At 29.2% G+C, this 57,671-nt stretch carries 60 protein-coding genes and 1 riboswitch (1 of these 61 running past the window's edge); of the genes, 10 read left to right on the top strand and 50 right to left on the bottom strand.

Annotated features, from left to right (window positions below; genetic code table 11):
* Both pflB and pflA read left to right on the top strand, forming a co-directional pair.
* A protein-coding gene (gene pflB, locus GOQ27_RS11380) for a formate C-acetyltransferase (protein ID WP_203367053.1) crosses the window boundary here: on the top strand, positions 1–5 show its 3' portion. Its footprint begins 2,224 nt before the window's first position; only the last 5 of its 2,229 coding nucleotides appear in the window; the start codon falls outside the window, past its left edge; the stop codon is at positions 3–5.
* Positions 6–160: 155 nt separating this feature from the next.
* A complete protein-coding gene (gene pflA, locus GOQ27_RS11375; RefSeq protein WP_203366987.1) occupies positions 161–898 on the top strand; it encodes a pyruvate formate-lyase-activating protein in 738 nt (245 codons plus the stop codon).
* Between the two features lie 40 nt (positions 899–938).
* On the opposite strand, the gene GOQ27_RS11370 is transcribed toward pflA, so the two are convergent.
* The 6 genes from GOQ27_RS11370 to GOQ27_RS11345 all read right to left on the bottom strand — a co-directional run bounded on the left by GOQ27_RS11370 (position 939) and on the right by GOQ27_RS11345 (position 5,107).
* Positions 939–2,165 carry an ABC transporter permease gene (locus tag GOQ27_RS11370; protein WP_203366986.1) on the bottom strand — a complete coding sequence of 409 codons (1,227 nt, stop codon included), beginning with the start codon at positions 2,163–2,165 and terminating at the stop codon, positions 939–941.
* Positions 2,166–2,177: 12 nt separating this feature from the next.
* Positions 2,178–3,053 (bottom strand): COG1361 S-layer family protein, encoded by an 876-nt coding sequence (locus tag GOQ27_RS11365; RefSeq protein ID WP_203366985.1) that lies wholly within the window; start codon positions 3,051–3,053, stop codon positions 2,178–2,180.
* Entirely contained in the window at positions 3,046–3,744 is a 699-nt protein-coding gene (locus tag GOQ27_RS11360; protein ID WP_203366984.1) for an ABC transporter ATP-binding protein, read from the bottom strand. Before GOQ27_RS11360 ends, GOQ27_RS11365 begins: the two co-directional genes overlap by 8 nt.
* A gap of 15 nt (positions 3,745–3,759) precedes the next feature.
* Positions 3,760–4,437: a Yip1 family protein gene (locus tag GOQ27_RS11355; protein ID WP_203366983.1), complete on the bottom strand. Its 678-nt coding sequence runs from the start codon at positions 4,435–4,437 to the stop codon at positions 3,760–3,762.
* A 99-nt stretch (positions 4,438–4,536) separates the two neighbouring features.
* Positions 4,537–4,722 (bottom strand): hypothetical protein, encoded by a 186-nt coding sequence (locus tag GOQ27_RS11350; RefSeq protein ID WP_203366982.1) that lies wholly within the window; start codon positions 4,720–4,722, stop codon positions 4,537–4,539.
* 25 nt (positions 4,723–4,747) lie between these two features.
* A complete protein-coding gene (locus GOQ27_RS11345) occupies positions 4,748–5,107 on the bottom strand; it encodes a DUF1648 domain-containing protein (protein ID WP_203366981.1) in 360 nt (119 codons plus the stop codon).
* 359 nt (positions 5,108–5,466) lie between these two features.
* Here GOQ27_RS11345 and GOQ27_RS11340 point away from each other — a divergent pair, with 359 nt between their 5' ends.
* Positions 5,467–5,655 carry a cyclic lactone autoinducer peptide gene (locus GOQ27_RS11340; RefSeq protein WP_203366980.1) on the top strand — a complete coding sequence of 63 codons (189 nt, stop codon included), beginning with the start codon at positions 5,467–5,469 and terminating at the stop codon, positions 5,653–5,655.
* A gap of 63 nt (positions 5,656–5,718) precedes the next feature.
* On the opposite strand, the gene GOQ27_RS11335 is transcribed toward GOQ27_RS11340, so the two are convergent.
* The 11 genes from GOQ27_RS11335 to GOQ27_RS11285 all read right to left on the bottom strand — a co-directional run bounded on the left by GOQ27_RS11335 (position 5,719) and on the right by GOQ27_RS11285 (position 17,790).
* Positions 5,719–6,489 carry a sensor histidine kinase gene (locus GOQ27_RS11335; protein WP_203366979.1) on the bottom strand — a complete coding sequence of 257 codons (771 nt, stop codon included), beginning with the start codon at positions 6,487–6,489 and terminating at the stop codon, positions 5,719–5,721.
* Positions 6,490–6,989: 500 nt separating this feature from the next.
* Positions 6,990–7,694, bottom strand: coding sequence for a LytR/AlgR family response regulator transcription factor (locus GOQ27_RS11330; protein ID WP_203366978.1), 705 nt, complete (start codon positions 7,692–7,694; stop codon positions 6,990–6,992).
* Positions 7,695–7,870: 176 nt separating this feature from the next.
* Positions 7,871–9,532: a hypothetical protein gene (locus GOQ27_RS11325; RefSeq protein ID WP_203366977.1), complete on the bottom strand. Its 1,662-nt coding sequence runs from the start codon at positions 9,530–9,532 to the stop codon at positions 7,871–7,873.
* Complete coding sequence (locus tag GOQ27_RS11320) at positions 9,519–10,310, bottom strand: ABC transporter ATP-binding protein (RefSeq protein ID WP_252187815.1); 792 nt, start codon at positions 10,308–10,310, stop codon at positions 9,519–9,521. The genes GOQ27_RS11325 and GOQ27_RS11320 overlap by 14 nt, the downstream gene beginning before the upstream one ends.
* Before the next feature lie 88 nt (positions 10,311–10,398).
* On the bottom strand, positions 10,399–11,595 hold the full coding sequence (locus tag GOQ27_RS11315; RefSeq protein ID WP_203366975.1) for a cation diffusion facilitator family transporter: 1,197 nt from the start codon (positions 11,593–11,595) through the stop codon (positions 10,399–10,401).
* Positions 11,596–11,625: 30 nt separating this feature from the next.
* A complete protein-coding gene (locus tag GOQ27_RS11310; protein WP_203366974.1) occupies positions 11,626–12,999 on the bottom strand; it encodes an aldehyde dehydrogenase in 1,374 nt (457 codons plus the stop codon).
* Between the two features lie 213 nt (positions 13,000–13,212).
* Positions 13,213–14,106 (bottom strand): hypothetical protein, encoded by an 894-nt coding sequence (locus GOQ27_RS11305; RefSeq protein ID WP_203366973.1) that lies wholly within the window; start codon positions 14,104–14,106, stop codon positions 13,213–13,215.
* Between the two features lie 46 nt (positions 14,107–14,152).
* Positions 14,153–14,803: an alpha/beta fold hydrolase gene (locus GOQ27_RS11300; RefSeq protein ID WP_203366972.1), complete on the bottom strand. Its 651-nt coding sequence runs from the start codon at positions 14,801–14,803 to the stop codon at positions 14,153–14,155.
* Positions 14,804–14,806: 3 nt separating this feature from the next.
* Positions 14,807–16,129, bottom strand: a complete 1,323-nt coding sequence (locus GOQ27_RS11295) for a glutathionylspermidine synthase family protein (RefSeq protein ID WP_203366971.1) — start codon at positions 16,127–16,129, stop codon at positions 14,807–14,809.
* Positions 16,130–17,443: a glutamate--cysteine ligase gene (locus GOQ27_RS11290; protein WP_203366970.1), complete on the bottom strand. Its 1,314-nt coding sequence runs from the start codon at positions 17,441–17,443 to the stop codon at positions 16,130–16,132.
* Positions 17,444–17,460: 17 nt separating this feature from the next.
* A complete protein-coding gene (locus tag GOQ27_RS11285) occupies positions 17,461–17,790 on the bottom strand; it encodes a tRNA-binding protein (protein WP_203366969.1) in 330 nt (109 codons plus the stop codon).
* Between the two features lie 127 nt (positions 17,791–17,917).
* On the opposite strand from GOQ27_RS11285, the gene splB reads away from it, so the two are divergent.
* Positions 17,918–18,925 (top strand): spore photoproduct lyase, encoded by a 1,008-nt coding sequence (gene splB, locus GOQ27_RS11280; protein ID WP_203366968.1) that lies wholly within the window; start codon positions 17,918–17,920, stop codon positions 18,923–18,925.
* A gap of 36 nt (positions 18,926–18,961) precedes the next feature.
* Here the strand turns inward: splB and GOQ27_RS11275 are convergent, their stop codons facing one another.
* Positions 18,962–20,500, bottom strand: coding sequence for a putative bifunctional diguanylate cyclase/phosphodiesterase (locus tag GOQ27_RS11275; RefSeq protein ID WP_203366967.1), 1,539 nt, complete (start codon positions 20,498–20,500; stop codon positions 18,962–18,964).
* A 139-nt stretch (positions 20,501–20,639) separates the two neighbouring features.
* On the opposite strand from GOQ27_RS11275, the gene GOQ27_RS11270 reads away from it, so the two are divergent.
* Positions 20,640–22,265 carry an amidohydrolase gene (locus GOQ27_RS11270; RefSeq protein WP_203366966.1) on the top strand — a complete coding sequence of 542 codons (1,626 nt, stop codon included), beginning with the start codon at positions 20,640–20,642 and terminating at the stop codon, positions 22,263–22,265.
* A 98-nt stretch (positions 22,266–22,363) separates the two neighbouring features.
* On the opposite strand, the gene GOQ27_RS11265 is transcribed toward GOQ27_RS11270, so the two are convergent.
* Positions 22,364–23,116: an exodeoxyribonuclease X C-terminal domain-containing protein gene (locus GOQ27_RS11265; protein WP_203366965.1), complete on the bottom strand. Its 753-nt coding sequence runs from the start codon at positions 23,114–23,116 to the stop codon at positions 22,364–22,366.
* A 148-nt stretch (positions 23,117–23,264) separates the two neighbouring features.
* On the opposite strand from GOQ27_RS11265, the gene GOQ27_RS11260 reads away from it, so the two are divergent.
* On the top strand, positions 23,265–23,420 hold the full coding sequence (locus tag GOQ27_RS11260) for a hypothetical protein (RefSeq protein WP_203366964.1): 156 nt from the start codon (positions 23,265–23,267) through the stop codon (positions 23,418–23,420).
* Positions 23,421–23,440: 20 nt separating this feature from the next.
* Here GOQ27_RS11260 and GOQ27_RS17520 read toward each other — a convergent pair whose 3' ends face one another.
* The 5 genes from GOQ27_RS17520 to GOQ27_RS11235 form a co-directional block, all read right to left on the bottom strand.
* Positions 23,441–24,283, bottom strand: coding sequence for a methyl-accepting chemotaxis protein (locus GOQ27_RS17520; protein WP_350445910.1), 843 nt, complete (start codon positions 24,281–24,283; stop codon positions 23,441–23,443).
* Between the two features lie 139 nt (positions 24,284–24,422).
* Positions 24,423–24,926 (bottom strand): DUF421 domain-containing protein, encoded by a 504-nt coding sequence (locus GOQ27_RS11250; protein ID WP_203366963.1) that lies wholly within the window; start codon positions 24,924–24,926, stop codon positions 24,423–24,425.
* Between the two features lie 70 nt (positions 24,927–24,996).
* The gene (locus GOQ27_RS11245; protein WP_203366962.1) at positions 24,997–25,494 is read right to left on the bottom strand and encodes a hypothetical protein; all 498 of its coding nucleotides are present in this window, start codon (positions 25,492–25,494) and stop codon (positions 24,997–24,999) included.
* Position 25,495: 1 nt separating this feature from the next.
* Positions 25,496–25,894, bottom strand: a complete 399-nt coding sequence (locus tag GOQ27_RS11240; RefSeq protein WP_203366961.1) for a DUF4430 domain-containing protein — start codon at positions 25,892–25,894, stop codon at positions 25,496–25,498.
* Between the two features lie 20 nt (positions 25,895–25,914).
* Complete coding sequence (locus GOQ27_RS11235) at positions 25,915–26,427, bottom strand: ATP:cob(I)alamin adenosyltransferase (protein ID WP_203366960.1); 513 nt, start codon at positions 26,425–26,427, stop codon at positions 25,915–25,917.
* Between the two features lie 159 nt (positions 26,428–26,586).
* Positions 26,587–26,767, bottom strand: a riboswitch (cobalamin riboswitch).
* Between the two features lie 345 nt (positions 26,768–27,112).
* Between GOQ27_RS11235 and GOQ27_RS11230 the strand changes: the two genes are divergently transcribed.
* Complete coding sequence (locus GOQ27_RS11230) at positions 27,113–27,958, top strand: diguanylate cyclase domain-containing protein (RefSeq protein ID WP_203366959.1); 846 nt, start codon at positions 27,113–27,115, stop codon at positions 27,956–27,958.
* Positions 27,959–27,991: 33 nt separating this feature from the next.
* Here the strand turns inward: GOQ27_RS11230 and GOQ27_RS11225 are convergent, their stop codons facing one another.
* The 18 genes from GOQ27_RS11225 to GOQ27_RS11140 form a co-directional block, all read right to left on the bottom strand.
* Complete coding sequence (locus tag GOQ27_RS11225) at positions 27,992–29,779, bottom strand: ABC transporter ATP-binding protein (RefSeq protein WP_203366958.1); 1,788 nt, start codon at positions 29,777–29,779, stop codon at positions 27,992–27,994.
* A complete protein-coding gene (locus tag GOQ27_RS11220; RefSeq protein WP_203366957.1) occupies positions 29,772–31,535 on the bottom strand; it encodes an ABC transporter ATP-binding protein in 1,764 nt (587 codons plus the stop codon). Before GOQ27_RS11220 ends, GOQ27_RS11225 begins: the two co-directional genes overlap by 8 nt.
* Positions 31,536–31,545: 10 nt before the next feature.
* Positions 31,546–31,977 carry a MarR family winged helix-turn-helix transcriptional regulator gene (locus GOQ27_RS11215; RefSeq protein WP_203366956.1) on the bottom strand — a complete coding sequence of 144 codons (432 nt, stop codon included), beginning with the start codon at positions 31,975–31,977 and terminating at the stop codon, positions 31,546–31,548.
* Positions 31,978–32,072: 95 nt separating this feature from the next.
* On the bottom strand, positions 32,073–32,765 hold the full coding sequence (locus tag GOQ27_RS11210) for an LrgB family protein (protein ID WP_203366955.1): 693 nt from the start codon (positions 32,763–32,765) through the stop codon (positions 32,073–32,075).
* Positions 32,765–33,115 (bottom strand): CidA/LrgA family protein, encoded by a 351-nt coding sequence (locus tag GOQ27_RS11205; RefSeq protein WP_203366954.1) that lies wholly within the window; start codon positions 33,113–33,115, stop codon positions 32,765–32,767. The genes GOQ27_RS11210 and GOQ27_RS11205 overlap by 1 nt, the downstream gene beginning before the upstream one ends.
* A 133-nt stretch (positions 33,116–33,248) precedes the next feature.
* Positions 33,249–33,716 (bottom strand): Dps family protein, encoded by a 468-nt coding sequence (locus GOQ27_RS11200; RefSeq protein WP_203366953.1) that lies wholly within the window; start codon positions 33,714–33,716, stop codon positions 33,249–33,251.
* Positions 33,717–33,877: 161 nt separating this feature from the next.
* Positions 33,878–35,518, bottom strand: coding sequence for a hydroxylamine reductase (hcp, locus tag GOQ27_RS11195; RefSeq protein WP_203366952.1), 1,641 nt, complete (start codon positions 35,516–35,518; stop codon positions 33,878–33,880).
* A gap of 65 nt (positions 35,519–35,583) precedes the next feature.
* Entirely contained in the window at positions 35,584–36,081 is a 498-nt protein-coding gene (locus GOQ27_RS11190; RefSeq protein ID WP_203366951.1) for a phosphatidylglycerophosphatase A family protein, read from the bottom strand.
* 109 nt (positions 36,082–36,190) lie between these two features.
* Entirely contained in the window at positions 36,191–37,321 is a 1,131-nt protein-coding gene (locus GOQ27_RS11185; RefSeq protein WP_203366950.1) for a pyridoxal-phosphate-dependent aminotransferase family protein, read from the bottom strand.
* 11 nt (positions 37,322–37,332) lie between these two features.
* Entirely contained in the window at positions 37,333–37,875 is a 543-nt protein-coding gene (locus tag GOQ27_RS11180) for an ECF transporter S component (RefSeq protein ID WP_350445909.1), read from the bottom strand.
* Positions 37,876–38,047: 172 nt separating this feature from the next.
* Positions 38,048–38,926 carry an L-serine ammonia-lyase, iron-sulfur-dependent, subunit alpha gene (sdaAA, locus tag GOQ27_RS11175; protein ID WP_203366949.1) on the bottom strand — a complete coding sequence of 293 codons (879 nt, stop codon included), beginning with the start codon at positions 38,924–38,926 and terminating at the stop codon, positions 38,048–38,050.
* Positions 38,927–38,939: 13 nt separating this feature from the next.
* On the bottom strand, positions 38,940–39,611 hold the full coding sequence (gene sdaAB / locus GOQ27_RS11170; protein WP_203366948.1) for an L-serine ammonia-lyase, iron-sulfur-dependent subunit beta: 672 nt from the start codon (positions 39,609–39,611) through the stop codon (positions 38,940–38,942).
* Positions 39,612–39,822: 211 nt separating this feature from the next.
* A complete protein-coding gene (locus tag GOQ27_RS11165; RefSeq protein WP_203366947.1) occupies positions 39,823–40,476 on the bottom strand; it encodes a hypothetical protein in 654 nt (217 codons plus the stop codon).
* On the bottom strand, positions 40,406–41,626 hold the full coding sequence (locus GOQ27_RS11160; RefSeq protein WP_203366946.1) for an ABC transporter permease: 1,221 nt from the start codon (positions 41,624–41,626) through the stop codon (positions 40,406–40,408). Before GOQ27_RS11160 ends, GOQ27_RS11165 begins: the two co-directional genes overlap by 71 nt.
* 3 nt (positions 41,627–41,629) lie before the next feature.
* Positions 41,630–42,493 carry an ABC transporter ATP-binding protein gene (locus tag GOQ27_RS11155; protein ID WP_203366945.1) on the bottom strand — a complete coding sequence of 288 codons (864 nt, stop codon included), beginning with the start codon at positions 42,491–42,493 and terminating at the stop codon, positions 41,630–41,632.
* On the bottom strand, positions 42,493–42,792 hold the full coding sequence (locus GOQ27_RS11150) for a hypothetical protein (protein ID WP_203366944.1): 300 nt from the start codon (positions 42,790–42,792) through the stop codon (positions 42,493–42,495). Before GOQ27_RS11150 ends, GOQ27_RS11155 begins: the two co-directional genes overlap by 1 nt.
* Positions 42,793–42,794: 2 nt before the next feature.
* Positions 42,795–43,319, bottom strand: a complete 525-nt coding sequence (locus GOQ27_RS11145) for an RNA polymerase sigma factor (protein ID WP_203366943.1) — start codon at positions 43,317–43,319, stop codon at positions 42,795–42,797.
* 112 nt (positions 43,320–43,431) lie between these two features.
* Complete coding sequence (locus GOQ27_RS11140; RefSeq protein ID WP_203366942.1) at positions 43,432–43,632, bottom strand: hypothetical protein; 201 nt, start codon at positions 43,630–43,632, stop codon at positions 43,432–43,434.
* Positions 43,633–43,826: 194 nt separating this feature from the next.
* Here GOQ27_RS11140 and GOQ27_RS11135 point away from each other — a divergent pair, with 194 nt between their 5' ends.
* The gene (locus GOQ27_RS11135; RefSeq protein WP_203366941.1) at positions 43,827–44,462 is read left to right on the top strand and encodes a CBS domain-containing protein; all 636 of its coding nucleotides are present in this window, start codon (positions 43,827–43,829) and stop codon (positions 44,460–44,462) included.
* Between the two features lie 27 nt (positions 44,463–44,489).
* On the top strand, positions 44,490–44,657 hold the full coding sequence (locus GOQ27_RS11130; RefSeq protein ID WP_203366940.1) for a glycine zipper domain-containing protein: 168 nt from the start codon (positions 44,490–44,492) through the stop codon (positions 44,655–44,657).
* On the opposite strand, the gene htpG is transcribed toward GOQ27_RS11130, so the two are convergent.
* From htpG to GOQ27_RS11100, 6 genes are all read right to left on the bottom strand, one after another.
* Positions 44,654–46,528: a molecular chaperone HtpG gene (htpG, locus tag GOQ27_RS11125; protein ID WP_203366939.1), complete on the bottom strand. Its 1,875-nt coding sequence runs from the start codon at positions 46,526–46,528 to the stop codon at positions 44,654–44,656. The genes GOQ27_RS11130 and htpG overlap by 4 nt on opposite strands.
* Positions 46,529–46,638: 110 nt before the next feature.
* Positions 46,639–47,178, bottom strand: coding sequence for a DUF6512 family protein (locus GOQ27_RS11120; RefSeq protein WP_203366938.1), 540 nt, complete (start codon positions 47,176–47,178; stop codon positions 46,639–46,641).
* A 123-nt stretch (positions 47,179–47,301) separates the two neighbouring features.
* On the bottom strand, positions 47,302–50,448 hold the full coding sequence (locus tag GOQ27_RS11115) for a DEAD/DEAH box helicase (protein ID WP_203366937.1): 3,147 nt from the start codon (positions 50,446–50,448) through the stop codon (positions 47,302–47,304).
* Between the two features lie 230 nt (positions 50,449–50,678).
* Entirely contained in the window at positions 50,679–50,996 is a 318-nt protein-coding gene (locus GOQ27_RS11110; protein WP_203366936.1) for a nucleoside triphosphate pyrophosphohydrolase, read from the bottom strand.
* Between the two features lie 117 nt (positions 50,997–51,113).
* Positions 51,114–52,877, bottom strand: a complete 1,764-nt coding sequence (locus GOQ27_RS11105; RefSeq protein ID WP_203366935.1) for a DUF4153 domain-containing protein — start codon at positions 52,875–52,877, stop codon at positions 51,114–51,116.
* A 94-nt stretch (positions 52,878–52,971) separates the two neighbouring features.
* On the bottom strand, positions 52,972–54,342 hold the full coding sequence (locus GOQ27_RS11100; protein ID WP_484477124.1) for an alanine/glycine:cation symporter family protein: 1,371 nt from the start codon (positions 54,340–54,342) through the stop codon (positions 52,972–52,974).
* 227 nt (positions 54,343–54,569) lie between these two features.
* Between GOQ27_RS11100 and GOQ27_RS11095 the strand changes: the two genes are divergently transcribed.
* On the top strand, positions 54,570–55,586 hold the full coding sequence (locus GOQ27_RS11095) for a pirin family protein (protein ID WP_350445908.1): 1,017 nt from the start codon (positions 54,570–54,572) through the stop codon (positions 55,584–55,586).
* A gap of 33 nt (positions 55,587–55,619) precedes the next feature.
* Here GOQ27_RS11095 and GOQ27_RS11090 read toward each other — a convergent pair whose 3' ends face one another.
* Together GOQ27_RS11090 and GOQ27_RS11085 are read right to left on the bottom strand one after the other, a co-directional pair.
* Positions 55,620–56,555, bottom strand: coding sequence for an AEC family transporter (locus tag GOQ27_RS11090; protein ID WP_203366934.1), 936 nt, complete (start codon positions 56,553–56,555; stop codon positions 55,620–55,622).
* 57 nt (positions 56,556–56,612) lie between these two features.
* Positions 56,613–57,476, bottom strand: coding sequence for an aldose 1-epimerase family protein (locus GOQ27_RS11085; RefSeq protein ID WP_203366933.1), 864 nt, complete (start codon positions 57,474–57,476; stop codon positions 56,613–56,615).
* Positions 57,477–57,671: the final 195 nt, after the last annotated feature.

Here is a 57,671-nt window from a genome sequence, read left to right as displayed (position 1 = left end):
CTTAATTAACAAGATTTGTAACTGGACAAAGTTGAAGGGTCTTAAAACATAAGATCCTCCACTAGGTTCAGTATAACAATAATACTTTGTCACTCTGAGCGGGGTCGAAGAGTCTTATGACAATAATAAAAATGATGAGTATCTAAAAAGGAGGGATATGATGAGTGTAAAAGGTAATATTCATTCCATAGAAACTTGTGGTACTGTAGATGGTCCGGGAGTAAGATTTGTAGTATTTACTCAAGGATGCCCCTTAAGATGTCAATACTGTCATAATCCCGATACATGGAAGGTAAATGATGGATCAGAAATATCAACAGATGAGTTAATGTCTAGAATAAAAAAATACAAATCATATATGAAATTCTCCGGTGGTGGTGTTACCATGACAGGAGGAGAACCTTTATTACAGCCTAAGTTTGTAAAGGAAATATTTAAACGTTGTAAAAAAGAAGGTATTCATACTGCATTAGATACTTCTGGTTTTATTCCATTAGATAATGTTAAAGAAGTATTAGATTATACAGATTTAGTTTTACTAGATATTAAATCTTTCAATCCTACTCTTTATAAGGATCTAACAGGAGTAAGTAGTGACCCTACTATAAGATTAGCTAAGTATTTATCTGAGATAAACAAGCCTACATGGATAAGATATGTATTAGTCCCTAACTTAACAGATAAAGAAGAAGACATCAGAGCTTTAGCTAAATTCTTATCAACCTTGAACAACTTAGAGAGAGTAGAACTTCTCCCCTTCCACAAAATGGGTGAATTCAAATGGGAAGAACTAGGATATGAATATAAGCTTAAAGACACCCCTTCCCCATCTGAGGAATCAGTAGAAAAAGCAGTTAAGATATTTAAAGAAGAAGGAATAAATATAATAGATCAATAGAGCACTGGACATCCAGTGCTCTATTTTAATATCTAACATTCTATTCTGTTCTTAATGCTTCTAACACACTTATCTTTGCTGCTTTATTAGCTGGATATAGTCCAGCTAATATTCCTACAATAGTTGAGAATACAATAGCAAATAAAGCTAACCATATAGGTATTTGGGTTACTTTTATTGTAGTTTCTCCCTGTAAAGACATAGTTGCAATAAAGTTAATTATCATAGATAAAATATAACTGAATATTAATCCTGATATTCCTCCTAGCAACCCTATAAAAGTAGCCTCATATAAAAATTGTTTTCTTATATCCTTTATAGATGCACCAATTACCTTATTTACTCCTATTTCCTTTGTTCTCTCATATGTAGACATTATCATAGTATTGGTTATTCCTACAGCTGCAACAACTAACGCTATACTTCCAACCCCGCCAAGGAATAATTGAACAAATTTAAATACACTACCTATTGACTCTAAAATATCCTTCATAGAAAAGGACATATATCCTGCATCATTAATCTCTCTAGATAAGCTATCCATTACATCCATATCTGTAGCTACTACTTTAATACTTGAGTAGCCCTGATTATCAATTATATTTTTTTCATTGGTACTCTTTTCTACATATTCAACTAATTTATCTACATCCATGGTTACAGAATAGTCTTCTGCTCCTCCACTAGACTCAAGAATACCCCCTACCCTTGTTCTAAATTCAGTAGATTCTACATTCCCTTCTATAGAGGATAGAATGATTTTAGCTGATTTTCTTAAAAAGTTATCTTTACCTGTTCTTGATACTAACTGTTCAAGTAGATTTGACCCTAAAATCACTTCACTACTTCTAGGAAATCTACCATCAACTAGTTTATATCCTAATTCTTCTGCTTCAGTCATATCAATACCAGTATAAGTGGCATCTATTGTTTCTCTCCCTATAGTTAATTCCCCATAAGTCTGATATATAGGGGTAACAGCCTTTACACCATCCATCTGTTTAATCTTATTTACATTATCATCTTTTAGTACCTTCACAGTTTCCGCTCCCGATGGTCCCATATCTTCACCAGGATATACCTCAATACTTGTCATATTGCTTCCTTCAAATTCTCCAGTAACACTTTTCTCTAGTCCTATCCCTAAAGATACCATTGTGATTATACCAGCAGTTCCTATCATAATCCCAATAAGAGTCAATATAGTTCTTAATTTTCGCCTCCATAGACTCATCCATGCAAACTTGATTATGTCTTTATCAATCATATTTTTCACCCACTAAAATCCGAATATGCCTTTAATAAATCTTGTAAACCAATTTCCCTCTTTTTCCCCTTTAGAATTATTGGAAGCTTCATCATCGGATTCAATATTATATACTAATTCCTTCTCTATTTCTGATGTTTTGTTTAAACTATCAATATAACTAACTTTAACCTCTAATTTATGTTCTCCTTCTTCCTCAAAAAATGCATCAAAGGTATAGCTATCAAAATCACCACTATTAAAGTTACCTAAGTATTCAGTATAGTTATTATCCCCTTCTCCTTCAACCGATACAGTAACTCCTTTTACTTCAGCAGTACCATTATTCACTATATTTACTGTAGATTCTATAGGCTCTCCTGGAAATGAAGATTTATAATTTTCCTTACCTAAAACTTGAATACTTTCTTTCTCCCCTAATAATACTCCTATTATCTGATCCTCAGTATACTGTCTTCCATTAGAATCCATATAACTTAAAGATACTACTAGGTTATAATTACCTGGTTCCATTTGTGGAGAAGCATATAAATCATATACTATTTCTTTATTTTCATCTGCTTTAATAATGGAAACATACTGTACATTACTCTGGTTTATAGGAGAAAAATTCTCCAACTTTGCTGATTCTTCTCCTTGAGGCTGATCTGTAGTTACCTGTTCTTCTGATTTATCCTTTAGAGTAACCTTTATCTTTCTCGCATGATACTCCCCATAATTATCTAATGTTAACTTTAACTTAAAGTTGTCTCCAGGGGACACTTTCTCCCCTTCAATTTTGTACTCGGATATTATCAACGCTGGACTTTTAGGTGCAGCATATACATTTGTAGATACTAAAAGCATAATCATAAAGACTATCCCTATAACAAAACCCTTTTTATTCATTCTTTCCCTTCCTCTCATCCTTCATTATCTTACCATCTTTAAGAGTTACTATCCTATCACAGATATTTGCCACGTTAATGTCATGGGTAACAATTATAAATGTAACCTTGCTTTCTCTATTCATTCTAGTTATTAATTCCAATATTTCTCTACCTGTATCCGAGTCAAGATTTCCAGTAGGCTCATCACATAGAACAATTTCAGGGTTATTTACTAATGCCCTTGCTATACTAACCCTTTGTTGTTGGCCTCCTGATAGTTCTCCAGGTTTATGATCCTTTCTATCATCTAAGCCCACTAGCTTCAAAGCATGACTTGCCATATCTTTTCTTTTATGGGATGCTACTCTAGCATATATCAAAGGCATCATTACATTTTCCAGAGCCGTCAATGTAGGGTTTAGATTAAAGGATTGAAATATAAATCCTATATTATCCCTACGAAATAAACACATTCCATTCTCTGATAAGTCTGTCATTTTGCTTTCTTTTATAGTCACATCTCCCATTGTTGGCTTAATGAGTCCCCCAGTAACATTTAGCAAGGTTGACTTACCTGACCCAGAAGGCCCTATTAAAGCTGTTAATTCTCCTGATATAATACCTAAATCTACCTCATCTAATGCCTTTACTGTACTTCCTCCTAGTGTGTAATGCTGAGAGACTCCTTGAAGTTTTATAATTTCTTCCACCTAATCACCTACTATCTATTGAATCATTGTTGTAGCCATTGAGTTTAAGTAAGTACCACCTAATATAAAGCTAAGACTAACTAAAAATATTACTATATTTATGATAATACTTTTCTTTTTAGATATATTGAACACTACTGACATACCAATAATAAGTAGTACTAATTGCCATATACTAAAAATATTAACTTTTGATAAAAAAGAATCTAACATGGATACTTCTGCATCTAAAGGTAAGAAACTCTTTATCAATGCTACTATTGTTACAGGATAGGATGTAACTAAAACTATTGCAAACATCTGTTTAAATCTACCTTCTCCATGAACAAGCTTAACAAATATGTATCTAAACAGCGCGAAAAGTAAATATGTTATTATTGAAAAAACGATAGTCATTAAAATAATGGCTGCTGGTGATGTAACTATATTAGTAATATTTTTAACTGATTCCAGCTCTTGTCCACTTAACCCTCCAAAATTTTCATCTACTGCACTCATTGCCTTATTTTTAGTAATAACTGCAGTTATAGATGATATGATCAACAGTATAATCAAATGAATAGCTACCTTTGGATTTTCCTTATAATTCTGAAAAAACTTATTAGGTTTGATAAGATAGTACTTTATCCTTTCAAATATACTTTGATTCTCATTAATTGTATCCTTTTCATTCATTAAATCTTTCTCATTCATTTTAACACTCCCTTTATTAGTTATCTTTAAAATATAATTCTATAAATTTTTAATTATTCCTCTTATTTGTGAAAATTTTAATAAAGTTGTAATAATTACTTATTTACCTCCCTTTAACCTAAGAAATTTTATTCCAATGATTGGGTTAAGTATCAAGATCAAATATACTAAATATTTTATTTGATTGTAAGATACATAATCAAAAGTTACTAAAGCTATTAATAATATAAACATTAAAACTAGAATACCTTCAGTAATTAAAAGTCTCTTTGCAGTTTTAAACATTTTAATATCACCTCATAATATCTACTTAAATAATATTGGATAGTGCCAGATATCCATATATACCAATATCCATTACTCCCCTGAAGATCATAACAGCAGTACTCCCAACATCTAGTTTCTCTCTCACTTTCATAGAAAACGCTGTGTACAGTAATATACTAGGAATAACCCATATTCCTAGTATACTTGGTAATGTCCATGTAGGGTTTCCACTTAAGTCCCATTGCATAGGTATCTCCTTAGGAAAGAAAAAGTACATTATAGCATTCCAAATGAAACATATGATTACAATTGTTAGATTAATCTTATGATAAGTCCTTACTTGTGACTCATCAGAATCTCCATGATTTATTTTAAATAGTTTATATAAAAAACATCTTAGCATTTTGAAATTCTCCCTCTAAAATTGAAAATTCATTAACTCACCAAACTTATAAATAAAATAAAAATATTAAGAAAATAACAACTGAAAAAATACCTAAAATATTAATTATATAGTTCATTAAATTGTTTTTATTAAATCTCATTTTAACCCCTTTGGCTTTATCTTTTTATTAATACCTAATTTTCACACTTATTTAACTTTATATTATTGTTTTGATATATATTTATCAATAATAAATGGATAAACAACACTTTTATCGGGATGAACAACATGACATGTCGTTTGTCCATTTGGCTTTACAATTTTTAAATATATGTCCTTTCGAAATAAAGGAATAAATGTAAAAAAAAATAGATATGTTGGCTGATAAATTGGTAGATATTATTCATGTATATTTTAATAATAATCTATATTTGCAAGAACTTGATAGTATAAAGCTTAGATATACTTTGCAGGTTATAATAAACAATTTATCAAAATCAGCCTGTGTCTTCTTTTGGGGAGAACCCGAATGTCCAGAAAAACTAAAAGAGAATATCGCAAATTAATAACTTCCCTATAAAAAGAGAGATGATAGGGTTCATTAATGAATCTTATCATCTCTTTTTTAATTATTGTATAAATACTACTTTAAATACAAGGAAATTGGAATTATATTCTGCTCTATGTTGATTCCTAACTTCAACGCTCATATTATATTTATCTAAAATTTCTTTTACATTATAAAGACCGTATCCCCTACTTTTTTTAGATTTTGTTGAATATTCTTTTCTAAAAAAAATTTTTATTTCAGCTTGTTTTATATGAGGGTATTTATTATAAATCTCAATAATACTAAGATTATTCTCCCTAGATATTATTAATTCTACTACATTATCTTGTACCTCTGTTTCAAAAGCATTATCTACTAAATTACCTATAATTTCTACTAATTCAAAGTCTTTTAGCCTAGTATCTATATCGTAATTAGTTATTTTAATGTGAAATTCAATTTCCTTTTCTCGAGCTTCATTTTCTTTACTATAGATAAATCCAGCTAGGACTTTATTTTTCAATTTAATTAAAGCCCCTAATCTATTTGTATAACTTAAATCTTCTGTATACTTTTTCAAATTATCAACTATATCTTCTTTATTATCATTAGTATATACGATCATGTTTAAAGCTTGTATATGATTATCAAATTCATGTTGTTTTTTTCTTACCTCACTTATTAAATCTTCTATAATAGGTATATATTTGTCATATAATTGTAATTGTCTAGATTCATATTCATTTCTCAACCCATTCTTTAATATAACAAGATTAATAAAAATCATACTTAAAGATAAAACTGAGAAAAGAATAAAGTTTTCTAAAATACTATATATATCTAGCTTCAAATAGATTAAAATGGATACTAAGACAACGAATATATTAATAATTAAATACACAAATACTCTATTTGTCTTCTTTACATATTCTAGTAACACATATATAGGTAGTTTATATGATACTAAAATAGCAAAACAAATAAATATTTTTTGTGCAATTAAACCATTGTAAAAATTATAATATATATCTCCTACAATCATTCTTAAGGGTATAAAAGAAACAAATTGAGCGATAAGTACTATAATGATTGATATTATCCATATATAAATTGTTTTAATAATACTTTTTTTATAAAGTAAAAATGTTAATATTAATAATAAAGATATACTTAATAAAGTGTGATACTCTTTTTAAAAAAACATTTCTATTGGAATCATAGTAGCAGAAAAACATAATATATAAAAAATTATTTTTCTTATATTATTAATTTTCCATTTTATCAAACTATTAGAGACTATTATATAAGCTGTGATATCAAAAAATGACATAATTAAGGATTCTAGTATTGTCATATAAGATCGCCTTGTAAATTTTCTTTATACTTTCTTCCAATAGAAATAGGATTAGCAGTATCTTTTAAATAAATAAGTTTATTATTCTTATCTATTTTTTTTATGAAATTGGTATTAACAATGAATCCTTTATGGCAGCGAATGAAGTCACTACTTAATTCCTCTAAAACTGATTTCAATGTATATGTGGAAATAACAAACTGTTCTTCTTTAGTCTCTATAAATAACTTTCTATTTTTTGATTCTATATACTTAATATCAGCTTGTCCTATAACACACGTATATTCTTTCTGTTTAAATCTAATAGACTTATTTTTTTCTTTATTCTTAACACTATAATTTATTATGGTACTTAAAACATCTTTTACTTCTTCTTTTGTAAAAGGCTTTATAATATAATCATAGCAATGTACTTCTCTAAAAGCCTCTAACTCTCTAGTTGGTACTGCAGTAATAAAAACTATAGGTGTAAATTTATATGTACTTATTTCCCTTATTTCTTTAGCTAATTTTATCCCTGAATAGTCCTCTAACTGAATATCTAAGAAGAAAGCATCTATTTTATTTTTTTTAGAATAGTCTAAAGCTTTAGTTGCAAATCCTGTGGTTATGACTTCTAGATCCTTATCCATATCTTTTACCATAAACTTCAAACCATCTCTTATAGCAACATCATCTTCAACTATTATTATTTTCCCCAACAAGATCACCCCTGTCAATACCCTTATTTTTTATAGTCTTTTGATATCATACTGTAGATTATACCAATTATTAGCAATAATTTCAATTTATTTACTAACATATAAAAAATCTCAATTCAATTTAAAAATAAAATGGAATTGAGATTTATATATTATTATATTCTAAAATAATTAAATCAATTTAATGATACATTTTCTTGACTATAACTACCAACTTTCTTCTCCTTAAATCCATATTTCCAGGCTACTTTATTTAGTACTATTAATATCAAAATATAAAAATACTTACCAAAGGGAATAAAAGTAGTTCCAAAATGTAGACCTATTAAAACTCCAAATACTAATAAGAGTTTTATAAACTCTAATATATTTCCACTTTTAGTAGTCCCATAAGTTTCTGAAAAAGGCAAAACTTTATCTCCAATTTTATGAAGTACATAGATAGTTAAAAGTAAACTAAGATATCCTATTATTAAATCCGATATAATCCTCCCTTTAAATAAATATAAAAATATTATACTTATCAAAATAAATATGGGTGTTACCAAATTAATAAACATAGCCTTTAATGTTCCTCTATATACATTAGCATGATTTACTGAAAAGAAGTTATATATCCATGCCCCTTTATAATTATCAGAAAATCTTAACATATGAATAATAGTAGTCAACATAAGCCCTGTAAAATATATTGAAAAATACAGTTTGGAATTAGCTACTCCTTTAATACCATTATCCATAATAGAGGTGATAATCATAATAAAAGGAAATATCAAACTAAATCCTAAACTAGGATATACTTTGAGTTTAAAGTTTCTTTCATTCTTTATAATATTAGTAGCAAAATTATAAAAGCTTCTTTCTTCCTTATTGCTACATATTATTTTTCCTATTATATTATTAATTTTATTTTTCTTTTTCCCTTTGGAATCTGCTTCATTTAACTTTTGTAAATTTCTTTCAAAGGTTGGAATTAATTTAATGTATATAATTATAGAAGCAATAGGTACGAGTAATGCCAAGGCTGAATATATAAGGACATAACTTTCCCTATTATTTTTGAATAATAATTCGAAAGTAGAAGAAAACCATATTGGAGGTAAAAGATAACTCCACCAAGTAGGTTTAAAACTAATATCAAAGACTTCAGAAAACTCAAATACTCTTCCTATCAATTGGTAAGATATCATAATAAAGAAAGATAATCCTATTTGAACATAATTAATTATATCCTTTAATTTCTCTCCACTGAAAACCTTCAATATAACTATATATACTAGAGCTGTGAACATTATTATAAATAAGTCCACTACTATCACTAAAAAAAGAAATATTAGAAAAAACCCTATCCCTCTTACGATTAAGGATGTTATCAATGAAGGTAGCATCATGGCCATAGTAATCATAAATATGTAATAGAAAACATGTAATACTTTAGCCATATTAAGGGTTCTATTATCTACTGGCTTTGTAAGAACTATAACCTTATCCCTTACATCTAATAAAACTGAACTAAAATCTGATATCAAAGAAGCCATCATCATTACCATAAATGCTCCAAATACAAAACTCATGGAAAATATATAGTTATCAGAAATTAATATAAAAAATATGAAGAATAGTCCTATAAAAGTATAAACAGGTAATGAGCGTATAAAATAATTTTTATCTTCATTTTGTTTAATATTGTCATTATTCACTTGTATAGTTGAAACCCTTCTACTATCAAGTAATAATTTCACTTGAAGAATCTTTCTCATAGTAGGATAATCTATTTTCATTCTATTAAAAAATCCTCTAAATAAATCAAGAAAACTTAACATTCTATAATCCTTCATCTACAGCACCTCTTTTTATAGTGGATACTATACCTTGAGCAATTTTTGAATGCTCATTAAATCCTGTTAATTGATTAAATATACTTTCCAATGAACCCTCTAATTGAGATTTTAAATCCTCCATACTTCCATCTGCTACTATTTTTCCGTCTGCAAGTAGAATTATCCTATCACTTAGTTTCTCCACTACCTCCATAATATGAGATGAGTAGAATATTGTCTTGCCTTGTTTAACTAATTCTGATAATACTTCTTTTATTACCATAACACTATTAGCATCTATTCCGCTTAAAGGTTCATCTAGAAACAATATATCAGGATCATTTAAAAGACTTGAAATAATAATCACCTTTTGTTTCATTCCTTTAGAAAAGGAGTTAATTCTTCCATCATATACTTCTCTTATATCAAATAATTCCATCAATTCTTCTGCTTTTTTATCTACTTCCTCATATTCCATCCCATATAATTCACCTATGAAAGTAAGATACTCTCTAGCAGTTAGATTATCATATATATCAGCTGTTTCCGGTACATATCCTATTCGTTTCTTATACTTTACAGGATCATCCTTGATATTCTTTCCAAATATCTCTATTTCCCCTTCATACTCTTCTAATAAACCTAGCATTATCTTAACTGTTGTACTCTTTCCTGCTCCATTTGGTCCTATGTATCCTATTATTTCTCCTTTATTAATCTCTAAATTAATGTCCTTTAAAACTCTTTTACTACCAAAGGATTTATTTAAGTTTCTAATAGATATAATAGATTCCATAATTTCCCTCCTTTTCATATGATAATATTATAACATAATCTTCTGATTATTTTATAGTATAAAAATAGAACACTAGATTTATAGTGTCCTAAATTAATGTAGTTATATCATGATAATCTATTGAAACATTTATATCACAACGAAGCTCTTTATCAATATTTTTTATTATTTCAACTAATTCTGTTTTAAAATCATTTAGTGAAAATTGCTTATCTAATTTGTTTCCATCTAAGGTAACATCAAATATTATGTGTTTTTCACCTTTCTTTTCAACTATATTAAAGTCATGAATTGATTTAATCAAGTGATTGTATTTTAATTTATCTCTTAGTTCATTTATTACTTTATTTTTCTCTTCTATTTTTATACCTACAGGATCCATATGTATTACCATTTCTATATCAAGTTCTTCACCTAATTCCCTTTCTGCTTGGTCTATAACATTATGAATAGTAACAACATCAATATTAGGAGGTATCTCTGCATCAATTGTAGCAAGTATCCTACCTACTCCATATTGATGTACCTTTAGGTCGTGGACTCCTGAGATATATTCATAAGACATTACACCGGATATAATCTTTTCTATAAGTTCCTGACTAGGTGCTTCTCCTATTAATTCACTAACTGCATCTTTTATCAAAGTGTACCCAGAATAAAAAATCATAATAGAAACTACTATACCTATATATCCATCTACTGGAATATCAGTTACTAGTGATAATACTAAAGATGAAGCCACTATAAGTGTAACAAATGCATCCCATAATGAATCTATTGATACTGCTTTTAATGCTGAAGAATCTATTTTTTTACCTAACTTTTTATTAAAAGAGCTCAACCATAGCTTCATCCCTATTGAAATAATTAAAAAAATGAATAATAACAATCTAAACTCTACAGGTTTGGGATTTATTATCCTATCAAATGAAGATTTTGCAAATTGAAATCCTACAAACATAATCAAAAATGCTATAATCAATGTGGTAATGTGCTCTAATCTTCCATGACCATAGGGATGATTTTTATCTGGAGGTGTATTTGAAATCTTAAATCCAACTATAGTCATTACAGAAGATGCAGCATCTGCTAAGTTATTGAAGGCATCAGCTGTTACTGCTATAGATGACAGTAATAAGCCTATTACTAACTTCAGTATAGCTAATAATAGGTTTATAACTACACCTACAACTCCTGAGATGTACCCTATTTTTCCTCTATAATCTTTATTATTGTAATTATCCTTATCCTTTAAAGCTATTTTTAGTATATATTCTGTAATCATACTTCCTCCTGTGTAAAGACATAATCAATATTATTTTAATACCTTCTTCAGTAACTTCAATCCTGTTTTGCTAAAGGGAGGATACCTAAATTTAAGATCAAATTTCTTAGAATTTTTAAATACACTCTTCTCATGGGTAAAGGTATCAAAGCTTTTTTTACCATGATAGCTACCTATGCCACTATTTCCTACTCCTCCAAAGGGTAGATAGGGGGAGGATAGATGAAGGATTGTATCATTTACACATCCACCTCCATAGGATATATCTTCAATGACCTTTTTTTCAATCTTTTCATTATCAGTAAATAAATATAATGCCAAAGGCTTAGGTAAAGACTGAAGCTTATCTACCACTTCAAATATGTTTTCATATTCTATTATAGGAAGGATAGGACCGAATATCTCATCTTCCATTATTTTATCATCCCAAGATACATTATCAATTAAAGTAGGTTCTATATATAACTCTTCTCTATCAGTTCTTCCACCATGAATTATCTTTCCATCTAGTAAAAGCTTGGATACTTTATCAAAATGATCTTCATTTACTATTCTAGGGTAAGCTTCACTTTCCATGGGATTTTCCCCGTAAAAACCTACTATATATTTTTTCATCTCATCTACTAATTTATTCTTTATATCCTTATGTACCAAGGCATAGTCCGGTGCTATACAGGTCTGACCTGCGTTTATGAACTTTCCCCATATCATCCGTTTAGCAGTTAAAGATATATCTGTATCTTTATCCACTATAGAAGGACTCTTCCCTCCTAGTTCTAATGTTACAGGGGTGAGTTTAGAACTTGCTGACTTCATTATCTTTTTACCTACCGATACACTTCCCGTAAAGAAGATATAGTCTAAATCTTCTTCTAAAATATCCTTAGCTACTGAACTCCCTCCTGGAATAAACTTAACAAAGTCCTCACTAAAACTTTCAGAAATTATTTTATCTAATATAGCAGATGTATTAGTAGCCTTTTGTGATACAGTAAGTATGCTACAGTTTCCTGATGCTATAGCTCCAATAAGTGGAGACACTGTTAGTTGAAAAGGATAATTCCAAGGAGATATTATAAATACTACTCCGTAGGGTTCTTTGTATATCATACTCTTTGCTGGAAAATGAAAATAAAGAGTTTTTACTTTCTTTGGTTTACTCCATTTTTTCACACTATCTATTGCATGATTTATCTCTTTTAAAATTACTCCTATCTCTGTTTCAAAGGATTCAAATGTAGATTTTTTTAAATCTTTATATAAGGCTTCACTTATTTCTTTTTCGTGTCTCTCTATAGAATCCTTTAATCTTTTAAGCATATCTATTCGAAAAGATACATCCTTAGTTTTTCCAGTATAGAAAAACTCTTTTTGATCTTTTATAATCTCTTTAAAATCTTGCATTAGATTTCCCCCTTATTTAGTGTTATAACATTTTTACCCTTAATTTTAGGTCACTATCATATATATACTATGTATTGATTGTCCTACTGAACGTAGTGAAGAATCTTAAAAGATAAGATCCTTCGCTTCTCTCAGGATGACAGGTACATAGTGAAGGATCTATTGATTATATTGTCATTCTGAATCCAGTGAAGAATCTTAAAATACATTATTTTATTTAGCAGCTTCATTTACTCTTTCTATATTTGTTAATACTACACCCCTTTTTATCTTAACTAAATCAGCATCCTTATATTTAAGGGAGCTTATTAGATCTCTTATAGATATTTCTAAAGTATCTAAAAGCTTTTCATCCTTTTTTTCTAATTCTATCTTTTGTCTTAATCGAGAAAAATACTCTTCATATTCCAAGGCTATTGATTGGGCCTTATCCCAATTATCTTCTAAAGCCTGTATATATGTCTCTGTTACAGTATATGTGATTCTATTAAAGTCTCCTTGAACATTTCCTTTATACACATCAAAGTAATTAGCCAAAGAAAGAGTCATTTTATTTCCCTCTTTTATTGAAGTCATTAGTTCCTTTTTTCCTATTGCTATGGTTAAACTATTTAATGCACTGTCTGTTGTAGCTATAGACTTAGTATCTACACCTTCTTCTATGGCTGTTATCTTAAAATTATTCCAGCTGTTATGTATACCTTCTACCTTTGTACTTAAGCTCATCCACATCTTTTCTATTTCTTCTTGTTTTTTTATATTCTCTTCTTCTTTTTTCTCTTCGTAAGTTTTTTCTTCAGGAGGTATTAAAGGCTGTTGACCTTGGCCTTGCTCCTGACCTTCTGATCCTCCAGTCTCTCCACCTCCAGATTCTTCTTCTTGCTTTTTATCTGCTTCATCCTTTACTTCTACAAAAATAGGTTCTTCTACTTTCTCCATTATTTTTTCTAAATCTTCTATTGCAGTTTTATTACTCTCTTGAATCTTTACTAGCTCTTCTGATACCTTATCTTTTTTTTCATCAGTTTTAGGTTGTTCTGCTTGTTGACTACAGGAAGATAATATAATTAGAGCTAATATGAAAAATATCAAAGCTTTTCTTTTCATAAATAATCACCTCAAGAATAGTATTTCCTAAGGTGATTATTTTAATCTATTTAAATCTATCATTTTGAATAAAATTATGAATATACTCTGCTGTCTCTTTTCTGTGATGAATTTCAGTATGATTATAGGGTAAAATAACAAAATCATCTAAGTCTTCATGCTTTACTGAGGCTACCGTAACTCTGCCATCACTAATATCTGATAAAAGTCTTGATGTTATGAGGTTGGATTTATTTCCTGCGATTCCACCTATCTTTATATCCTTATCAGAAAGAGAGTCAATCTCTGCAACCTTATCAGAAACCAAAGATTTTATAGTTCTAAATACCCTAGGAAAAACTTTTAAATATGTATTCACAATATCTGCTATCTCACTGCCATTATTAGGAGTAGAAATCAGTATACACTTATCTACATAATTAATATACTGAGAATTTTCCAAAAGAAATTTTCTTATGACAAGTCCACCGGTACTATGTCCTACCATACTTATTTTCTCTTTTTTATCTAATTTTTTCACAATATCTTCAAACAACAAGGAAAATTTAGATAACCCATTATCAATTTCCGAAAAAGTTAATGGAAGACCAACACATATTGCATCATATCCTAAATCAACTAAATAACCTTTCATCTTTTTCATATCCCTAGACGTTCTAAAATAGCCATGTACCAATACTATTTTATGTCTATCCAATTTTTATCCCTTCTTTCTAGTATGAAATGTAGGTAAAGTATATCCATCATGTATACCAGATATTATTGCCTTTTTACCTACTCTTGAATATACTCCATAAAAATTTTCATTATAAATATATAATCCAGTTATATTTTTAAATGATTTTAATGTGCTTCCTTCTTCAAAATCAATCATTTCTGTTTCTGGTGGATTAAAATATTCTTGAATTAGATAGTTATTATCATTACACTGTTTTAGATATTGTTCCCATTTTTCCTTAGAATGTTCCTTCCCAGCATATACTCCTTTAGAAGCATAGAAATCCATAGGTTTAATTATATATTTACCTTTATTTTTAATAATTTCATCAATATCTAGATTTGCTAAATCTAACTCTTTGGTAAAAGGTATATGTCTTATTACAAAGTTTCTTTCTTCTTCTGTGAGTAAGTTTAGAGTCTCCTCTTCTTGAAGTATTTTAAATATTATTTTATTATGAACTATTTGAGATTTAAGAGGACCAATTATTGTTGTATTGCTTGATTTTATTCCTTCTATAAAATCATTAATATCATCTTTATTATCCATTAAATCCTTTGTAACTAATCTTCTATATACTATATCTATCATTTTATTTCCAGAATATAGATATCCATCTTTGTATTCTAATTCATCAGGACTGATTATCTCACACCATAACCCTCTTTTTCTGAATCTATCTCTAAATTCAATAAATTCCTCCATTGAAGATTTACTTACAAAGTCCACTATTGCAATAGCAGGATTTGATTTAGTATGCTTCTCTTTATATATATTTAGTACTTCATCTATCCAAGTTTCAAATAACTCAAAGGGTTCAAAGTTAAATTCTTCTTTAAAATCTTCTACTCCTTTAGAATCCATAAATACCCTTGATAGTTCTCTTTCTTCATTCATAGCTGAAGTTCCATCAGTATTTATCTCACAAAATTTAAAATTACCATCATAGTCATAAAAAATATCAAATCTTGCCATAGGAAAATATGAATCATATTGCTTGGGCAATAATATAAGATCATTTATCCAATTAGGAAATTTAAATTTCAATCTATAGTTTTCATCCTGTAAAAATTTATCAATTACTTTATTAAATATAGAGCTCATAACAGTAGTTAAATTTCTAAAATTTTCTATATCTTCATCTGTATAAAACTTTGGCATATATAAAAAAGGAACTGGCTGACCTTTATAAGTGGCCTTAGAATCCTTCACTCTTTCTTTTGTTCTTATATAATCCTTATAGTATTCTTCTTTATTTTCTAATATCATATTTATATATTGCTTATCAATTTGTTTTCTATTCATTTAATTTTCCTCCAAGGATAAATTATTAAGAATACAACATTTAAGACTATTCTCTAATCCTTTATGTATGTTTTTCTTCACTATAATAGCAGGGTTTTTTTTATGGGAGACCATTTCTTTTAATGGCTCTAAATATGATTTCTCCTCATTTTCTAGCTTCTCATAAGCTAAATCTATAACTTGATCAATTAATTCTTTTATATCTAACTCTTCTATATTAGCTTCAAATCCATCACTGATTATTTCTTTTTTTAGTCTGTCTATTTTATTATTATTCCATCCTTTAAATACATTTAATAATTCATTAATATTATAATTAGAGTACATTATACCTTTTATCAAAGCTACTCCTGCTAAGTTTAGAGGGTAAGGTACAGCATCCATCATTCTTATCTCAATGAATCCTTTAGCTCTTACATCAGGGAAAAACATTGTCATAATATGCTCTAATTCTTCCTTAGTAAACTGCTCTGGATCAAATAATTCTTTTACTAATTTATCTCCTACAAATAAAAACTCATCATCCTTTTTTATTAATATAGGGGGTGTATTTAGAATATATTCTGTATATTCCTTAAATCCAAATTCTTTGTCTAGAGCTCCTGATACAATCTTTGATCTATCATCATCACATTTATTCCATATATCTGTTCTTAATATATTATTAGGATATATATTTTCTTCAAATATAGGACTATTATCAAACATTAGGGATAATATAGGGGATAATAGATTAGCTAACCTAAACTTCTTTTTAAAATCCTCTTCGTCTGAATAGTCTATAGCTACTTGTATAGACGCAGTTCCTTTCATCATGTTGTGAGCATATACACCCTTATCACTAAAATACTCAGACATATGTTTATACCTTTCCTTTGGTATAAATGGAATATTATCTATCTTACTTACAGGGTGGTACCCCATACTTACAAGATATTGATTTTTATCCTCTAAAATAGGTATTATATCCTTAAGAAAATCTAAATAAATTCTTTCAATATCTTTTATATTCTCTTTTGCATCTATACTTACTTCAAATTGAGCTCCTGGCTCTAAAGTAATATTTACATCCTTTTTAGAAAGCCCCAATATATGCCCATGATTATACTCAGGATGCCAACCTTTATCTATTAATTTTTCTAAGGTATGAGCCACACCATATTTTTCACCATAATGAACAGTTTCTAATGTCTCTTTATTTAATATAAAATGTTCAAATTCAGCCCCTACTTTAAAGTCTCTTTCTTCAGTATTGTTACTTGTAAAATAGTCAACTATACTTTGAATCTGTCTATCCATTGAATACTCCTTCAAATTAATCCCCCTCTATATTAACCTAATTTATCGCCTTTATTTACTTTCTTTTCGGGTGTTATTAATACTACTCCATCCTTAGTATATACCCCTAGAACTAATACCTCTGACATAAAATCTGCAATTTGTCTCTTAGGAAAATTCACAATTCCTAATACTTGTTTTCCAACTAACTCATCTTTAGAGTATTGTTGTGTTATTTGAGCACTACTTTTTTTAATGCCTATTTCTTCTCCGAAGTCTATCCATAGTTTATATGCAGGTTTCTTAGCTTTATGAAAAATTTCTGTCTGGACAATCTCTCCTACTCTAATATCTAAATTTAAAAAATCTTCTATATTTGCCATTGTTGTCTCCTTAATTTTATAATTTGCTTTTATTATATCAAATCTACAACTATTCTTCTATTTTTAAAGGTATAAAGTAATCCTCCAATCAACATAATAAAACTATTATATTGTAGGGAGTGATCTAATGAAACCTTTTATTCCTGAAGTAGCTTATATAAATAAAAACGCATTAAAATATGAGGAAGGAAAAAGAGCTTTAGAATTTTTCAAAAAAAATAACGTTGAAATAATAGAATCTAGCAGAGTAAAAATTAATGAGGATTCTAATTTAAGAAATTATGTAAAATCTAAAAAAACAGTACTATTAACTGTCAATAGGCAAAATAAACTTACAGCTTGTAAACCTTCTGCTGATTATCAATTTCATTTATCAAGCTCTTGCCCCGGTCACTGTGAGTACTGTTATCTCCAAACTACTCAAGGTGAAAAACCTTATATGAAAATATACTCAAATATAGATGAAATTATAGAAACCATAGATAAATATATTAAATCCAATGAACAAATAAGTACTTTTGAAGCTGCAAGTATAACAGATCCTGTAGGACTAGATCATATCACTGGAGGCCTTAAAAAGGTTATTGAGTATTTTTCTACTCAGGATAATGGTCGTTTAAGATTAGTAACAAAGTTTGATCATGTGGATCCATATTTAAATATAAACCATAACAATCATACTAAATTTCGATTCAGTATAAATACCGATTGGGTGATAAACAATTTTGAACACAAAACTTCTAGTAGAGATGAGAGAATAGAAGCTGCTAAAAAATTAGCTGAAGTTGGTTATCCTTTAGGATTTATAGTAGCTCCTATAATCCTATATGAAAATTGGGAAAAAGATTATAAAGATATGTTTTATAAATTAAAAGAGGCCATATATGACTATGATAAGGATATAACTTTTGAATTAATACAGCATAGATTTACTAATAAAGCTAAAGATTTAATTGTTGAAAGATTTCCTAATACTAAGTTAGACCTAAATGAAGAAAATAGAAAATTGAAGTGGGGCCCTTATGGACAATTTAAGCATGTATATAAAAAAGAAGCAGAAAGTCATATAAAAAAATATATGACATCTACAATTGAAGAATTATTTCCTAATAGTACAATAGAATATTTCACATAAAATAGTAAAATAAAGAGCTTGGATAATATCCAAGCTCTAGCAGGTTTCTTTATTATATTCATTCAAATAATCAATAAATATATCTTTAGTAACAGGTTTTGAATAATAAAACCCTTGTACTTTATCACATTTATTAGATTTTAAAAATAATAGGTCCTCAACCTTTTCTACCCCTTCGGCAGTAACATTCATATTTAGTTGATGGGCTAACATGATAATCGTCTTAGCTATGGACGCATTTTTTGGATTTTTAGTTAATCCTAATATAAAAGATTTATCAATCTTTAGCTCATCTATATCCATATCTCTAAGATAATTTAAACTAGAATATCCTTTCCCAAAATCATCTACAGAAATATATACCCCTATTTCCTTTAGTTTTGATAGCATTTCTATAGTGTTTTTCACATCTATTAATGCAAAGGTTTCTGTAATTTCTAACTCTAACTGATTTGCAGGAAGGCCACTATCCTTTAATGTATCTTTTATTATATTAATAAAATTAACATCTTTAAATTGTTTTGCAGAAATATTTACAGATACTCTCATAGGAGGATATCCTAAATCTAACATACTCTTGTTCATCTTACATGCTTCTTTGATAACCCATGTTCCAATAGGTATTATTAATCCAGTATCTTCAGCTATTGGAATAAATTTATCAGGAAATATCTGTCCTATTTCGCTATTTTCCCATCTTAATAATGCCTCCATCCCAACAACTTCACCAGAATCTATATCGATTTTAGGTTGATAACTTAGATTTAGCTCATCTTTAGCTATAGCATTCCTAAGACTATTTGCTATCATAAGATTTTCCATTTCATGTTTACTTAATTCTTCATAATATATTCTATATGTATTTCCACCCATTTTCTTTGCATTATACATTGCAATATCAGCATACTTCATAAGTTGATTTTCATCTATTATTTTATCGTCCCATATACTAATACCTATACTTAAAGAAACGTAAAACTCACATTTATCTGTAATTACAGGTCGTTTTATTGATTGTAAAATATTCTCTGCAATATTTATTATTTCTCCTTCAGTTTCAATATCCTTTAATAAAACAAAAAACTCGTCCCCACCGGCTCTTGCTAATAGTCCATTACTTTTAAGTCTTTTTTTTAGTCTCTTAGTAATTATTTTTAAAACTACATCTCCAATATCATGGCCAAACGTATCATTTATCTGTTTGAATTTATCTAAATCAATAAATAATATTGCGAATTTATTACCTGTAAATTTTGATTCTTCTAATACAGTCTTTAATGCGTCTATAAAGTACGTTCTATTAGGTAATAGTGTAACTCCATCGTAATAGGCTAAATTATGTATTTTTTCTTGTTGTAGTAATAGATCTTTGTTTGCTTCTTTTAATTCTTCTGTAGTTTGTAATACTTCTTTCTTCAACTTTCTATTACAAGTCATGGCTAACATAGAAAGAGAAGTCCCCATTATTAAAATACTATATAAAACCAAATCTTTCTGTTCCCAAAATATAAATGAAACTATTATAGTGGATATTATGATAACACTCTCTATGATGTAATATTTTTTGCCCCCCATAGCATACCCCTCTGTCTTAGATTTAGTTAACTTATATGATATAATTCTATAAATTTATATAATATCCTTCATTTTTCAAATATTTTTATTTTTCTTTGTAAAATGATAAAATATCTATAAACAATAAAGGAGGGATTTGATGGAAAAGATATTTATTAATGGTAATATAGTCACTATGGATTCAACTATCAAAGAAGCACATGCAGTATACATAAAGGATAATATAATCTCTAAAGTAGGTTCTAATGAAGATATACTAAAATATAAAAATCCAAGTACTGAAATCATTGATTTAAAAAATAAAACTATGCTTCCTGGATTTATTGATAGTCATATGCATCTCATAAATTTCGGTGAGAGTCTTCAAAAGTGCGATCTTCGAGGAGTGAAAAGTATAGATGAACTTATAGAAAAGACTAAAAACTTTATAAAAGAGAAAAATCTCACATCGAAAGATTGGATTCTAGGAGAAGGCTGGAACCATGATATGTTTAAAGAAAAAAGATTGCCAAATAAACAGGACCTAGATAAAATCACTACTGAAATACCTATATCCCTCACTAGAACCTGTCTACACCTTACTGTTATAAATAGTAAAGCCATAGATATATGTGATATAAAGTCTCACATCGGTAAGGTTAAGGGAGGACAAATAGATATAGATAAAGACGAAAATCCTAATGGAGTAATAAGAGAAAATGCAATAAAGCTAATAAATAGTAATATACCTACTCCTTCTAAAGAAGAAATCAAAAAAATGATACTAGATGGAATAAGTATTGCTCTATCAAAGGGTATTACTTCGATCCATAGTGATGATTTAGATTCTATTTCTGGAGTAGGTTATAAAGAAATAATAAATATATATGAGGAATTAGTAGAAAATGATGAGCTTCCTCTTAAGATATATCAACAATGCAGAGTAAATTCTGTTGAAGACTTAAATGATTTTATAGATAATAACTATAATAATTATAAGGGTAGTGATTTCTTTAAACTAGGACCTATCAAGCTATTTACTGATGGATCTCTAGGTTCCCGTACTGCTAATTTAAGAGAACCTTATAATGATGATCCAACCACCAAAGGTATAGCTATATACTCTCAAGATGAATTAGACCAGTTAATAATGAAATCCCATAATATAGGTTTAAGTATTGCTGTCCACTGCATTGGTGATAAGGCTATGGACATGACATTCGATAGCATAAAAAAAGCCTATGCTAGAAACCCTAGAGGAGATGTAAGACATGGAATAGTTCATGCTCAAATAACAGATCATGAACTTATGAGTAATTTCAAGATATATGATGTGATAGGTTATGTTCAGCCTATATTCTTAAACTATGATGTTCATATTGTAGATAATAGACTTGGAAAGGAAAGGGCCTCTACAACATATAATTGGAAAACTATGATGGATAAAGGGATTAGAATACCTTTTAGTTCTGATTGTCCTGTGGAAACTTTAGATGTAATGAAAGGTATATATTCTGCAGTAACGAGAAAAGATCTAGAAGGATATCCTAAAGATGGTTGGATGAATGATCAAAGAGTATCAGTTGAAAATGCTATATATAACTATACTGTAAATGGTGCATATGCTGCCTTTGAAGAAGATTGTAAAGGTTCTATCACTGAAGGAAAAGTAGCTGATTTAGTGGTATTAGAGGATGATATATTAACCATAGATAAAGATAAAATAAAAGATATTGAGATTGATATGACATTTGTAAATGGGAAGTTAAAATATAAAAAATTCTAATTAAGATAAGTTATATAGGTTATCCTAAGAGTAGCATAGAGTCTAAGATCCTTCGCTACTCTCAGGATAACAAATAACAAGGCTTATAATTCCCCTTATTATTTTGGGGGCATTCTATTACCTTTTTCCTGTATCTCTTCAGATTTAAACTGAGGTTGTAATAATAATTTGCAAGCTTGACATATAGCTTCATCCCTAGATTTTTCTGATAACCAGCCTATATATCCTCTGTCTTTCTCATATATTTGTCCCAAAGTCATACCACTATATTTACCAAAGGAAATCTTTATTCTCTTTGCATCCTCTAAATTCATTGTCTCTACTCTTTCTTCTTCTTCAAATTGAGTTATATCCTCCATATCTTGAGTAAATATATCAGACAAGGATGACACCGTTAAAGTAGCATCTACCAGTGCCCTTTTCTTTGCCATTTTAAGGCAGGTATTTCCTAGCATGTATATATCTTGTTTACCACTCAGATACTTTCTCTCTCTACTATTAGAATGACCCAAGCCCTCAGTGATAATTCTATCATTTTTCTTAAGTATGCATTTTACACTAAAAGCAAAGAAACCCTCTTCATAATTTTGAACTTTATCTATAATCTGATACTCACTAGATATCCCTAAGAGCATCAATATTTTTTCTGCTCCCGGTTTTAGTAAACTAGGCTTTGAAGACCCATAAAAAGTCTTACCATAATCATGTCCTTCGACTAAAGTATTTTGTATTATTTTTTGAAATTGATGAATTTTAGCCATAGAACTATGAACACTGTCTATATTCATATTTTCTATCAATGATAAGTCATAATTATCTGTGATTTCATCAAGTTTTTCTTCTTCTTTCACCGTAACACCTCCTTTAAGTCTTACATATTATATACCCATTTGATATTAATTTCTCCATCGGAATACTATAATATTTACAAATTAATTGAAATAAATCTAATTTTTTAATATATTTAAGATATAAGATAAGAAGGAAGGGATATATTTTATGGAAATATTGATAGGTTTAGCTATATTAGTGATTTTGATACTCATAGCAGGATATTATTTTTCTAGTATGATAATAAAACCTAAAAGATTAACTTATGAGGATACAATGAATATAGAATTCGCCGAAGGTAAAGATATAGTAAAAAAAGAATAGGACGATATTATCCCATTCTTCTAATTTTCTTCTACTAATTTTTCTGACATATCATATAATTCTTCTACCATAGAATTAATTCCCTCAATAGATGCACTCATACTTTGAATAATTCCTGCTAAGTTCCCAGATATATCCTCTACGGTATTTACAGTTTGGGTAATCTCACTACTATCCTTCTTTATCTTTTTAAGCATTTCTTCTATTTTATCTGCAGATTCATTACTCTGTTTGGATAGTTTTCTTATCTCCTCAGCTACCACTTGAAATCCTCTACCTTCTTGACCTACTCGTGCTGCTTCAATAGTAGCATTTAACCCTAATAAATTTGTCTGGGAAGATATATCTTTAATAAAATTAATTACAGTATCCACACTCTTCAATTGATTATTAAAATCTGCTGCTACCTGAGATAATTGCTGTCCTAATGCAGCTAATTCTTCAGCCTGAGCATTTATCTCCTGGGATGACTCATTAGCATAATTAGTATTCTCTGCTAGATTTGATGACATATCTCTTAAAACATCTTGACGGGAAGTATTCTCACCAAAAAATGCTCCTCCTATAACATCCCCATTTTCATCTTTTATTGGAATGGCAACTCCAATATAAGGTACACCAAATAGCTCTTTTCCTACTCTAGCCATCTTTCTTTCTCCTGATTCCATAGCTTGAACTATCAAACTACTTCTCTTTAACATATCATTTACTTTTACTCCATGATTCAAATATTTTCCTGGTGTATAATGAATATATTTCTCTCTATCTGTTATAGCTACAGCGGTATCGTTCGTAGCTAAATCATTGATTAATGGTGCTACTTTTATAAAACTTTCTAACAAATTTAATTTATTCGTATTCACACAAACTCCCCCATTTTTCGAAAATTCGACTTATATTTATAATTCTCTATTTTTTTTATATTTCCTTTCTTAGTAGATAAAATTTTAAATTGGTATATTTAACAATAAAAAATACTCCTCTTATTAGGAGTATCTAAGTTTATTTATATTGTTCTATTTTTTTATGATTATCCTCTGGAAGATTAGTTATAATTGACAATTTACCATTAGGTTCTAAAATAACCGCTTTTACATCTTTACTAGTTATTCCCTGTTCGATCCTCATTTGCTGCATAATATCATCTTCAGTTACTCTTACCTTTTTTATATTATTTTCTAGAAACTCTCCTTGATAATAAACTAAAGTTGGATTAGCTTTAACAATTTTCGTAAATTTATTAGATTTTACAGATAGCTTTGCAATTATATATTGCATTATAAATAAAGTTACTATAGCAGTAATCCCTTCAAAATATACTGTGTCTTTAGACAATATAGTAGTTGCAACAATAGAACCTATAGATATAGTCACTACCATATCAAAAGCATTAAGATCTGCTAATGTTCTTTTACCTGATATCCTTAGCATAATTATAAGAGAGAAGTAAAATATTACCGTCATCAATATAATCTCATATATTGAACTCCATGTATCAAAAAACATAAAAAACCTCCTTATCTATAGTATATATTCCCAATTTCGAAATGGAAAAACATAGAAAGGAGGTCATTATCTATATATATTTTTCTACTTGTCTATCTAAAGTGTTTTTTAATGGTTTAAATAAAATCAAAACTAATATGAAATTGGAGAATCCATGGAGTATATCAAAAGGAAGCCCCTTTACCCAGTAGGTAATTCCATATCCTATTCCATAAAAAAATGATTCAGAAACCGCAAAGAATAAACCAAAGGACAATCCATATATACCAGCTAGAAAGGCAAATCCATACTCCGTCTTTACTTTCTTACCTATGATACCTGATATTATTACCAGGGCTGGCCAAATAATATAATATACTAAAAGCCATGTATTAAATCCATATATCATTATCTCTGTGGTTGTAAAAATTATTGAGACTAGAAGAGTCCTTTTAATCCCAAATACAATTGAATATATAATAAAAAGCAATGTAACAATCTCTACATTTGGCACAAAGGCTAGGGCTAATTTTCCTGCTGTCAGGGTAGCACTAAGTAATCCTATAAGAGCAATATCTTTTGCTCTCATTTTAATAAGTCTTTAACTCAAATTTATAAGTATCTCCATCTTTTACTGGAATTTCTTTGGGACCTGTCTGTGCATCTTCACCATTAACAGTGACATGGAAATACTCTTGTTCACTTTCTTGTGCCTCATAGCCTTTCATTCCAGTTACCATTGTACCAAAGTCATACTCTGTAAAACTTGCTCCTAGCTTCTCTTGTTTTTCTTCTAATAATCCTAGTAAAAACTCTTGGTCTGTATTAAGAGTAAAAGTCTCATTTATATCTTCTTTATCTACTACTACCTCAATAATTACCTCTTTTTCTCCTTCTACACCTTTTGGAGCTAATATAGTGTCATATGCTACAAATAGTCCTCCTGCTAATACTACAGCTAAAATAATAATTAATATTTTCTTATTCATTTTTAGTCCTCCTTTATTTTTTAATAACTTTTAGAAATAAACTCTTTATTCTCTTTCTTATCTAATTTATTTACATAACAACTCATTACATATAATAGATTAGCCATAAGATTTGTAAAGGAAAATAGTATATCTTCTATTTTCTTTTCATTTTTATTTATCTTATTTAATAACCTCACTACCTCTTTGGACTTATATCTAGCAATGTTTATCTGAGAAGCTAAATATGAGCCAGTAGGCAAAGTAAAACCTGATACTTTTACTTCAGACTTATAATAGTCATATAACTCATATAACTTATCTAAATCCTCTTTAAATATAGCTAGTTTTCCTCTCACTGAACCATTCACATGGAGAGCCATTTCACATAGCCATAATAAATCCTGTTGAAGTCTTTCAGGATAATCTCTTTCTTCTGCAATAGATAATGTTAAAGCTAAATAACTACTTAATCCATCGCATAATATCTCATGATCACAGAATATACTATCCTCAGGCATAAATGGATAACATATTTCATCCCATTTTCCCATACAAATCCCTCCCAACAAATTTCCAATAAAAAAGCCCTTTCAAACTTCTAGTTGAAAGGGCTTCTAATCAATGTATGTAGTCTATGGTATGACCGTATATACAGTCATCAAATGATTGTTTACCATTTTGACGACACCCCCTCATATCCCCGTGAAGTTATAGTGTACTCAGTATAGGCAGGTCTTCCGGCTCAGTATTCAACTCGATTTTACCTTCCCAGTTTCCCAGTGGTTTCTCAAAATCGATATATACCTTACGGCGGCGGGACCGCACAGGCTTTTGACCTGTTTCCCTATTAATGCGATAAATTAAATCGCAACCTATACTCTATATTCAATTGCTCTTTAATGATATTACAAAAGTAACTAAAAATCAATCTGTTTTTTAAAAAAGTCAGTAAATTCATATTTATTCTTCCCCATTATCACTTAATTGTTTATCGCATATTTTACTTAGTTTTTCTTGGCCTCCCTTCATAAAAATAAAGAACTCTTATTCTAATTCATTGAGGTTTATCATGTACTTATACTATGAATCAGGGTTATAAATATACCCTACTATTTCACTTGTTAAAATATAGAGTTATATTATTTTCATTTCAATATTAATATATTGGAAAAAATGTCATACACAAATAAGCATATAGTTATATAATTAAGTTAATATATCTAATGGAGGTACCCCATGGAGAAAAACACTATTATTAGAATTCAAAAGGCAATAGACTATATTGAAGATAATTTATATGAAAATATCAATATTGAAAATATAGTAAAGTCTACATTTATGTCTAAATCTTCATTCTATATACTATTTTCTGATGTATTAGGCACTACAGTAAAAGACTACATAAGAAAAAGAAGACTTTCATTATCAGCTTATGACCTAATATATACAGACTTAAATATATTAGATATTGCAATAAAATATCAATATAATGCCTATGAATCTTATTCTAGAACTTTTAAAAAATTATTTGGTGTTTCTCCAAAAAAATATAGAGAAAAAAATCTATATACAAATGTATTCCCTAGGATTTTATTAAGTTATTACAATTTATTAGGAGGGGACAAGATGATAAATAAAGAAATGAATAAAGAGGTAATCTTCCAGAAATTAAAGAATATAGCTAAAGGATATATTCTAGATATTGATATAGACCACTTTGAAAATATCAATCAAAATTATGGATATAAAATAGGGGACAAGGTATTAATAGAGGTATCCCAAAGAATAAATAATCTATTGAAAAATTATAATTTAAATACTGATGTTATACGAATAAATGCTGATGAATTTGCAGTAATATTAAAAGATAAATCCATAGAATTCATCCAAAAACTATCTAAGGATATCATAGAGTCGATGAAAAATGATTTTGTGTTTGAAGATACTTCATTAAATCTTACCGTAAGTATAGGTATATCAGATTTTACTGTTGAAAAGGAAAGTGAAAAAGTAATACAAGACGTAAAAGAAGCTATGTTATCCGCAAAAAGAAATGGTAAAAATCAGTTTAAAATGGCATAATAATAGCCCTGTCTTCTAAAGACAGGGCTATTATTATGCTTTTCCTTTAAATTGAGTAGTATATAAGTCATAATAAAAACCTTTTTCATCCAGTAACTTTCTATGGTTCCCATGCTCTATTATTTCTCCATCCTTTATTACTAATATCTTATCTGAATTTCTTATGGTTTGAAGTCTATGGGCTATAACAAAACTTGTTCTGCCTTCCATCAAATATTCCATACTTTCCTGAATATGAGATTCTGTTCTAGTATCTACATTAGAAGTTGCCTCATCTAGTATAAGAATATCCGGATTTGATAATATAGTTCTTGCAATAGATATTAACTGTCTCTCTCCTTGGGAAAAGTTTTCTCCACCTTCAGATATTTCTGTGTTGTATCCCTTTGGTAGCCTAGAAATAAACCCATCTGCATTTGCTAGTTTTGACGCTTCTATTACCTCTTTTTTGGTAGAATTTCTTTTACCATATCTAATATTATCGAATACAGTACCTCCAAATAAATTTGTATCCTGAAGAACTACACCTATCCTTTTCCTTAAACTATCCTTATTTATGTCAGTGATATCATGACCATCAATCAGTATCTGACCTTGATCTACATCATAAAATCTATTTATAAGATTGATTATAGTAGTTTTTCCACTACCAGTAGGTCCCACTATGGCTATCACTTCGCCTACATTAGCTTCAAATGAAATATCCTTTAATATAGTTTTATCCTTCTCATATCCAAAATAGACATTCTTAAACTCTACATGCCCTTCAACCTTTTCTACAATAAAGTCATTATCATTTACGTATTCATCCTCTTTATCCATTACTTCAAATACTCTCTCTGCTCCAGCAACCGATTGTTGTAGTGTATTAAATAATTGAGCCAATTGACTTATTGGCCTTGTAAACTGTCTAGAATAGGCTGATACTGCTGCTATTTGGCCTACTGATACTGCATTAAACCTTATAGCAAAATATCCTCCTGAAACTACTATAATTACATATACTAAATTATTAATAAAGTTAATAACAGGCATAATAACTCCCGAATAAAGTTGAGCTTTAAATGCTACATTTTTAAGTTCTTCATTTTTCTTCTGAAACTTATCAATAATGTCATCCTCTTGATTATAAAGTTTAATTGCTTTAAGTCCACCAATAGACTCCTCAACTATACCGTTTAATGATGCTAAATGTTGTTGTTGAGCTTTAAAGTTTTTAAAGGTCTTCTTAGTTATAAATACTGTGAATATACCCATTACTGGTACAAATATTATTGTAATTAATGCTAACCTCCAATTGGCTACAAACATCATTATAACAGCACCTATCACAGTGATTCCACTACTTATAAGCTGTACTACTGCTTGACTTAGGGCTGAACTGATCAGCTCAATATCATTTGTCAATCTACTCATAATATCTCCACTAGAATTAGAATCATAATACCTCAGAGATAAATTCTGTAGATTGTCAAAAGCATCCTGTCTTATATCCTTCACAGTTTTCTGAGCTATTGATGCCATTATATAGGATTGAAGCCAACTAAATAGTCCTGCTAATGCTCCTAAAGCTATAATGACTCCTGACATTAATATAATACCTTTATAATTGATACTTAAAATATATCTATCTATAGTTATACTAAATACATAGGGTATAGCTAAATTAAATATAGTTCCTAATATGGTAGAAATAAATACAACAAATAATCCTATTTTGTACTTTTTTAAATATTCTAATATTCTTCCTACGGTTCCTTTGAAGTCTTTTGGACCTTTCCCTGTATAAGCACCTCGGTGTCCATGGGGTCCTTTACTCATTTTCTACACCCCCTACTCCAAATTGAGAATTATATATCTCTTTATACACTTTACTTTTTTCTAACAACTTATAGTGATGATCAAAGCCATCTAGACTACCATAATTATCCATAACTAAAATTTTATCTGCATCCATTATAGTTGAAACTTTCTGAGAAATGATCAGTGTAGTAGTTCTTTTACCTAACTCTTTAATGTTCTTCTTCACTATTTCTTCACTATTAGCATCTAATGCACTGGTGGTATCATCTAATATCAGAATAGCAGGATTTTTTATAAAAGCTCTAGCTAAAGATAAACGTTGCTTTTGTCCTCCAGAGAAATTATTTCCCTTCTTTTGAACTTCTGCATCAAATCTATCATCTAAATTATCTATGAAATCTATTGAAGCAGCATTATTAGCTGAAGACTCTAATTCTTCCTTTGTAGCATCTTGATTTCCTTGTAATATATTACTCTTTATAGTACCAGAAAAAAGTATAGGTTTTTGAGTAGCCATACTAATCTGTCCTCTTAAGGATTTAATATCTAATCTTTTTATATTGTATCCATCTAGTAATATTTCTCCTGATCTCACATCATACAATCTTGGAATCAATTGCACTAGAGACGACTTTCCACTACCAGTTGACCCTATAATTCCTATAGTTTCTCCTCTTTTAACTTTAAAAGAAATATCATTCAATACATTATTTCCATCCTGTGTATAAGAAAAGTCCACATTTCTAAATTCTATATCTCCAGTTAACTTAAAATCTTTTATCGGATTAGAACTATTAGTTAAATCTACTTCTTCTTCAATTATTTCATTTATCCGTTTAGCACTGGCTTCTGCTCTAGATACAAATATAAGCATCATTGCAAGCATCAATAGTCCCATTAATATCTGCATAGTATAATTAAAAAAGGCTATTATTATCCCTGCATCTGCTAATCCATCAGTCACTAATATTCCATTTTCTATTAAACCCGCACTTAAATATAATATCCCCGCTATACCTAAATTGATTATTATTGTGATTATAGGCATTGCATATGCAATAGTTTTATTTGCTTGAGTTGATGTCTTTCTATAATCTTCATTCTTTTCTGCAAATCTTTTGTTTTCATAACTCATACTAACAAAGGATTTTATAACTCTAGGGGAATTGACATTCTCTAAAACTGTATTATTAAGGGCATCTACTTTTTCTTGTACTTTAGTAAATAGCGGTAAAGCCTTAGTCATTATAATGCTTATACCAATAATAAGTAGAGGAATAATAATTATATAAATAGCCGATAATTCTACTGATGTTTTTATAGCTAATATCAGTCCTCCTACAAGCATTATAGGTCCTCTAATAATAGCCCTAAATAAAAACATAAAGAAATTTTGGATTTGTAATATATCATTAGTTGATGAAGTGATCAATCTTCCCGTCTTAAATTTATCTACATTTATAAATGATAAACCTTGAATCTTTTTAAATAAGTCTAATCTCAAATTAGCTGTAGCATATTGAGATATATATTGGGCACAGTAATTGTTTACAAGACCAGCTAAAATAGTGCCAAATGCCATCAATATCATTATTAATGCAGTATTTCTTAAAAGAATTAAATCCCCTGAAGGCAGTGCATCATCTATAATCCTAGCCATCAAATAAGGAATATAGAGCCCAGCTAATACTTCTACGAACATGAATATAACTGCTAAAAGGGCATATATAGTATATGATTTTAAATATTTAAATAATTTTATAAGATTTTTCATTCAATCCTCCTTATATAGATAATTTATTAGACAAATTATCTATTATTTTATTTGAAACATTAAAAAAGCTATTTAATTCATCCATTGATAATCCTTTAGTACTATCTTCTTCTATTGCCTGTAATACACTTCTAAATTCTCCTTCAAAATTCTTCGCTTTATTAGTTAGATATAGTAATTGCTTTCTTTTATCTTTATTGTCTCTTTCTCTAATTAAAAAATCTTCATCTATCAATTTTTTAATACTTTTACTCACTGCAGCCTTATCTATCTTGTACATCTCACATAAATCATTTTGAGTTATACCTTCTTTATTGTATATTGCTAATAATAAAAAAAGCTGTCCATGACTTATATCATAGGGCTCTAATCGTTTATCAATAAGTGTAATATGTAACCTATGAATCATTCCTAAATACTTTCCTATGTGCTCCCTATTCATAAATGCCTCCCCAATATAGTTGACTTATCAACCATTATATTCTAATATAGTTGATAAGTCAACTATATTAGAATATAAAAATAGCTCTAGATAATTTAATCTAGAACTATCAATAATATTGGCACTATTACTGCTGTCAATAACCCTGCCAACCCTATGGCTAATCCGCTCATTGCTCCTTCTGTTTCTCCCATTTCCATAGCTTTAGATGTACCTACCGCATGGGATGAAGTCCCTATTGCAATACCCTTAGCTACTTTGTCCTCTATTCTAAATATTTTACATACAAATGGTGCAACAATAGCACCGATTATACCTGTTACTATTATTGATACCACTGTTATTGATGGTATGCCCCCTATAGATTCAGACACCTCTATTCCTATGGGAGTAGTTATCGACTTAGGTATTAAAGAGTATATCATTTCATCCTCATATCCAAATAATTTAGTTAATCCTACTACACTTAGAATAGATGTAAAAACACCAACAATAATACCAATAAGTATTGGTTTAGTATGTTTTTTTAATAAATCTATTTTTTTATATAAAGGCACTGCAAGGGTAACTGTAACTGGTCCTAAAAAGAAGGAAATCATATTACCACCCTTTTCATATGTTTCTAAAGATATATCAAAAGCTAATAAAATTCCGATTATAAGTCCAATACTTATTAATAGAGGATGTAATACTGGTATCTTTGTTTTTTTATTTATATATAATCCTATTTCAAACATAACAATAGAAATTAATATACCAAAATAAGGAGTATCAATAAACCAATCCATTACTTTTCACCTCTTCTTATTACCTGTTGTACTACTACTCCTGTGATTCCCATGACCAAAATTGTCGATATGATAAGAATCAATCCAAAACTCAACCATACACTACTTAATCGATCTAATAAGGCTATCAATGCTACTCCCGGCGCAATAAAGAAAAATGCTAGATGTTTAAGTAAAAACTCACTTACTTCTTCTATCATTTCTAGTTTAATTACTTTTGAATGTAAAGCTATAAATAATAAAACCATTCCAATAATATTACCAGGAATAGGTACATGTAAAATATTATTTATAAATTCTCCCACCATAAAGATACCTATAATAATACCAAATTGTCTTAAAATCCTCATTTATCCTGACCTTCTTTCCTTTAACTTCTTTTATATAAGTATACAATATTCACAAATAATTATTATAACATAATATATAATTTATATCTGTAATTAAGCAATAAAAAATCTCGGGCTAAGCCCGAGATTTATATTATCCTAGATAAGATTCTAGCATCCATACATTCTTTTCAAGATGCGCTAAGGTACCTATAGCCATATCTGTTGTAACCTCATCATTATATTTACCTGATAGCTCTATACCTTTTCTTAATTCTTGTATTAATTTCTTAAAGTCTTCTAATAGAGAGTTAATTACCTCTTCTCCATTATAATTCTTACTTTCCGCTTCTTTTAATTGAGCTTTTTCTAGATAAGTCTTCATTGTAGCATCAGGTTTATGTCCTAATTGAAGTATTCTTTCTGCCACCTCATCTATTTCTTCTGCTGTATGATCATATAGTTCTTCTAATTTTGAATGTAATTGGAAGAAATTCTTTCCTTTGATATTCCAATGATAGTTATGAAGCTTTGTATATAAAACATGAAGATTAGCTAAATATATATTTAATCCATCAGCTATCTCCTTTTTACCTTGATTATCTAAATTAATATCTGCCATCTTTTATCAACCTCCTATATATTTTCTGTATTCTATATATGCCCATTCTAATAGAAAATATTCAAAAAATCGATAGTTTTTGATAATTATTTTCATTAAGCATTTAAATTAAAAACAGGATGCTTAAAAACATCCTGTTTTATTGCAGTTAAAATTATATTTTAAGCTGTTGGTTCAGCCATAAATTCATTTACATCTTCTTCTACTGTACTTATTCCTGATATACCAAATTTATCAACCAATACATTAGCTACATTTGCTGATAAGAATGCTGGTAGTGTTGGCCCTAAATGTATATCCTTCACTCCTAAATATAATAAAGCAAGTAACACTATAACTGCTTTTTGCTCATACCATGCAATATTATACTCTATTGGAAGCTCATTTATATCTTCAAGCTCAAATATCTCCTTAAGTTTTAATGCTATAACTGCTAAGGAATAAGAGTCATTACATTGACCTGCATCAAGTACTCTTGGTATTCCACCTATATCACCTAAGTTTAATTTATTATATCTATATTTAGCACAGCCTGCTGTTAAAATAACTGTATCTTCTGGAAGTTCTTTAGCAAATTCAGTATAATATTCTCTTGATTTCATTCTTCCATCACAACCTGCCATCACGAAGAACTTTTTAATTGCTCCACTTTTTACTGCATCTACAACCTTATCTGCTAATTGGAATACCTGCTCGTGAGCAAATCCACCTACTATACTTCCCTTTTCTATTTCTGTAGGAGAATCTAAAGTTTTTGCCATCTCTATAATTTCAGAGAAGTCTTTAACACCATCTTCATTTTCTGTTATATGAGTGCATCCTGGATATCCTGAAGCTCCTGAAGTAAATATCCTTTGTCTAATTTCTTCTTTTCTTGGAGGCACAATACAATTAGTAGTAAATAATATAGGTCCATTAAAAGTATCAAATTCTTCAATTTGCTTCCACCAAGAGTTTCCGTAATTTCCTACAAAGTGATCATACTTCTTAAATGCTGGATAATAGTTAGCCGGTAACATTTCACTATGTGTATATACATCTACTCCCGTATCTTTAGTCTGCTCTAATAATTGTTCAAAATCTCTAAGATCATGTCCAGATACTAATATTGCAGGATTGTTTCTAACTCCTATATTAACTTCTGTAATTTCTGGATTACCATAGGTAGAAGTATTTGCCTCATCTAATGCTGCCATAGCCTTAACTCCATGTTCCCCTGTCTCTAAGGTTAATGCTACTAAATCATCTACAGATAAAGTATCATCTAAGGTGAAAGCTAATGCTTTATAAATGAATTCATATATGTCCATATCCTCAATATCTAAATGAGCTGCATGAGCAGTATATGCTGCCATTCCTTTAACTCCATATGTAACTAATTCTCTTAGAGAACGTACATCTTCATCCTTTGTGGATAATACTCCAACTTCTGAACCTTTTCTTAGCATATCTTCTCTTGATTCCACTGTGAAAGTAGCTGCATCATGAAGATTATCCTCATCTATCCTACTTCTTAAATCATCTCTTATTTTAATCATTTTTTCTATCTCTTTAGCTATTGCATTTTCATCGAAGTTTGCATTAGTTATAGTTACAAATAGACTATTAACTAAATTCTTGTTAGCCTCGTCTAACTCTTTTACATCCAAACTTCCTCTTATAACTATTTCAGATATTCCTTTTAAGGTGTATATAAGAAGATCTTGAAGTTTAGCTACATCCTCTTTTTTCCCACATACCCCTACTACAGTACATCCTTCGTTCTTTGCTGTCTCCTGGCATTGATAACAAAACATACTCATAAAATTCCTCCTTTAAGTTTTTAGATCATTTACTTTATGTAACAAAGCCTTAGCTTATCTGCTAATTACTCAACTGAATGAGCTATTCTACTAGCAGCAGCTGCAGCTATAGCTGATACTAAATCATCCATAAATGTGTGTACTGCCTTTCCCTGTTTCTCTTTATTATCAAGGTCTTTAATTATACCTATCTTCTCTTTATCTAAATATCCATAATTAGTAAGGCCTATTGTTCCATATACATTCACTATAGAAAGGGGGATGATTTCATCTATTCCATATAGACCTTCATCACTCTCTACAATTTCCTGTAAAGGAGAAGGTAATTGCTTTTTCTCTGCTAATTCATCTAAAGCTACACCTGTAAATATTGCATTCATTACTTCCCTTTTTTGTAAAACTCTTTCTATATTTTCTTTACAGTATTCAATAGTTAATTTGTCATTGTACTTTGCTTGTAATTGCATTACTAATTCAGCTATATCCTCTATATTAACTCCTCGTTCTTCTAGTTTATCTATAGTAATTTTATATAATTCTTCTGCATTGTACTTATGAGACATATCACCACCTACTTCCTACTTTATATAGCAACATAGATTATATACCCAATAAATTCACCTTAAAAACATAATCTGATAATTTAAAAAATAAGGTTAGAATATCCTAACCTTATTTTTTAGAAAATTCAATATGAAGTTTTTTATCTAAACTTATCTTTATAGATTCAAAATATTCATCTAATGCCTTTAGAAGGATATATATCTTTTCTTCTTTAGCATTTTCTCCCATATGACCTACTCTAAATAGCTTACCTTTAAATTCTCCGACACTACCTCCTATGACAATATTCTTTTCTCTATTTAGGTAATTAAACATATCATCAAAGCTAATACCTTCTGGTAATTCAATAGCAGTTAATGTGTTAGAAAAGTATTCTTGAGGATATATATTAAATCCACAACTCAAGAAAGTCTCTCTTATCTTTTCAGCTAATTCTCTATGAGCCTTAACAAAATCTCCCCTATTTATTGTTCTCTCTAAGGCTACATTGATTGAATTTATCATAGCATCAGAATGAGTATAAGGAAATTTTTGTTCTTCTATTACATTTAGCCAATTTTTAAGATTAGCATAATAGCTTCTTATACTACTTTTCCTATTTATTAGTATTTCTTTTGCTCTATCACTTAAGAAAAGAAGAGTTCCTCCAGAGGTAACAGATAGACATTTTTGAGTTCCAGCTAAAAGTACATCTATATCCCAATCATCCATGTGTATTTCTTCCCCACCATAGGAAGATACTGCATCAACTATTGATAGTATTCCCTTGTTCTTGAGTAAAGGACAAATTTTATCAATAGGATTTGTAACTCCTGTAGGAGTTTCACAATGGACTAAAGTAGCCAATTTAAAGGGGCCTTTTTCGTCTATAAAACGCTCTAAATCTTCTATATCTATTCCTTTCCTATAGTCTCCTTTAAAGTGTACTGCCTCTCCTCCATACATCTCTATAAAATCTCCAAATCCCCTGCCAAAGATTCCATTATCAACACATAAAACCTTATCTCCTTCTTCTATAAATGAGGCACAAGCACTTTCCAGACCTAATATTGCTTCTCCCAGCATTATTATAGCTGTGGATTTTTCTGAATTTATAAGTTTCTTTGCCTTTCTACAGGTATTTTCGTAAAGTTCAAAAAAATCTTTATCCATATCAGTATTAGTATTTTTTATAGCTAATGCTCTTCTTACCTCTTCACTACATTCAGTAGGTCCTGGTGTCATTATCAATTTATCCATCTTAATACCTCCTATATATATTTATTCACATTAGATTTTTTAATAATTAATGATAATGGTATTCCTATAACAAGTGCTAAAGCAATTTGAATTGCATTTCCTGGTATAGAAGTTACTGGAGCAAAAAAATTACCATATAGTATATACTCAGTTAAGTAATATCCCCCGATCATCCATATACCACCTATTATAACAGCTATAAAATTATATATTACACTTTTACCATCTTTCTTCTCAGATATTCTTCCTATTATGTATCCCATAACTCCTCTTACCACAAAAGTAAAGGGTGCCCATGCTGTCCATCCAGATACTATATCAAATATAGCCATACCAAAGGCTCCTGATATAGCTCCTTTCTTCTTACCAAAATTAATAGAAGTAATAACAAGCATCACAGTCCCCATGTGTATTAATCCTCCATTGATAGATATAGGAAGACGAATATTAATAAATTTGGTAAAAATGAATACTAGACCTATCAATAAAGATGTGATCACCATATCCTTAGTACTATTGAACATTTTCATTTCATTTTTTACTGCTCTTTCCAATACAATTCCCCCTTTAATTGATATTTCACTTAAATTATATGAATTTAAAGAAGAAATTGCAATACACTTTTGAGTTTATAACAAAAGTGTATTGGTACGCTTTAAAGTATAATAAAAAATCTTAGGTTCCATATTTCTATGTAACCTAAGATTAAATTATTAATCATCCCAATTATTCCCCAAAGATTTCTTTAGTTATTCTTCTCCCTGTAGGAGTAGCTGCTAAGCCTCCTAATGCTGTTTCTTTTAGGGTTGGAGACATGGATTTCCCTACATTATACATTGCCTCTACTACTTCATCAAAAGGGATTATACTCCCTATTCCAGCTAAGGCCATATCCGCTGATATTAATGCATTAGTAGCTCCAATAGCATTTCTCTTTACACAAGGACTCTCTACTAACCCTGCTATCGGATCACATACTAGTCCTAAAATATTTTTGATAGTCATAGCTGCTGCATTTAAAGCTTCTTCTGGAGTACCACCTTCTACCTCTACTAGAGCTGCAGCAGCCATAGCAGCAGCTGACCCTGTCTCAGCTTGACAACCTCCATCTGCTCCTGACACTGTAGCATTTTTAGCAATCACAAAACCTATTGCTGATGCTGTAAATAGGGCTTTAACTAAAGTATCATCATCCACATGAAACTCATCTTTAATCATATATAGTACCCCTGGTAATATTCCTGAAGAACCAGCTGTAGGTGCTGCTACAATTTGTCCCATTGAAGCATTTACTTCTAATACTGCCATTGCTCCCGCTGTAGCTTTTAAAGTTCTTTTACCTGATAGTGTTCTATCATTAAGATATCTTTCTTTTAGTTTTTTGCCGTCTCCACCAACTAAACCACTGATCGATTTTCTATCACTATTTATTCCCTTCTCTACTGCAATTAACATGGTATTGACATTATCTTTCATCTGATCAAATATTTCTTCATAGCTTCTTTCTGAGTTTTTAACTTCTCTTAAAAGCATGACTTCCCATATCTTTTTATCTTGTTCCTTACATATATTTATTAGTTCCTTACCATTTTTAAAATTATACATATCTTCACCATCCTTACAGTCCTTCTATTATATATACTTCTTTTATATTTTCTGAGGAAGTATTTATTGCTTCAACTAAAGCCTCATCTAATTTATTATCTGATTCAATAACCATCAAAGCATCTTGTCCTTTATCCTGTCTAAAAACACTCATAAATGCAATATTTATATTATGATCAGATAATATTTTAGTGATTTTAGATACTACTCCAGGACTATCTAAGTGCTTAGTTATAAGGGTAGGATATTGACCAACAAACTCTAACTTCATCCCGTTTATTTCTATAACTTTTATATTTCCTCCGCCAATAGAAGAACCCATTATCTCAACATCTTTACCTTCCCTTTGATATATAATAAATTTCACTGTATTAGGATGGACCTCTCCTAAATCATCTTCAATAAATTGATATTCTATTCCATTTTCCTTTGCTATTTCTAATGAGTATTTTAAGTTTTCATCATCTTCTTTCATTCCTAATAGCCCTGCCATCAAGGCTCTATCTGTACCATGACCTTTATATGTTTTTGCAAAAGAACCATGCAAGTGGAATTCAACCTTTTCTATTTTTCCTATCACTAGTTTAGAAGCAACCCTACCTAATCTAGCAGCTCCCGCCGTATGGGAACTTGAAGGTCCCACCATTTTTGGACCTATTATCTCAAAAGCACTATAATTACTCATATAGACCTCCTTTAGTTGTTTATTTTAGTTTGTTATTTATCTTCTGAAGTATATATATTATACTAATATACTGTTATATAGCAATAGTATTATTTATTATAAATTTGTTAAATAGTATATCAGCTAATAACCTATACAATCTAATGTAACATTATATTATTAAACTATCAATGTTTATATAAAATAGCATGTAGACTCAGATCTACATGCTTTAACTTCTCTTATATATTATTACTAAATTAACTATTAGAAGACCACCTATAATTAATAGCAAATTTCCTTTCTCAATAAAACTTTCATTTAATAAACTAAATACAAAAAAGTCTTTAGTATATTTCCCCCTAGTACTGAACTCAAAGGCATAATATGCAAAGGGAATTAGATATCCTGATGGTAATGATTTAGTTATATTTACTACTGTAATACCAATTATACCGAAATATAGTGAGGATATGAAACTTCCTAAAGATATCTCCCAAAATGGGAAATTACCTTGTTGTAGCTTAGCTAATAGGATTATACTACTTATTAATATAAACATAAATATTATAATAATAGCTAACCTTAGAATAGTTGTAATTATATGAGGAGTCTTTCTTATATAAATTACTTCCTTTATATTGTCTATATCTTCGATATTAATTATATTGGGCAGTAATATTATCCCTATTACAGATAAATATAATTCCCCTACAGTAGCTATATTGGAATATTCTAATCTAACTAAACTAAATAAAAAAGGAGTCACTGCTACCAGCACAAAAGCTGCTAATATATTTAATGAAAAAACTATCTTAAGATTGTAGTGAAGGTGTCCTAGAATCTTCTTTAGATTTCCTCTTAAATCTCTTCTTAATGATTCCATCCTGCCTCCCCCTTCTATAGGATAAAATCCTACCGGCTACACCAACCAATATAATCGCTAATACTGTATATAAAATTCGATTAATTAGTATATCATTTATTGATTCTTTAAATATATCGTAAGACCCTACTGTATTGAATCTAAGAACAAATTTTGAAAGTCCATAATCTCCAACAAGGGGTAATAGACTACTTATCCATAGTCCAAACTGTATAGGTATAGCTACTATACCATTACCAAAAATAATAGATATTACAAATCCCATAGAAATAGTAAATAGCAGTGTAGGGACTAACCATCCAAATGTATACTTATAAAAAGCTAAATAATCCACAGTATATCCATTTGCTTTAACTACACTAGATACTAGTATAGTAGCATGGGTAACTATAGCTAAATAAACTAATGATACACTTATAACCAATGCGATATATTTAGCAAAAACGTATTTATAGCTAGATATTTCTCTACTATAGATTAGCTCTGACATCCTATACCTTTTATCTCTCGTCAATATAAAAGCAGCTAAAAATATTGGGAAAAACCCAGCACCAATACCCATATAATCTGCATATAATCTACCATAGGCATTAGAAAGAGTATCCTTAGATATCATAGTTTCAAAATCTTTTAAAGCCTGATCATAAGTTTTTTCTTGTCTATATACTTGATCATTATATTCTTCAGAGAAGTAAGTTCCCCCTCCTAATCTTTCATCTACTTTCTCTATTATTATTTGAAACTCTTTATAGGACACATCGGCTTCAAAATTACTTATATCATGTCCTTCCTTTATTATCTTGTCAGCAGCATCTAGCATGAATTCCTTTTGACCCTTTGATAAATTCACTATTTTACTCATAAGGAATCCATGTTGTAGCACCGACCCATGATTTGCATCCCTTATAAGTCTTGAGTACATAAGATTCATCTGATCCTCAGGGTCTTCTTCCTCTATATATCCATAGTAAGGCTCTCTACCATAAGCTTCTCTATATTCATCAGGAGGTATTGGCTTGGAAACCCCTTCCGTATCTACATCCCCTAGAAATTGAGTAATATAAAATAATACTATTATCCCTATGAACAAGTAAAATATTATGCTTTTAAATTGTTGTTTGATTTCTTTAAAAACTAGACTTAGAAACATACTCTACACCCCCTTAACTAACTTCATATAAGCATCTTCTATTGATGGGCTTACTGCCTTTGATTCCTCAATAGGAGTGCCGTCAGATAGGAACCTTGTTTTTATCAAATCTCCCTCTGATACAGTTGAAATTATATGATGATTTTTTCTTATATCGTTTAACCTTTTTCTATCTAAATTAGCAGTCCAAATATATCCTTCAGCTTGTTTGATTAAATCTCTAGATTTACCCTTATATAGTATTTGTCCTTCCTTTAAAATTGCTAGGTCCTCACATGTAAACTCAACATCCTCTACTATATGAGTGGATAATATCACTATTCTATCCTCTGAAAAATCTCTAAGCAGATTTCTAAATCTAATTCTTTCCTCTGGATCCAATCCCGCTGTGGGTTCATCTACAATTAATAAAGACGGATTATTAATTAATGCTTGAGCGATACCTAGTCTTCTTTTCATTCCACCAGATAGAGCCTTTACCTTCGTCTTCAAATGGTCTTCTAAATTAACTTTTTCTAAAAGGTCTAAGATTAACTTTTTTCTTTTAGACTTTGGAGCTATATTAGAAAGTAACGCTAGATAATCCATAGCTTCATACACAGTTAAAGTAGGATATACTGCAAAGTCTTGGGGCAGATATCCAATCATTTGTCGAATTTTTCTTTTTTTAGAGATATCTATTCCTTGGATATTAATATCCCCTTCAGTCTTTTGTACTAAAGTAGTGAGTATTCTCATCAATGTAGTCTTTCCTGCTCCATTAGGTCCTAGTAATCCAAACATTCCTTTATCTATTTTTAGGTCTACATTATCTAATGCTGTTTTATTTCCATAATTTTTAGTTAAACCTTTTATTTCAATATTCATTATCCCTTACCTCCAAACATCTTTTTCGACTCTAGATACTCATAGATAATACTTCCACTCAAAATAATAGTGCCAATAATATATAATAACCCTGCATCTAATTCTCCAAAATACAGAATAGGCACTACAATCATCATCACTACAAAGAATATATATAGTCCTAAAATAATATTTCTCTTTCTAATTTTTCTTTTATTCTCTAATACCTTTTCATTCTCTCTTTTCTTCCACTCTAAATATCTTACATTGCCCCAGACCCCATTTATAAAATTTCTTTCCTCTCTATCATAATCAGTCATATTTACACCTCACCTTTCAATAAAGTCTGTAATTTCTTTCGAGCTCGATAAATTATTATCTTTACTTGGGCTATGTTCTTGTTCATGATTTGAGCAATTTCTTTATAGCTAAGTTCTTCAAATTCAACTAAATAGATAGCTAACCGGTAATCCCTTTTCAGTTCGTTTATTTTAGATAAAACAATGTCTCTTCTTTCTTTATTCAGATAGGCTTTTTCCGTAGTATCTTCTGTGGATATCTCTATATTTTCTTCAAAAGTTATCCTGTTTTTCTTTATATAATCCACACTTTTATTTCTTATGATGGTAAAGAGATATGTCTTAAAGGAGTATTTAGGATTGAATCGTTCTTTATATACATAGAAATCAGCAAAGCTTTCTTGAACAACATCTTCTGCAATATAAGGATCCCTTAATATTTTCTGAGCAAAATATATAGCTGGCTTTCTATATTTCAATATGAGCTTTTCAAAACTTATATCATTTTCATGTAATATTCCTTCAATTAATTCCTTATCTTCCTCCATACCATCACCTCCTTATTTCAGCTTCTACTTCTTATTCTATATGTATGGTCAAAAAGTTACAGTTTAATTTGATATTTATTTAAATTATTTTTATTATAATATATTTTTTTCATTAAATCATATCTTCTTTTCTCCACTCAGCATCGCATTCATTACAATGATATTCTGGTGAATCTGGCATTATACAACACCCACCTAGTATAACCTGTCCTTCTTCTGGCTCTTTATATAATTCATGAGATGGATAACCATACACTATTTTAGCAACATTCTTAGGATTACATTTTGGACACTCTTTATATTTTTTAGTCATAGTCAATCCTCCTTTAAGATAGTAACAATTTGTACACTTCACAGTATTATAAATAGAACCTTTGTATAGAAAATTCTATACAAGATTTTATAACTTTTTTTACAATTTAATGATAAGTAAACACCATCATAAATCAGGTGTTAAAATATCTAATAATGTAAAATCTGTAATTCGAGTCAAGGAGGAATTGGCTAATGCTTATCAAGCAAGCTATGACTAATAAATCAGAGCTGACACTATTAAACTCTAGTACAATAGTCAATGAATGTATAAAAACTATAGAAGAAAAAGGTCTCCTATCCCTTCCAGTAGTAGATGGAAAGACTTTTATAGGGAGTATTTCTATCAATACTTTATACTCTAAATTAATAAAACTCAATGATGAACAAAAGCATGAATTTTTAAATGAAAAGATCGAAAATTATATCGATAAAAACTTTAAGTCACTTTCTATCAGCGAAGAGCTAGAGAAGTCATCTAAGATGTTGACAGATGAAGACCTGCCCTTTATTCCTATAGTTAGCAATGGAGAATTTCAAGGTATAATAAAACCAAAAGATATATTTACTAGTATGAATGATGTATTAGGATCTAATGAAGGAACTAGGATTACAATCCTAACCTATGATAGAATAGGTGTGTTGTTTAAAATAACTAAAATTCTAAATAGAAATAATATTAATATATTAAATGTAGTAGCCAAACCAAAACAAATCTTAGGAATAAGAGAAATTACTCTCAGGATTGAGGGAGAAAATATAGATAGAGCTATCAATAAACTAGAGTCCAAAGGTTTTAAGATTAGGAATAGAAAATACTTCCAAACCTAAATTCATAGAATCTATAAATTAAAATATTTGCATATAGGAGGTAATATAATTGGTAGTAGTGAAGGTATTCTAGCAGGAGCTATTGCTGGTGGTGTGATAGGTGGATTAACTGGAAATAAAATAGGCAATAAAATAGATAGGAAAAAACCCCTTAGACCAACTGATCTAAGGGGCTTTAAAGTCTTTTATTATTAACTCATTACTTTACACATATTATTAGAAAATTCTACTGGATCCTCTATAGGTAATCCTTCAATTAAAAGGGCTTGATTGTATAATAAATTTGTATAAAGCTCTATTTTTTCTTTATTATCATTTTCATATGCATCCTTTAATGACTTAAATACATCATGATTAGTATTAATTTCTAATATTTTATCTGCCTTTATATTTTGATTATTAGGCATAGCACTTAATACCTTTTCCATCTCTATTGAAACCTCACCATCATTTGCAAGGCATACTGGGTGATTCTTTAATCTTTTTGATGCTCTAACTTCTTTAACCTTATTTGATAAAATGTCTTTCATATTCTCAAATAATTTACTATTTTCTTCTTTAGGTTCATTTTCATTTTCTTCTGGCTCTATACCTAAATCACCACTGGATACGGATTTAAACTCTTTATCCTTATACTTCATTATCATTTTTATAGCAAACTCATCTACATCATCAGTAAAGTATAAAATTTCATATCCCTTATCTAATACTAGTTCAGTTTGAGGTAATTTTTCTATTTTATCTATTGAATCCCCTGTTGCATAGTAGATGTATTTTTGTTCTTCTGGCATTCTTGAAACATACTCATCTAAAGTCACTAACTTCTTCTCCTTTGAAGAATAGAACATTAATAAGTCTTGTAATGTTTCTTTATTTTGTCCAAAGTCACTATATACTCCATATTTTAATTGTCTACCAAAGGACTCATAGAATTTCTCATACTTTTCTCTCTCATTCTTAAGTAAGCTTAATAACTCACTTTTAACCTTCTTCTTAATATTTTTAGCTATTAATTTAAGCTGTCTATCATGCTGTAACATTTCTCTGGAAATATTTAAAGATAAATCTTCTGAATCAACCATTCCTTTAATAAAACTAAAGTAGTCTGGTAATAATTCAGCACACTTATTCATGATTAATACTCCACTAGAATATAGCTCTAATCCTTTCTCATATTCTTGTGTATAATAATCAAATGGAATATTCTCTGGTATATATAATATGGAATTAAATCTTACCATACCTTCAGCTTTCATATGGATATGTTTCACAGGCTTATCAAATCCATAATGCTTATCTGCATAAAACTTTTCATAATCTTCCTTTGTAAGTTCATTTTTATTCTTTCTCCATATTGGAACCATACTATTTATAGTTTTTTCTTCCACATACTCTTCAAATTCTTCTTCGTTGTCTTCCTTGGGTTTATGCTTAGTTACATCCATTTTTATTGGATATCTTACAAAGTCAGAATATTTCTTAATTATGTTCTGGATCTTATATTCATCTAAGTACTCATCATAATTCTCATCTTCAGTGTTCTCTTTTAATTTTAATATTATTTCTGTTCCTACATACTCCTTATCATAAGACTCTATAGTATATCCCTCGGCCCCTTTTGACTCCCATTTATAACCCTCATCACTGCCTAGTGGTCTAGTCATTACAGTAATAGTGTCAGCTACCATAAATGCTGAGTAAAATCCAACTCCAAATTGTCCAATAATATCATATCCATCTTTTAATTGGTTCATCTTTTTAAAATCAAAGGATCCACTTTTAGCTATAGTACCAAGATTCTCCTCTAATTCTTCTTTAGTCATACCTATACCAGTATCAAGAACAGTTAATGTTCTATTTTCTTTATCTGGAGTAATCTTGATATAATAATCATCTTTATTGAATTTTAAATTGTCATCAGTTAATGCTTTATAATATATTTTATCTATAGCATCACTGGAATTAGATATAAGTTCTCTTAAAAATATCTCCTTATGAGTATAAATTGAGTTAATCATCAAATCTAACAATCTTTTTGATTCTGCTTTAAACTCCTTTTTTGCCATAGTAACTCTCCTCCACTAAACAAAATTTTATGGATTAGCACTCTAAGACTTAGAGTGCTAATCCATAATTAATTTTTATCATATTTTTTAAAATAAGTCAATCTGACAATTTAAAATATTCCATATTTTCCTGTTGGACCATCTCTAAATAGTGGTAAGTGAGGAGGATATAAAGTGAAGATTATAAATATCAATATAATCAATATAATTAAACCTATACTTATATAGGGATTCAAACCTCTAGAATGATTATATAAATAAAATCCTAATAATTGACCAAATAATAATGCTAATAAAAATATGATAATATCCACTACTAAGGATTTTACTCCAAAGGCTCCTTTAAAGAAATAATGTAATACTGGAATTGTTCCTATTGATACCAATACAGATACTAAAGCCCCAGTAAACCATTTCCTTTTATTAATTCTATTTTTTCTCTTATTTCTTACATAGTAAATAGTCCACCAAAGTATAATAGGTAGAACTGCTAATTTATTATGTTCCCACACACTTTCATTTACTGGAGCAAAGAGTCCGACAATTATATTTTGACCACTTAAATCATATATAAAATGCAAAATACTACCGGCAATAAAAAGGATAAATATAGATTTAATAATAGAATTTTTTACTGATCTATAACTCATATAATACATCTCCTATAATTGATTTATTAATTATCTATATATTATAGTCTATTAATTCGTTGATTATAAGAGAATGTTGATTTTACATTAATATGAAAATATAGTATCTATAAAAATCTCAATTTATAAAATGTTCTTATTAGCCTTTGACACAAACATTGGGGGCATTTCTTCTTCTAGTTCCCATATAAAACTCATAGGCTTATTTCCTGAATGACTTATATATTCTGCAAAACCTAAAAATATAAAGGGAGCTGTATATCCATTTTCTTTTTTGTATTCCCTTACAAATAATGCTATTTTATTTTCTGTTTTTTTATGATTAATATATCTTTGAGCTGTATTACTATCTTCCTTGACTTTACTTTGAGTTTGCCAGTGAAATAATTTTTCATCGATAGCATAATCTTCATATAAAGTTGATGGTGAAAAATCCTTTTTTGATTTATTTAGTGTTATAAAGAAGATGTCTAATTTCTTATCCTTAAAATGTTTAACTCCTTCTCTAAAAGATGGACTCTTTTCTTCATTAAAGTAACCTAAAGAAGCTAAAACTTGAGATGTGGTATAACTACTATGTATTCCCAATGGACAAGAAAAATCAAAATTATTATCTATCTCCATTGTATGTATATGATTATAGTTATACTTTATTATAGATAATATTTCTTCTTTCATCTCTGAATTTTTTAATATCTTATTAATACCACCTTCTATCGAAGATAATCCTTCTTTTGCTGGATGATTTGTATAGAAGGAATAATAAAACATTGAAAGCATAAACACTTCTTCTTCATTGTTTACTTTTTTATCTTCAATATACCTTATAAGAAACTTAAGAAACTTAACTGAATTTATATGAAACAAATTATTTAATCTTCTAGTTATTACTTCTTCATATTCACAATGAAAATCCTTCTTTAATCCAGCTTCTACCAGCATTCTATTAAATGTTCTATCTCCATTTTTCCCATAAAAATCATACAAAGATAGTTTGTGAAACTTCAAGAAGTTTTCTAAAGTTAAATCTAATTTTGAATCTCCACTAAAGTATTTCATCTTATTCATTAAATTTTTTCTATTATTAGTACTTTCTTTTATATTTCTTAATATGTATTTTTTAGCCTGTTTTTCTAATTGTATAAAACACCCTTTCGGGAGATTAAGGAAACCATTTTCAACATAATGTCTTACTGAATGTTTAGTCCTTCCAACTAAAGCTCTAAATTTTTCTTCAAAATTATAATTTTTATGGGCTTGACCTACAAAATCTAGAACAGTAAGACATTCTTTTCCTTCTGATAGCCTAAGTCCTCTACCTAATTGCTGCAAAAATACCGTTAAACTTTCTGTAGGTCTTAAAAAAAGTACTGTATTAACCTCTGGTATATCTACCCCTTCATTATATAAATCAACAACAAAAATAAACTTAACTTCTCCACTAACTAATTTGTTTTTAGCTTCATTTCTTAACTCTTTTTTAGACCCACCATATAATGCTATAGAAGGTATATTTGACTTATTAAAAAAATCCGCCATATATTTAGCATGATCTATACTTACACAAAACACTAATCCTTTTACATCTTCTATGTCTGTAATATACTTATCAATACTTTTAATAATCTGATTACTTCTAATTTTACTTGAGGTATATACATTTTCAAGTTCTTTAATGTTATATCCACCTCTACTCCATTTAAGTTTTGACAAATCTTCAGTATCACTTACACAAAAGTATTGAAAGGGACTTAATAATTTTCTATCTATAGCTTCTGTTAATCTCATTTCTGAAGCTATAGTATCATCAAAATATTGTAATATATCTTTACCATCCATTCTTTCTGGAGTTGCAGTTAATCCTAATAATATCTTAGGTTTATAGTGACTTAATAATTTTTGATAAGAATCAGCAGCTGCATGATGGAATTCATCTATAATTATAAAATCATAATAATCCTTAGTAGTACTTTCATAAAGCTTTACACTATTAAAGCTTTGAATACTTATAAATAGATGGTCAATAGCGTCAGGAATATAACCCCCAACTAATAAATCTCCAAAATTGAAATCTTTTAAAATTGCTCTAAATGTATCTCTACTTTGTTTTAATATTTCCTCTCTATGGGCCACAAATAATAGTTTTTTCGACTTTCCATTATTTATTATAAATCTCTTATAATCAAAAGCTGATATTACTGTTTTTCCTACCCCTGTGGCAGCTACTAAAAGATTTCTTGTCCTATCAAAAATCTCTCTTTCAACTTGTAAGTTTTCTAGTATCTCCTTTTGATAATGATAGGGTTGTATATCAAAATTAAAGGAAATATCATTTTCCTTTTCGTCTTTTTTCAATGCTCTTTTTAGTTTTATATTATCTTCTTCTACATCTCCATCAAAATATACGAATTCATCATCATTCCAATAGCTTTCAAAGGTAGCTTGAAATTTCTTTATAATATCAAAAGAATCCTTCTCAGTCACTTTAATATTCCACTCTAAACCTGAAGTTAGAGCAGCGTTAGATAGATTAGAAGATCCTATATAGGCAGTAGTAAATCCGGTCTCTCTTTTAAACATATATGCTTTAGCATGTAATCGAGTCCTATTTATATCATAGGATATCTTTACTTCAGTATTTTTTAATTTACTTAATTCTAAAATAGCCTTATAATCTGTAGCTTGCATATATGATGTTGTTATAACTCTTAACTTTCCATTCGTATCAGTAAAATCTCTTAATTCCTCGATAATGCACCTAATTCCACTCCATTTTACAAAGGACACCAACATATCTATAGAATCACAGGAGGCTATCTCTCTTTTTAACTCTCCAAGCATATTAGGCTCGTAATGAGACCCGGTGAATAGAGAACTCTGAGATATGGGAGTAATAGGCCTTACAACCTTATTTTTATTAATACTTCTAGCATTATTTATCTTTGAATATATAGATGTTAATATCTCACCCTCATCCATTATTTTTAATGCTTCAAATTCCTCACTTTCTATATTCTCACTCAATATTGAAATTATATGATTACAAGTTTTAATTTGATTTAACAGCGCTTCTTTATCGTCACTATTATTGTCTCTTACGTATTTTAAAGCTCTTCTAGTGACATTAGAAATATAGGAAGATAATATCTTTCTAGCTTCCTCAACATCTAGTTCTTCCTTTTCAACATCATAAATATCTAGTCCTATATTATCAAGTTCACACTTGATCTTATTATTTATTATATCTTCGTAAATACCTTCCTTTAACATTTCTTCACCTCAGTTAAAAATATTAGAAATAAACCTTTATATAGAAATTTCTATATAAAGGTTTATAAGTCCTTTTATATTTAATTAATTTATTTATTGTCTTCTATTGTAATATATTAAAATACTTATTTGCATATACTTATCCCTTCATCTATACACTCAACAGTAAAAGAATGTAGATGAAAATCTATTCCTATAAAATAATTTTATCACCTAAGTTTATTTAGATTCTATTCTATAACTTTAATTAGCTTAACTCCTTTACTAAACCCGCCTCTTTTATGTTTCTTTGATTCTCTTATCTTCTCTAATTCTTTAAATGATATATTTTTAGTGTCTAATATACCATGTATTACTTCTAATATATCTGCTAATTCTTCTACTTCTTCCGACTCTAAGTATTCATCAACTTCTTCTTGTAATTTCTTATTTAATAGTTGACTAAGCTCTCTCTCATTAACTTTTTCTATAACATATTCTTTATTGTTCTCTTCAATGATTTGTGGTATTTTGTCTCTAATTAGTTTATTATATATTTTTTCACTCATGTTTTATCTAACTCCTTATTATTAATTAATCTCATATTTCAAAACACTCTATTAATTTCCATCTAAATCCTCCCTATACAACAAAAGAGCAGAATCTCTCCTGCCCTTTCATCTCTACTATTTAAACTTAATAAAACTATAAAATTCTACACTCTCAACTACTACTTCTTCTATAGCTCTATCTTCATATCCATGAATATGTTTGAATACTATTTGTATTTTTATATCTTTTGTTTCTTCTATAAATGTCATTTTCTCTTGTTCTAAACTTCCTTTGCCTTGATTTTGTTTATGGAGAAGTTCTACTACTTCTTCTAGGTTTTTAGTATATAATATATCTTCTTTGTTTTTTACTACCAATTTTCTATCACTGTTATTATATTCTATAGTATAGTCTCCCTGCTCTTGTTCGATATTATCGTAGGGGTAGACGTTTATATCTCCAAAATAATCAAAGTCTGATATGTCTACAAGGTTATTCATCTTATCTAAATTATATCCAAAGTATTCTCTAGCTGCTGGATAACCCATCCTATCATCTTTTAGTTCAAATCCAAATATATCTTTTATATCACTAATCTTAACATCTTCTGGAAGATATTTAATATCTTCTAGGTCATAATTTCTATCAAAGTATAATATTACACTACTAATTATCTCTTTATCTATTTCTGATAACTCTTTTTCTATTGGCGGAGATTTTATTTCGTTATTTTCATCTATCATATCGTATCTTTCTAACACTTCTTCTAATCTGTCATTCTGACTCCATTTAGATATAGAATAAGCACTCCATGGACCAGTCACTGATAAGATAGCTATTATAGATAAGGTTATAGTCAATATAATATTTCTTATGTCTTTTTTAATTGAATAATATATCATTATTCCTGTAATCCATAGTCCTATTATTAATACAAAGTATCTATCTTCTGTTATACCATAGGCATTGATTCTTATTCCTAATGCAAGAAACATCATTCCTAGTAATGGAATAATTGCTTTAGGGAAAATTAATATAAAATATCTTATCCATTGGTTTGATTTTTTTAATGGATATATAAAGAAAAGTACAATTGTACTTACTATTGAGTACCATAATACTAGATTGCCTATGATACCTTGAGGTAGTTCCATTGTTACAATAATTTTTGCAAAATATATATAGAGAATAATCGTATATACTGATAATAATGGTAGAACTATAAACTGTAGTAAAACTCTTATCACTTTAGGATAATCAACTACTGATATTTCTTCTTCTCTTCTAGGAACATCAGCTAGAAAAAATGTTGGTGCAAATATCCCTGCTACAATAAATGCTATATCAGCAAATACTCTTCCTGAGATCCCTGCATCAAATAGTAAATTTATAGTACCTAATATAGCTGCAAGACCTAAATATAATACCATTGAATAAACATAGGTAACTACAAATCTAGAAAATAGTCTAATCACATACAATTCATAATTTTCTTTTCTTCTAATATAGGGAATAAAGCTAAATATTAAATAAAGGGCTATTGTATATGCTATATATCTAGTTCCAGAAACATATTCTAAATTTCTTAATAATAATAAGTAGTAGCCTACTAATACTATAGCTGTACCTAAATGGGCTATTATCTTTATGTTCTTCTTTATATGGGGTTTTGACTCGAAAAGCATATATAATGATAAGCTTAAAGGTACTCCTAAAGCTAATACCATCCCTATACGAGTAAACATATCTCTTTTGTCATCAATTCCAATATAGCCTAAGTGATTTAAATAAATTGATACTCCCACAGTTAGAGCTGCATATAGTAATGCTAGGGGAAATCTCTTGAAACTATCATAGAGCTTATTATATAAATCCTTAAACCGTTGACTAATATTCAAAATTATCACTCCTTCCACCTAATTATATCACTTCACAATAAAATAAAAAATAATCAATAGTCTTAAGACTATTGATTATTTTTTGCTTTATATATTAACTTATTTTTTTATTATCTAATCTTTCACCTTTTTCAAAACTATATCCATTCACTGACTTAACTACCAAGGCTGATAATCCTACCAAGGCTATTAAGTTAGGTATTACCATCAGGGCATTAAATACATCGGCTAAGGCCCAAACTAAGTCCACATCTAATAAGGTTCCTACGACTATACCTATAAGAACTAAGGGTCGGTAATATTTTACTCCTTTTTTACCGAAAAGATATTTGATATTTAATTCTCCAAAGAAATACCATCCAATTATGGTAGAGAAAGCAAAAAAGAATAGTGCTACTGCTATAAAATATAAACCAAAATTACCAAAGTTACTAAATCCTAAATAAAACCCTTGTTGAGTCAATTCAGAACTGGTTAATCCTGTCTCAAAGGCTCCGGTAGTTAATATTACTAATGCTGTTATAGTACATACTATTCCAGTATCCACTATAACTCCCAACATTGAAACTAGTCCTTGTTGTACAGGATGATCCACCTTAGCTACAGCATGAGCATGGGGTGTGGATCCCATTCCAGCCTCATTAGAGAATAATCCCCTTGCTATACCATACCTTAAAGTTTCTTTTACTGTTGCACCTATAAAACCACCAGTTGCAGCTCTAGGATTGAAAGCTCCATAAACTATCATTTTTAATGCAGGAAGTATATTTTCATAATTCATAGCGAGTATTATAACTCCTCCTAATATGTAGAGGGCTGCCATAAATGGAACTACCTTTTCAGTAAATGATCCTATTCTACCTACTCCTCCTACAAGGATTAATCCTGCTAATACTGCTACTACTATTCCTATAATTATCTTTGGTATATCAAAGGCATTGTTAACTGCTAATGCTATAGAATTAGATTGAACCATATTCCCCATAAATCCAAGGGCAAGTACTATAGATATGGCAAAAAATCCTGCTAATGCTTTACTTTTTAACCCATATCTTAGATAATATGCCGGTCCTCCAACTAATTCTCCATTTTCACTTCTATTAAACAATTGTCCTAAAACTGCTTCTGCAAATATCGTTCCCATACCAAAAAAACCACTTATCCACATCCAGAATATTGCCCCAGGTCCTCCTGCTGCAATTGCTGTAGCAACACCAGCTAAATTCCCTGTACCTACTTGGGCTGCTATTGCAGTAGAAAGAGATTGAAATGGTGACATTCCCAGATCTTCTGTTTCTTTTGTAGGCTTACTGAATACTTGCTTAAATATAGCTTTTAATTTTGTGACTTGGATAAAACGTAATCTTAATGTAAATAGTACCCCTGTCCCTAGTAGAGCAATTAACATCACTGGCCCCCATAAAAATCCATTAATTACTTCTAGTAGTTCCATAAACTTTGTCATGTAGTATCCCCCTTCACTTTAAGCACTAGTTTTTTAATAATTATCTTTGTTAAATATTTCACTTTGATTCTATAATATATGCTTTAAGAAAGTTTATAAAAAATTATAAATAATCATTATATTTTGATATTTTTTTATCATTCTATTTATATTCTTTTTTGATTTAATATTTATATTAAAGGTATAAACCTTATATAAGTATTTATTTCATAATAGGGGGTTAAAAAGTGGATAAGATTATTAAGATAAGTGAGTTCAATTTTAGAGAAGAAGTAGGAGATCCTTTCATCATTAGGATGCATCATCTTGATTTTTTTCCTAAAGGCAATGGGGATATGGAAGTCCCTAAGGATCATATAAAAGATAGAAATCCAAATGGAGACTTTGATTTTGATAATGATTTTAGAATGTATTATGGAAAGACTGTACCAGGATTTCCTGTTCATCCTCATAGAGGATTTGAAACAGTAACTATAGTTCTCCAAGGTTTTGTAGACCATTCTGATTCTGCTGGTTTAAGTGGTAGATATGGAGCTGGAGATGTTCAGTGGATGACTGCTGGAAAGGGAATGCAACATGCAGAGATGTTTCCTTTAGTTAATGACGATAAGGATAATACTTTAGAATTATTTCAAGTATGGTTAAATCTACCTAGTAAAAGTAAATTTGTAGATCCCCATTATAAGATGCTATGGAATGAAGATATCCCGATTGTAGTAGAAGAAAATGAAGATGGTAATAAAGCTAATATAAATGTAATTACTGGTTCATATAATGGTACTAATAGTTTAGACCCCAATCCTGACTCTTGGGCCTTTGATAGGGATAATCATGTTAATATCTGGACTATCCATCTAGAACCAGGGGCAAGTTTTACTCTACCTAAAGTATCTGATACTTTAAATAGAACTCTATACTTATATCAAGGGAAAAATATAAAAATAGATGAGACTACTATAGATTCACAAGCTACTCTAAAGCTAGCTGGTGATCAAGAAATCAATGTTGTAAATGGAAATAAAGATAGTTATTTATTATTACTTGAAGGGGAACCAATAAATGAACCAGCAATAAATTATGGCCCTTTTGTCATGAATACAATGGATGAAATAAATGAAGCTTACAAAGACTATGAAGAGACTAAGTTTGGTGGATGGCCTTGGGATAGAGTTGATCCAGTTAATCCTTCTGATAGTGGAAGATTTGCTAAATATGGTGAAAATAATATAGATATACCAAAGTAATAAAAGATGAATCCTTGGGGATTCATCTTTTATTTATATTAAAAATACAAAGGACACATACATTACTATGCATGTAATTGTGTTTAAAACTACTACATTATTAGCTATATCTCTATATTCATCATTAGCATATTCTCCTACAAATATAGGCAGAGAATATGGAGGTGGTAAAATTAATAATGTGAAAAAAGCGTAATCAAATAATTTATCATCTACTATTATTTTATCTATAAGTATAAACTTAAAGGCATATCCAACTACTAAAATTGTTACTATCCTAATAATAGTAAGTTTTATACTCTGTTTCATATATTTCTTATTAATCTTTAAACCAAACCCTATAATTATCAGTATCAATGGAGTAGCCATGCTTGATAGATATTCTAATGTAATGTCTAGCCCTTTTAGCAGGGAGTTTTCTTTAAATAAAATATTATATCCCGTAACATTCAGTATTAACCCAAAGATAATAGCTAGGATTAATGGAGACTTTATGAACCCTTTAACTACTTCTAAAGAAAAAGATTCCCCTTTAAACTTAATTTTCATCAAGGTATAAAAGATAAACCAAATAAAGAACTCATGCCCTATTCCTAATATTGATATTTTCTCAAGATTTTCTATGCCAAAGACTGATCCATATAAGGGAATTCCTAATAGTCCAAATGTAAATGCTGTAACTACAAAAGGTACTAGAGGATGGGATATATATTTGATCTTATTTAGTAAAATACCAATGATATATAAAGCTATTAGTAATATAAATGTATATAATACTACTAAGAAATATTCTTTCTTCAATGTCATATCCCTGAAGGTTAAGAATAATACTGGGGGTAGGGCTATATTTATAACTCCTTTTTTTATTTCTTCAATACTCTCTGATTTCACCATGTTCCTATATTGCATAAGATATCCTAGTGCTATTAATAAAATTATTGGTATGACTTTAGATATGATTTCTTCCATGATATTTTCCTCTCTTGTAAAATATACCTATAAATTATATCATACATTTAAAAATTCTTATTCACAAATTTCTATTTGGTATCCACACTTAAATATTTTATCTATACCTAATTTTTGAATTCCCTTTTTATCTTCTATTTTACTATTGGTATCTATAAAATCTGCTACTCCATACCAGGGTTCTATACATATAAAAGGTGCTTCCGGAGTCCATATACCTAAGAATGGAAAATCCTCTATCGTTATTTTTATCTTATCTTTTTTATTGTCATCTTTTATATATAAATATTGAGATCTTATATTCTCAAATATTAATGCATCAGATTTAAATAAATCATAGGATAGTAATAGTTCCTTTTCTCCTTTTAAAATCTTTTTCTTTTCATTTCTAATAAGACCCTTTTTAGGATCTAGAATATAGCTGTCTAGGTTTTCTTCTTTTTCAAATTCAATATATTTATTTCCTTTTTCTATGTCACAATTAAATGCTGGATGTCCACCAATCGAAAAATATATTTCTTTATTACCTTTATTTCTTACCTCATAGGTTATGCTCAAACTCTTATCTATTAGTTGGTATATTATATAAAGCTCAAATTTATATGGATACTTATCTAGTGTTTTTTCATTACTTTTTAATAGATACTTAAGTTTATTATCTTGTTTCTCTAAAAGTTCAAATTCACAATCTCTGGCAAATCCATGTCTTGTCATTTTATAGTTTTTATCATCAACTATATAGCTATCCTCTTTTAAACATCCTACTATTGGAAATAATACAGGAGCATGTCTTCCCCAATAATTATCATCAGCTTGCCATATATATTCTTTGTTATTTTCTAATGATTTTAAACTACAAAGTTCTGCTCCATTACTTTTAATGGATATACTTAAAAATTCATTTTTAATTTTTTGTATCATTATTATTCCTCCTAGTTGTAAGTAAAAAAACCTATGGACAATCTCTTAATAAGGGATTATACATAGGTTGAAAACTTATTTAAAATATTTATCCATATAATCTTCTATTTCTTGTGCTGTACTCATGTTTACAACTTTGTCAGCTATTTTTTTTGTGTCTTCATATTTTAATGTACGAATTAGTTTTCTTGCTGG

Origin of the sequence: Anaeromonas frigoriresistens, from assembly GCF_016820655.1 — a bacterium.
Taxonomy (GTDB): domain Bacteria; phylum Bacillota; class Clostridia; order Tissierellales; family SIT17; genus Anaeromonas; species Anaeromonas frigoriresistens.
Note: the sequence above shows the minus strand (reverse complement) of the source record. Positions and strands in the feature narration are given on the sequence as shown.

Bases quoted from the DNA above. Each gene is read 5' to 3' on its own strand.
- pflA (WP_203366987.1), top strand. From the start codon at position 161: ATGAGTGTAAAAGGTAATATTCATTCCATAGAAACTTGTGGTACTGTA.
- GOQ27_RS11370 (WP_203366986.1), bottom strand. From the start codon at position 2,165: ATGATTGATAAAGACATAATCAAGTTTGCATGGATGAGTCTATGGAGG.
- GOQ27_RS11365 (WP_203366985.1), bottom strand. From the start codon at position 3,053: ATGAATAAAAAGGGTTTTGTTATAGGGATAGTCTTTATGATTATGCTT.
- GOQ27_RS11355 (WP_203366983.1), bottom strand. From the start codon at position 4,437: ATGAATGAGAAAGATTTAATGAATGAAAAGGATACAATTAATGAGAAT.
- GOQ27_RS11350 (WP_203366982.1), bottom strand. From the start codon at position 4,722: ATGTTTAAAACTGCAAAGAGACTTTTAATTACTGAAGGTATTCTAGTT.
- GOQ27_RS11345 (WP_203366981.1), bottom strand. From the start codon at position 5,107: ATGCTAAGATGTTTTTTATATAAACTATTTAAAATAAATCATGGAGAT.
- GOQ27_RS11325 (WP_203366977.1), bottom strand. From the start codon at position 9,532: ATGAAGGATTATAGAATGTTAAGTTTTCTTGATTTATTTAGAGGATTT.
- GOQ27_RS11320 (WP_252187815.1), bottom strand. From the start codon at position 10,310: ATGGAATCTATTATATCTATTAGAAACTTAAATAAATCCTTTGGTAGT.
- GOQ27_RS11315 (WP_203366975.1), bottom strand. From the start codon at position 11,595: ATGATTACAGAATATATACTAAAAATAGCTTTAAAGGATAAGGATAAT.
- GOQ27_RS11310 (WP_203366974.1), bottom strand. From the start codon at position 12,999: ATGCAAGATTTTAAAGAGATTATAAAAGATCAAAAAGAGTTTTTCTAT.
- GOQ27_RS11305 (WP_203366973.1), bottom strand. From the start codon at position 14,106: ATGAAAAGAAAAGCTTTGATATTTTTCATATTAGCTCTAATTATATTA.
- GOQ27_RS11295 (WP_203366971.1), bottom strand. From the start codon at position 16,129: ATGAATAGAAAACAAATTGATAAGCAATATATAAATATGATATTAGAA.
- GOQ27_RS11285 (WP_203366969.1), bottom strand. From the start codon at position 17,790: ATGGCAAATATAGAAGATTTTTTAAATTTAGATATTAGAGTAGGAGAG.
- splB (WP_203366968.1), top strand. From the start codon at position 17,918: ATGAAACCTTTTATTCCTGAAGTAGCTTATATAAATAAAAACGCATTA.
- GOQ27_RS11275 (WP_203366967.1), bottom strand. From the start codon at position 20,500: ATGGGGGGCAAAAAATATTACATCATAGAGAGTGTTATCATAATATCC.
- GOQ27_RS11270 (WP_203366966.1), top strand. From the start codon at position 20,640: ATGGAAAAGATATTTATTAATGGTAATATAGTCACTATGGATTCAACT.
- GOQ27_RS11260 (WP_203366964.1), top strand. From the start codon at position 23,265: ATGGAAATATTGATAGGTTTAGCTATATTAGTGATTTTGATACTCATA.
- GOQ27_RS11250 (WP_203366963.1), bottom strand. From the start codon at position 24,926: ATGTTTTTTGATACATGGAGTTCAATATATGAGATTATATTGATGACG.
- GOQ27_RS11245 (WP_203366962.1), bottom strand. From the start codon at position 25,494: ATGAGAGCAAAAGATATTGCTCTTATAGGATTACTTAGTGCTACCCTG.
- GOQ27_RS11240 (WP_203366961.1), bottom strand. From the start codon at position 25,894: ATGAATAAGAAAATATTAATTATTATTTTAGCTGTAGTATTAGCAGGA.
- GOQ27_RS11235 (WP_203366960.1), bottom strand. From the start codon at position 26,427: ATGGGAAAATGGGATGAAATATGTTATCCATTTATGCCTGAGGATAGT.
- GOQ27_RS11230 (WP_203366959.1), top strand. From the start codon at position 27,113: ATGGAGAAAAACACTATTATTAGAATTCAAAAGGCAATAGACTATATT.
- GOQ27_RS11225 (WP_203366958.1), bottom strand. From the start codon at position 29,779: ATGAGTAAAGGACCCCATGGACACCGAGGTGCTTATACAGGGAAAGGT.
- GOQ27_RS11220 (WP_203366957.1), bottom strand. From the start codon at position 31,535: ATGAAAAATCTTATAAAATTATTTAAATATTTAAAATCATATACTATA.
- GOQ27_RS11215 (WP_203366956.1), bottom strand. From the start codon at position 31,977: ATGAATAGGGAGCACATAGGAAAGTATTTAGGAATGATTCATAGGTTA.
- GOQ27_RS11210 (WP_203366955.1), bottom strand. From the start codon at position 32,765: ATGGATTGGTTTATTGATACTCCTTATTTTGGTATATTAATTTCTATT.
- GOQ27_RS11205 (WP_203366954.1), bottom strand. From the start codon at position 33,115: ATGAGGATTTTAAGACAATTTGGTATTATTATAGGTATCTTTATGGTG.
- GOQ27_RS11200 (WP_203366953.1), bottom strand. From the start codon at position 33,716: ATGGCAGATATTAATTTAGATAATCAAGGTAAAAAGGAGATAGCTGAT.
- hcp (WP_203366952.1), bottom strand. From the start codon at position 35,518: ATGAGTATGTTTTGTTATCAATGCCAGGAGACAGCAAAGAACGAAGGA.
- GOQ27_RS11190 (WP_203366951.1), bottom strand. From the start codon at position 36,081: ATGTCTCATAAGTACAATGCAGAAGAATTATATAAAATTACTATAGAT.
- GOQ27_RS11185 (WP_203366950.1), bottom strand. From the start codon at position 37,321: ATGGATAAATTGATAATGACACCAGGACCTACTGAATGTAGTGAAGAG.
- sdaAA (WP_203366949.1), bottom strand. From the start codon at position 38,926: ATGTATAATTTTAAAAATGGTAAGGAACTAATAAATATATGTAAGGAA.
- sdaAB (WP_203366948.1), bottom strand. From the start codon at position 39,611: ATGAGTAATTATAGTGCTTTTGAGATAATAGGTCCAAAAATGGTGGGA.
- GOQ27_RS11165 (WP_203366947.1), bottom strand. From the start codon at position 40,476: ATGGAATCATTAAGAAGAGATTTAAGAGGAAATCTAAAGAAGATTCTA.
- GOQ27_RS11160 (WP_203366946.1), bottom strand. From the start codon at position 41,626: ATGTTTCTAAGTCTAGTTTTTAAAGAAATCAAACAACAATTTAAAAGC.
- GOQ27_RS11155 (WP_203366945.1), bottom strand. From the start codon at position 42,493: ATGAATATTGAAATAAAAGGTTTAACTAAAAATTATGGAAATAAAACA.
- GOQ27_RS11150 (WP_203366944.1), bottom strand. From the start codon at position 42,792: ATGACTGATTATGATAGAGAGGAAAGAAATTTTATAAATGGGGTCTGG.
- GOQ27_RS11145 (WP_203366943.1), bottom strand. From the start codon at position 43,319: ATGGAGGAAGATAAGGAATTAATTGAAGGAATATTACATGAAAATGAT.
- GOQ27_RS11140 (WP_203366942.1), bottom strand. From the start codon at position 43,632: ATGACTAAAAAATATAAAGAGTGTCCAAAATGTAATCCTAAGAATGTT.
- GOQ27_RS11135 (WP_203366941.1), top strand. From the start codon at position 43,827: ATGCTTATCAAGCAAGCTATGACTAATAAATCAGAGCTGACACTATTA.
- htpG (WP_203366939.1), bottom strand. From the start codon at position 46,528: ATGGCAAAAAAGGAGTTTAAAGCAGAATCAAAAAGATTGTTAGATTTG.
- GOQ27_RS11120 (WP_203366938.1), bottom strand. From the start codon at position 47,178: ATGAGTTATAGATCAGTAAAAAATTCTATTATTAAATCTATATTTATC.
- GOQ27_RS11115 (WP_203366937.1), bottom strand. From the start codon at position 50,448: ATGTTAAAGGAAGGTATTTACGAAGATATAATAAATAATAAGATCAAG.
- GOQ27_RS11110 (WP_203366936.1), bottom strand. From the start codon at position 50,996: ATGAGTGAAAAAATATATAATAAACTAATTAGAGACAAAATACCACAA.
- GOQ27_RS11100 (WP_484477124.1), bottom strand. From the start codon at position 54,342: ATGACAAAGTTTATGGAACTACTAGAAGTAATTAATGGATTTTTATGG.
- GOQ27_RS11090 (WP_203366934.1), bottom strand. From the start codon at position 56,555: ATGGAAGAAATCATATCTAAAGTCATACCAATAATTTTATTAATAGCA.
- GOQ27_RS11085 (WP_203366933.1), bottom strand. From the start codon at position 57,476: ATGATACAAAAAATTAAAAATGAATTTTTAAGTATATCCATTAAAAGT.